This is a genomic window from Verrucomicrobiota bacterium, assembly GCA_037139415.1.
Lineage (GTDB): Bacteria > Verrucomicrobiota > Verrucomicrobiia > Limisphaerales > Fontisphaeraceae > JBAXGN01.
On record JBAXGN010000011.1, the window covers coordinates 1 to 57,671 of the forward strand.

43 protein-coding genes and 1 pseudogene (1 of these 44 running past the window's edge) are annotated in these 57,671 nt (G+C 56.4%); 30 read left to right on the top strand and 14 right to left on the bottom strand.

Annotation, left to right across the window (positions count from 1 at the left end; translation table 11 throughout):
- Positions 1 to 18: 18 nt before the first annotated feature.
- Complete coding sequence (locus WCO56_03225) at positions 19 to 1,839, bottom strand: glycosyl hydrolase family 28 protein (protein MEI7728550.1); 1,821 nt, start codon at positions 1,837 to 1,839, stop codon at positions 19 to 21.
- A gap of 113 nt (positions 1,840 to 1,952) precedes the next feature.
- Between WCO56_03225 and WCO56_03230 the strand changes: the two genes are divergently transcribed.
- Positions 1,953 to 5,396: a leucine-rich repeat protein gene (locus tag WCO56_03230; protein MEI7728551.1), complete on the top strand. Its 3,444-nt coding sequence runs from the start codon at positions 1,953 to 1,955 to the stop codon at positions 5,394 to 5,396.
- 122 nt (positions 5,397 to 5,518) lie between these two features.
- Here the strand turns inward: WCO56_03230 and WCO56_03235 are convergent, their stop codons facing one another.
- Complete coding sequence (locus WCO56_03235) at positions 5,519 to 7,156, bottom strand: L-fucokinase (GenBank protein MEI7728552.1); 1,638 nt, start codon at positions 7,154 to 7,156, stop codon at positions 5,519 to 5,521.
- A 188-nt stretch (positions 7,157 to 7,344) separates the two neighbouring features.
- Here WCO56_03235 and WCO56_03240 point away from each other — a divergent pair, with 188 nt between their 5' ends.
- A complete protein-coding gene (locus tag WCO56_03240) occupies positions 7,345 to 8,223 on the top strand; it encodes an AraC family transcriptional regulator (protein ID MEI7728553.1) in 879 nt (292 codons plus the stop codon).
- Positions 8,224 to 8,285: 62 nt separating this feature from the next.
- Here WCO56_03240 and WCO56_03245 read toward each other — a convergent pair whose 3' ends face one another.
- Positions 8,286 to 9,269 carry a hypothetical protein gene (locus WCO56_03245; protein MEI7728554.1) on the bottom strand — a complete coding sequence of 328 codons (984 nt, stop codon included), beginning with the start codon at positions 9,267 to 9,269 and terminating at the stop codon, positions 8,286 to 8,288.
- A gap of 98 nt (positions 9,270 to 9,367) precedes the next feature.
- Here WCO56_03245 and WCO56_03250 point away from each other — a divergent pair, with 98 nt between their 5' ends.
- From WCO56_03250 to WCO56_03285, 8 genes are all read left to right on the top strand, one after another.
- Positions 9,368 to 10,348, top strand: coding sequence for a hypothetical protein (locus WCO56_03250; GenBank protein MEI7728555.1), 981 nt, complete (start codon positions 9,368 to 9,370; stop codon positions 10,346 to 10,348).
- Positions 10,345 to 11,874, top strand: coding sequence for a SpoIIE family protein phosphatase (locus WCO56_03255; protein MEI7728556.1), 1,530 nt, complete (start codon positions 10,345 to 10,347; stop codon positions 11,872 to 11,874). The genes WCO56_03250 and WCO56_03255 overlap by 4 nt, the downstream gene beginning before the upstream one ends.
- On the top strand, positions 11,871 to 13,022 hold the full coding sequence (locus WCO56_03260) for a tetratricopeptide repeat protein (GenBank protein ID MEI7728557.1): 1,152 nt from the start codon (positions 11,871 to 11,873) through the stop codon (positions 13,020 to 13,022). The genes WCO56_03255 and WCO56_03260 overlap by 4 nt, the downstream gene beginning before the upstream one ends.
- Before the next feature lie 466 nt (positions 13,023 to 13,488).
- Entirely contained in the window at positions 13,489 to 13,815 is a 327-nt protein-coding gene (locus tag WCO56_03265; protein ID MEI7728558.1) for a cytochrome c, read from the top strand.
- Positions 13,816 to 14,266: 451 nt separating this feature from the next.
- On the top strand, positions 14,267 to 14,710 hold the full coding sequence (locus WCO56_03270) for a hypothetical protein (GenBank protein MEI7728559.1): 444 nt from the start codon (positions 14,267 to 14,269) through the stop codon (positions 14,708 to 14,710).
- On the top strand, positions 14,707 to 15,519 hold the full coding sequence (locus WCO56_03275) for a 4Fe-4S dicluster domain-containing protein (protein MEI7728560.1): 813 nt from the start codon (positions 14,707 to 14,709) through the stop codon (positions 15,517 to 15,519). The genes WCO56_03270 and WCO56_03275 overlap by 4 nt, the downstream gene beginning before the upstream one ends.
- Before the next feature lies 1 nt (position 15,520).
- Positions 15,521 to 16,753 (top strand): NrfD/PsrC family molybdoenzyme membrane anchor subunit, encoded by a 1,233-nt coding sequence (nrfD, locus tag WCO56_03280; GenBank protein ID MEI7728561.1) that lies wholly within the window; start codon positions 15,521 to 15,523, stop codon positions 16,751 to 16,753.
- Positions 16,754 to 16,968: 215 nt separating this feature from the next.
- The gene (locus tag WCO56_03285) at positions 16,969 to 19,023 is read left to right on the top strand and encodes a hypothetical protein (GenBank protein MEI7728562.1); all 2,055 of its coding nucleotides are present in this window, start codon (positions 16,969 to 16,971) and stop codon (positions 19,021 to 19,023) included.
- Between the two features lie 28 nt (positions 19,024 to 19,051).
- Here the strand turns inward: WCO56_03285 and WCO56_03290 are convergent, their stop codons facing one another.
- From WCO56_03290 to WCO56_03310, 5 genes are all read right to left on the bottom strand, one after another.
- Positions 19,052 to 19,792: a glycosyl hydrolase gene (locus WCO56_03290; GenBank protein MEI7728563.1), complete on the bottom strand. Its 741-nt coding sequence runs from the start codon at positions 19,790 to 19,792 to the stop codon at positions 19,052 to 19,054.
- Between the two features lie 126 nt (positions 19,793 to 19,918).
- Positions 19,919 to 20,143 (bottom strand): hypothetical protein, encoded by a 225-nt coding sequence (locus tag WCO56_03295; GenBank protein MEI7728564.1) that lies wholly within the window; start codon positions 20,141 to 20,143, stop codon positions 19,919 to 19,921.
- 341 nt (positions 20,144 to 20,484) lie between these two features.
- The gene (locus WCO56_03300; GenBank protein ID MEI7728565.1) at positions 20,485 to 21,942 is read right to left on the bottom strand and encodes a hypothetical protein; all 1,458 of its coding nucleotides are present in this window, start codon (positions 21,940 to 21,942) and stop codon (positions 20,485 to 20,487) included.
- On the bottom strand, positions 21,920 to 22,486 hold the full coding sequence (locus tag WCO56_03305; protein MEI7728566.1) for a PEP-CTERM sorting domain-containing protein: 567 nt from the start codon (positions 22,484 to 22,486) through the stop codon (positions 21,920 to 21,922). Before WCO56_03305 ends, WCO56_03300 begins: the two co-directional genes overlap by 23 nt.
- Positions 22,487 to 22,734: 248 nt before the next feature.
- Positions 22,735 to 23,373 (bottom strand): hypothetical protein, encoded by a 639-nt coding sequence (locus WCO56_03310; GenBank protein MEI7728567.1) that lies wholly within the window; start codon positions 23,371 to 23,373, stop codon positions 22,735 to 22,737.
- Between the two features lie 255 nt (positions 23,374 to 23,628).
- Between WCO56_03310 and WCO56_03315 the strand changes: the two genes are divergently transcribed.
- The 13 genes from WCO56_03315 (at position 23,629) to WCO56_03375 (ending at position 37,136) form a co-directional block, all read left to right on the top strand.
- Entirely contained in the window at positions 23,629 to 29,088 is a 5,460-nt protein-coding gene (locus WCO56_03315; GenBank protein MEI7728568.1) for a hypothetical protein, read from the top strand.
- A gap of 42 nt (positions 29,089 to 29,130) precedes the next feature.
- Positions 29,131 to 29,787, top strand: coding sequence for a PEP-CTERM sorting domain-containing protein (locus WCO56_03320; GenBank protein ID MEI7728569.1), 657 nt, complete (start codon positions 29,131 to 29,133; stop codon positions 29,785 to 29,787).
- A 91-nt stretch (positions 29,788 to 29,878) separates the two neighbouring features.
- Positions 29,879 to 30,607 (top strand): hypothetical protein, encoded by a 729-nt coding sequence (locus tag WCO56_03325; GenBank protein MEI7728570.1) that lies wholly within the window; start codon positions 29,879 to 29,881, stop codon positions 30,605 to 30,607.
- A gap of 1 nt (position 30,608) precedes the next feature.
- The gene (locus tag WCO56_03330) at positions 30,609 to 31,307 is read left to right on the top strand and encodes a PEP-CTERM sorting domain-containing protein (protein MEI7728571.1); all 699 of its coding nucleotides are present in this window, start codon (positions 30,609 to 30,611) and stop codon (positions 31,305 to 31,307) included.
- A 156-nt stretch (positions 31,308 to 31,463) separates the two neighbouring features.
- Positions 31,464 to 32,156, top strand: a complete 693-nt coding sequence (locus tag WCO56_03335; protein MEI7728572.1) for a PEP-CTERM sorting domain-containing protein — start codon at positions 31,464 to 31,466, stop codon at positions 32,154 to 32,156.
- A complete protein-coding gene (locus WCO56_03340) occupies positions 32,153 to 32,842 on the top strand; it encodes a PEP-CTERM sorting domain-containing protein (GenBank protein ID MEI7728573.1) in 690 nt (229 codons plus the stop codon). The genes WCO56_03335 and WCO56_03340 overlap by 4 nt, the downstream gene beginning before the upstream one ends.
- Positions 32,839 to 33,525, top strand: a complete 687-nt coding sequence (locus tag WCO56_03345) for a PEP-CTERM sorting domain-containing protein (GenBank protein ID MEI7728574.1) — start codon at positions 32,839 to 32,841, stop codon at positions 33,523 to 33,525. Before WCO56_03340 ends, WCO56_03345 begins: the two co-directional genes overlap by 4 nt.
- A 29-nt stretch (positions 33,526 to 33,554) precedes the next feature.
- Complete coding sequence (locus WCO56_03350; protein MEI7728575.1) at positions 33,555 to 34,235, top strand: hypothetical protein; 681 nt, start codon at positions 33,555 to 33,557, stop codon at positions 34,233 to 34,235.
- 1 nt (position 34,236) lies between these two features.
- Positions 34,237 to 34,962 (top strand): hypothetical protein, encoded by a 726-nt coding sequence (locus WCO56_03355; GenBank protein MEI7728576.1) that lies wholly within the window; start codon positions 34,237 to 34,239, stop codon positions 34,960 to 34,962.
- 1 nt (position 34,963) lies between these two features.
- Entirely contained in the window at positions 34,964 to 35,695 is a 732-nt protein-coding gene (locus WCO56_03360; GenBank protein ID MEI7728577.1) for a PEP-CTERM sorting domain-containing protein, read from the top strand.
- A gap of 1 nt (position 35,696) precedes the next feature.
- On the top strand, positions 35,697 to 35,936 hold the full coding sequence (locus WCO56_03365) for a hypothetical protein (GenBank protein MEI7728578.1): 240 nt from the start codon (positions 35,697 to 35,699) through the stop codon (positions 35,934 to 35,936).
- Positions 35,937 to 36,034: 98 nt separating this feature from the next.
- Entirely contained in the window at positions 36,035 to 36,427 is a 393-nt protein-coding gene (locus WCO56_03370) for a PEP-CTERM sorting domain-containing protein (protein MEI7728579.1), read from the top strand.
- 1 nt (position 36,428) lies between these two features.
- Positions 36,429 to 37,136: a PEP-CTERM sorting domain-containing protein gene (locus WCO56_03375; GenBank protein MEI7728580.1), complete on the top strand. Its 708-nt coding sequence runs from the start codon at positions 36,429 to 36,431 to the stop codon at positions 37,134 to 37,136.
- A 362-nt stretch (positions 37,137 to 37,498) separates the two neighbouring features.
- Here the strand turns inward: WCO56_03375 and WCO56_03380 are convergent, their stop codons facing one another.
- Both WCO56_03380 and WCO56_03385 read right to left on the bottom strand, forming a co-directional pair.
- On the bottom strand, positions 37,499 to 37,906 hold the full coding sequence (locus WCO56_03380; protein ID MEI7728581.1) for a hypothetical protein: 408 nt from the start codon (positions 37,904 to 37,906) through the stop codon (positions 37,499 to 37,501).
- Positions 37,907 to 38,256: 350 nt separating this feature from the next.
- A complete protein-coding gene (locus WCO56_03385; GenBank protein ID MEI7728582.1) occupies positions 38,257 to 44,535 on the bottom strand; it encodes a leucine-rich repeat domain-containing protein in 6,279 nt (2,092 codons plus the stop codon).
- 652 nt (positions 44,536 to 45,187) lie between these two features.
- Here WCO56_03385 and WCO56_03390 point away from each other — a divergent pair.
- A complete protein-coding gene (locus WCO56_03390; GenBank protein ID MEI7728583.1) occupies positions 45,188 to 46,834 on the top strand; it encodes a sialate O-acetylesterase in 1,647 nt (548 codons plus the stop codon).
- A 32-nt stretch (positions 46,835 to 46,866) separates the two neighbouring features.
- Positions 46,867 to 48,045, top strand: coding sequence for an endo-1,4-beta-xylanase (locus WCO56_03395; GenBank protein MEI7728584.1), 1,179 nt, complete (start codon positions 46,867 to 46,869; stop codon positions 48,043 to 48,045).
- Positions 48,046 to 48,126: 81 nt separating this feature from the next.
- Here WCO56_03395 and WCO56_03400 read toward each other — a convergent pair whose 3' ends face one another.
- Positions 48,127 to 49,383, bottom strand: a complete 1,257-nt coding sequence (locus WCO56_03400; protein MEI7728585.1) for a dihydroxy-acid dehydratase — start codon at positions 49,381 to 49,383, stop codon at positions 48,127 to 48,129.
- A gap of 45 nt (positions 49,384 to 49,428) precedes the next feature.
- Positions 49,429 to 50,463: pseudogene (locus WCO56_03405) on the bottom strand (dihydroxy-acid dehydratase).
- Between the two features lie 743 nt (positions 50,464 to 51,206).
- Between WCO56_03405 and WCO56_03410 the strand changes: the two are divergent.
- Both WCO56_03410 and WCO56_03415 read left to right on the top strand, forming a co-directional pair.
- Positions 51,207 to 52,610: a discoidin domain-containing protein gene (locus WCO56_03410; protein MEI7728586.1), complete on the top strand. Its 1,404-nt coding sequence runs from the start codon at positions 51,207 to 51,209 to the stop codon at positions 52,608 to 52,610.
- A 26-nt stretch (positions 52,611 to 52,636) separates the two neighbouring features.
- Positions 52,637 to 53,095: a metallophosphoesterase family protein gene (locus tag WCO56_03415; protein ID MEI7728587.1), complete on the top strand. Its 459-nt coding sequence runs from the start codon at positions 52,637 to 52,639 to the stop codon at positions 53,093 to 53,095.
- 192 nt (positions 53,096 to 53,287) lie between these two features.
- Here WCO56_03415 and WCO56_03420 read toward each other — a convergent pair whose 3' ends face one another.
- Together WCO56_03420 and WCO56_03425 are read right to left on the bottom strand one after the other, a co-directional pair.
- Positions 53,288 to 54,508 (bottom strand): hypothetical protein, encoded by a 1,221-nt coding sequence (locus WCO56_03420; GenBank protein MEI7728588.1) that lies wholly within the window; start codon positions 54,506 to 54,508, stop codon positions 53,288 to 53,290.
- The gene (locus WCO56_03425) at positions 54,505 to 54,828 is read right to left on the bottom strand and encodes a hypothetical protein (GenBank protein MEI7728589.1); all 324 of its coding nucleotides are present in this window, start codon (positions 54,826 to 54,828) and stop codon (positions 54,505 to 54,507) included. The genes WCO56_03420 and WCO56_03425 overlap by 4 nt, the downstream gene beginning before the upstream one ends.
- Before the next feature lie 215 nt (positions 54,829 to 55,043).
- On the opposite strand from WCO56_03425, the gene kdpF reads away from it, so the two are divergent.
- The 3 genes in view from kdpF to kdpB are tightly spaced (at most 18 nt apart) and all read left to right on the top strand, a layout consistent with a single transcriptional unit that may run on beyond the window.
- On the top strand, positions 55,044 to 55,127 hold the full coding sequence (gene kdpF, locus WCO56_03430; protein MEI7728590.1) for a K(+)-transporting ATPase subunit F: 84 nt from the start codon (positions 55,044 to 55,046) through the stop codon (positions 55,125 to 55,127).
- A gap of 10 nt (positions 55,128 to 55,137) precedes the next feature.
- The gene (kdpA, locus tag WCO56_03435) at positions 55,138 to 57,054 is read left to right on the top strand and encodes a potassium-transporting ATPase subunit KdpA (protein MEI7728591.1); all 1,917 of its coding nucleotides are present in this window, start codon (positions 55,138 to 55,140) and stop codon (positions 57,052 to 57,054) included.
- An 18-nt stretch (positions 57,055 to 57,072) separates the two neighbouring features.
- Positions 57,073 to 57,671, top strand: the 5' end (the start) of a protein-coding gene (gene kdpB / locus WCO56_03440; GenBank protein MEI7728592.1) for a potassium-transporting ATPase subunit KdpB. 1,441 nt of this gene lie beyond the right edge of the window; 599 of the gene's 2,040 nt are visible here — the first part of the coding sequence; its start codon is at positions 57,073 to 57,075; its stop codon lies off the right edge, out of view.

Here is a 57,671-nt window from a genome sequence, read left to right on the forward strand (position 1 = left end):
CTGGTGTTCAAATTGGTATCAAGCTAAATCTGGCAGATGCGGTGTTCTGAAGGTATGCACCCACACGAGATACTCGCCGCCCGCCGATAACTCGAAACGGCACCGCGCCAATCCTTGATCCCGCCCGCCGCCGACTGGCACGCTGATACACTTGCCCGAGGCAATACTGGCGTCTGGGGTCACGGCCATCGGAGGAATCAGGCGCATGGCGGACGCGTCAATCCTGACGATGCCCGGCTGGGTTTCCTTAAAGAGTGGCAGATCGTTGGCAATCAAAGCACCGGGCTTCAACACCAGCAGCGGTGTTTTCGCATTCTGCGTTTCGGTGTCTTGCAGCGTAATGGTTTTGGCGATTTCCGCGTCGCCTTCCACCGCCATAAACGTTTTTGTGCCAGGGGGAATGAACGCGCGCCGAACCGTGATGGCTTGCGAGTTCATGAACCAGAGGACGGGGAAATCGCCTGTGCTTGCCGACGGACCAGTCAGCTCAAACGTTGCGTTTTTAACATCATCGAGCACCAGCATGGGGCGCGCATCCTTTTCCCGATAGGAACAACGCAGGCCATTGACTTGCAGACCCGTCACATGCCGGCAATACAATCCGTAGGCCGGGAGCCGGCCAAACATCTGCGCCTCGGGGTAATGCTTGATCACCGTCTCATCAGGCACCTCGCGATCCACCAACTCACTGCCCCCGCCACCTTCATACTCGAGCGAGAGGTTGGACAGGCGGACGTTTTCCACGCAGTGACCAGGAATGCCGGTGATGGAGGATTCAAACATGGAGTTCACGGCAGTGATATTTTGCAGAACCACGTTGCGAATGGTTCCCGGCACTCTTGGCTCCACTTGCTGGGTTTTGCTGCTATTGCCGCCGCGATGTCCCAGCCGGATGAAAATCGGCGCCTTTAGGTTGTTCATGGTCAGGTTCGAGACCACGATGTTACTCAAGTGCGCGCCGTCCACCGACTCGATGGCAACACCTGCGAGGGTGCGCTCCAGCGGATTGGTCGAGGCGCTGTACAACTCGCAATCCCGGAAGGTGATATGGTCGAAATTATCATGGGTTTCCGTGCCGATCTTCAGTGCGTTGCAGGCGCTCCAGATGCGGCAGTTGGCCACCATGATATTACGCGACGGATGGGTATGCCCTGGCTCGGTGCTCTTAAGAACGACCCCGTCATCCCCCGTAATAATGTCGCATTCCTTGAGGGTGACATCCACGCTGGAATTGATATCTATGCCATCGGTGTTGGGACCATGGAGATAATTACGAATCGTGACGCGCTCGGCGGTTACTGCGGCACACCGCTGCAAATGCACGGTCCACGAGGGGGAATTGGTGAGCGTGATATTTCGCAGGGTTACATTGGTACAACGGGTGAGATGGATGAAGTTAGGGCGTTTGAGCGCCAGGTAATTGAATTGCGCCGTTCCGCGCCACGCCGAGTTGGAATACGTTTGCGCCTTCTTGACCCAAAAAGCGCTGCCCCGTCCGTCAATGGTTCCACCGCCCTCAATGGCAATGTCACTCGCACCAGTGGCCGAAAGCAGTTTTCCCGACGGATAATCATCCAAGCTGGTGCTGCCCAGCAGAGTCGCACCCGGCATCACTTTGAGCTTCACCCCGGATTTCAGGAGCAGAGAACCAGTCAGATATATCCCCTTGGGCACCACCACCTCGCCGCCGCCGGCGGCGGTACACGCATCAATGGCTTTTTGTAGTGCGACGGTATTCTTGGTGACACCGTCGCCCTTCGCTCCATGGAGGGTAACGTCAAATGGTGTGGCCGCAGTGAGTGCCAAGGCCGGTAAAAAAAACAACGCAAGGTGTCGCATACGTGGTGCAATGCTAGAAGGAAAACGGAAGGCAACGCAAGCGCGGACACAGGCGTATCAAAAGTTTATTGGGACCTTGACAGAGTTAGGTGGAAGAATCATCGTCATTTTTAATGAGCCATAATGCATATCAGTGTTTTGTAATCGTATCGCGTTGGCTGGTGCTGCTGCTCTTGGCATTGCCAATCACGGTGAGCGCCCAATACAATTACACTGTCACTGACGGCACAGTTACCATTACCGGGTACACTGGTCCTGGCGGAGATGTGGCCATCCCGAGCATCCTCAGTGGTTTGCCAGTCACCGACATTGGAGACCAGGCGTTCTATCACTGCGACCGCTTGATCAGCATCACGATCCCTAACAGTGTCACCAGCATTGGTTTCGCGGCGTTCCAAACATGCACCAACCTGACCAGCGTCATCATCCCCAACAGTGTTACTAACATCAGAGGCTGGGCGTTCAATCACTGTAGTAGGCTTACCAACGTCATGATCCCCAGCACTGTCAATAGCATCGAGGAAGCGGCGTTCGCTGGCTGCACCAGCCTGAACTCGATAACGGTGAACCCGTTTAACCCTTTCTATAGTAGTGTGAATGGAGTCTTGTTCGACCAGAGCCAGACCACGCTCATCCAATGTCCGGGTGGCAAAACTGGAAGCTTCACTGTCTCGGACGGCGTCGCCAGTATTGCGGAATCGGCATTTACTTCGTGTGTCAACCTTACCAGCGTCACGATCCCCAGCAGCGTCACCAACATCGGGGACAGGACATTTTGGTTCTGTTCCAGACTCAGCACGATCACGGTGAATCCGCCCAACGCTTTCTATAGCAGTGTGAATGGAGTCTTGTTCGACCAAAGGCAGACCACGCTCATCCATTTTCCGGAGGGCAAAGCCGGCCGTTACACCGTCCCGGACGGCGTCACCAGCATTGCGGACTCGGCATTCCTAATCTGCAATAATCTGACCAGTGTCACGATCCCCAGCAGCGTCACCAACATTGCGGAATCGGCGTTTGAATACTGCAATAACTTGGCCAATCTCGATCTCGGCATCGGTGTCACCAGCATCGGGAACGCGGCGTTCTATCGCTGCACCAGCCTGACAAACGTCATAATCCCTAGTAATGTTACCACCATTGGGACCCTCGCATTCTCTGGCTGCACCAGCCTGACGAGCGTCATTATTCCAAACCAGGTCGCTCACATTGGGCACGACGCATTCGGTTCATGCACTGGCCTGAACTCGATCACGGTGGATCCGTTCAACGCCTTCTATAGCAGTGTGAATGGAGTCTTGTTCGACCAGAGTCAGACCACCCTAATCCAATGTCCAGGGGGCAAAGTCGGAGGCTATACCGTCCCCAATAGTGTCACCTACATTGAACTTCAAGCGTTCCGTTTCTGCACCAGCCTGGCCAGTATCACGCTCCCCAACAGCATCACCAGCATTGGTGCTTCGACGTTTCAAGACTGCCATAGCCTGACTAACGTCCTCATTCCAAACAGCGTCACCTTCATTGATGACGAGGCGTTCCGTTCCTGCTCCAACTTGGCCAGCATCACGCTCCCCAATAACGTCACCAGCATCGGGAACTCGGTATTTGCCGCTTGCGCCAGTTTGGCGGAAGTGTATTTCGAGGGCAACGCTCCCAACATAGGTACGGATGTATTTTCTGGTGACAACCACGCAACCATCTATTATTTGCCGGAGACCACGGGCTGGAGTTCGACATTGGGCGGACGTCCAACCGTGCTGTTGAGCCCGCACTCACGTCCGATCCTCATCCAAACTCCAGCGAATTTGATTTTGCGTCCGGGTGAAGTTGCGCAGTTCCAAGTACGAGCCTTCGGCACGGCTCCGCTCAATTACCGCTGGACCCGAAACAAGGTGACGATCCCCGGCGCCACCAATGCCAGCTATATCGTGAACCAGGTCAATGCCACTCATGCTGGCAAGTACCAGGTTATCGTTACCAATGCCTTGGGTAGTGCGACCAATGCATTCCCGGCGGTACTGACAGTGGATGGGGTTAAGCCCAAGTTGTTTTTCACCACCCCGCTGCCCAATACCCGTGTGAGTAATGACAGCATACAAGTCCTCGGGCGCGCTACGGATATTGGTGGTCCGTTGCAGACTGTTTATTGCCAAGTCAACCATGGACCATGGCAAACCGCCAGTGGCACCACGAACTGGTCCGCGACCGCAGCCCATCTGGTGTCCGGCACGAATACAATCAACGTCTATGTTGCGGATGTGGCTGGGAATTTATCCCTCACCAATACCATGAAGGTGAATTACGTGTTAAGCGACCGATTAACAGTCCAGGTCGTGCCCAATCATGGCGGGACGGTGAGGCCCATCTTAAACGACCAAATTTTAGGAATCAGTAATCCGTACAGCATGGAGGCTACGGCAGCTTCGGGATTCATATTCTCCAACTGGGTGGGCAATGGTGTGGTGCTGACCAATCATCCCACCCTGCGGTTTACGATGATGTCCAATTTGGTGTTGACGGCCAATTTTGTCACGAACCGGTGGGTGGGTTTCAAAGGCGACTATGTCGGCCTGTTTACGCCCACGAACCGGATGCCCGACGCCGCCAACTGTGGCCTGCTCAAAGTGACCATTACGGAGAAGCGCACTTTTACCGGTCAACTGCTGTGCAAAGGAATGTCCATGGGGCTGGCTGGCAGCTTTGATGCGTTCGGACATAAGCTCTTGACGCTCACAGGACCGGGCCGGGCGCAATGGGTGGTGGACTTGTGGGTGGACTTTGACGGTCAGGAAGTCAGTGGCGCCATCCGTGAGGGCAATCTGTGGACTGCAAAGGTGGATGCCTATCGCAAAAAGACGAGTGTCGTAATGGTAAACTCCACCTTGGTGCTGGTGGCGGCGTCCACGAATATGCCAGCGGGTTATGGAGTGGCCACGGTGGTAGTTAATCCGGCAGGGACGGTTTCCATCGTCGGCAACCTGGGGGATGGCACGGCTTTGAACGTATCCCCGGCGGTGGTGGCTACGGCGGGTTATTGGCCAGTGTACGCGTCGCTGTACGGGAACCGGGGAATGGTGATTGGGTGGTTGAGCCCGACCAATGCGCATTTCAACCGGTTGTTCTGGCAGAAACCGGCGGGCGTGCCGAGCGCAGTGCATCGCGCGGGGTTTTCCGGCTGGCTGGAGGCGGCATTGACGGGCTATACAGCGGGAAACCACACCGCACCGGGTTGGCCGAATGGTGCGGCTGGAAAGCTCAACGTGGAGAATGGCAACGTACCGACAAATAGGACGTACGACGCGCAGATACAAATCATAAACAACTTGGCCAAGGCAACGGGCGGGGTATTGACCAACGTCACGCTGACCATCAACGCGGCGAACGGAACGTTTCGCGGTGGGTTCAAGCACCCGGGCACACAACGCCCCACCACTTACAAAGGCGTCTTGGGCGGAGTAACGGGCACCAATGGGATAACGACGTTGGAAGGATTTGGTTGGTTTTTGGGAACTGACCAGAGCGGCAGCGTACGGTTGCAAGCGAACTTCGCAAAGTAAAAAGCTGTTATCGCAAGCGATATTAGAGCTGATCACATTCCCGGATAGTGCTGCGTCCATGCCGATCAGACTACACCCCGATGGGTGCAATACCTTGAACCGACTGTGGCGCCTACTAAAAGCTACGCCCGGCGTAATTGCGCGCGCCGCTCGTAAAACGCATCCTGATTGGCCTGCAGCGCGATTTCCGCGCTGCTGTAACGGTCGGCTGCCAGAAAAGCCCGCTTTTGTTCGGGCGTGGCCTGCGCGGGATTAAACATCCACAGCCAGTCGCGATAGCCAGTGGCCTCACGCACCACGGGGAACACTCGGGCGTCCCAAAGCGAGTATTTATCCGCCGGAATGGCCGCCTCCCAAATATCCGCCGGCTCGGCTCCGACCGCCGCCAACCATTCCAGAATGGGTTGACCGCAAAAAGTGCCCTTGGCCACCGCAGGGTCTTTGAAGGTGTCGCCGATGCCGTGCGGGCGGATAAAAAATCCCGGTTGCTGAGAGCGGGAGAATCCTTCCACCACATCCAGGCATTGCCCCGGCTGTAATTGCAACGGCGCAACGACATCAATGCCTACGACCACGTTATCGCCGGCGAGCGTCAGCAGTGCGTCGAGGCGGCAGCCCTCCACCCAGCAGTTTTTTCCCGTTACGCCGCCGCGTTCCTCCCGCGCGTTATTCAACAGCAGTTGGCCATCCGCCGGCAGGGTGCCGAGATCCTGCCGCACCAAGGTGTGGCCGGACTGAATCAATTGCCGGGTGGTGCCGAAATGCAGAAAGCTGCAACGCGAAAGCACTTGGGTCCGCAGCGGCATCCGGTTTAAAATCGAGAACATGGCGGCCAGCAGCTCAGGTGCCCAGGCGGAACCGGCGCTTTTGGCTTGGGACCGGTGATGCGCCACGGTGGCATCCCGCCCCAGCGCACACAATACCTCGCGGTAAATATCCAGCCCCTGATTCATGACCGCCTGCTCCATGCGTGGCGAAAACGCCAGATGACCAGCGGCGTCAGCCTGCACTTCAAAGGCTTTCAACAACGCGGCGGCGGTGCTGCCATCAAAGCTCATCACGCCGATATCCAGCACGGACTTGCCAGCGTTATTGATCGCGCCCAGCCGGACCTGTTCCTCCGGCTTGGGTTTTTGCAGGTATAAACGGGTCGCCCCGTCCGGTTCCACACAGAAAACGCCGTGTTTGCTGGCGGCTTCCGGGGTGGCGTAGTCTCCCAAGGCAGTGATACCGCTGGGGGCAAGCCGAACCTCGCTGGCATCAAACTGGATCAAGGCGTCGCCGGAAGTCACCACCACTTGTCCGTCGCCAGCTCCATGATCGGGCAACGCGGCAAAAATAGGTAGTTGCCGATCAAACAGGCTCAACCCCAGAGCACTCTTGCTCTCGCCGGGCACCGGGACAAAAATTTTTCCGCACGGCCCATACGCAGGCAGCCGCCGGGAATCACCTCCGGCGTGAATGATGAGCACCCGCACCGCCTTGAGCAATCGCTCCACGCCGGTCCAATCGCCAAGGTTCACGCCGTACCGCTTCGCCTCCCGTTGGAGCACCTCGATCAGGCAAAACAGCGTGCTGCCGCCAGACCCAACGCGTTTGCCGCCGGGATCTGCCACCACGAGCGCGGTACCAATGGTGGGCAGCAGGCCCAACTGTTGCCGTAAGCTGAGCTGGGTGGTATAGGCGCGCGCCTGCAATTCATTGGAGGCCGTGACAATCAAATAGTCCCACGCGGGGGAGGTTGCTGCCGTGTTGCTCATAATAAAATCCGTGTCTTGTTGCTCATGTTCGTTTGTGTCGAGTCCCATGGACCCGTCAAACTTTGTCCTGACGTTTTTCAAAGTCTGTGGATATAGCGCATTTCTTTCAAGAAATACATGGCCATCTTTGACTTTATGATGTTGTTTTTTGACCTGCCGTCTGTTAACTTAAACCCCGTACGCTGAGCATGAAGACTAAGACCATCGCCAATCTCGATTTTCTATCGAAGCAGGTCCTCGAGGCCCGCCGGTATTACTTGAACCTGGACCCGCCCTCAACGACGCCGACGGCCGTGGTGTGCGGCGGCAGCGAACATTGCGAGCCGGAGTACCGCATCCGCCGTTCCGGTTTCCGGTATTACGGCCTGGAATTTGTGGCGCGCGGCGAGGGTGCGCTGGTGCTGGCGGGTCGCAAATACCGGCTGGTGCCCGGCATGGTGTTTGCCTATGGCCCCAAGGTGCCGCATGAAATTGTGAATGATCAGAAGTCGCCGATGGTCAAGTATTACGTGGATTTCGTTGGGAAACCAGCCTTACGCTTGCTGCAAGCCGGGCCGCTGGCGGGCTGGAAGGCCGCCCAAGTATCCGATCCGCAACAGATCTTCGAGATCTTTGAGTTGCTCCAGCGTAACGGCACTTCCATCAGCCGCCAAACCGGCGCGATTTGCGCCACCCTGCTCGAATTGCTGCTCCTCAAAGTCACCGAAAAAGCGGCGCCGGAATCCACCGGGGATTTGCGCACCCTCATCTCATACCAGCGTGCGCGCCAGTATCTTGAGCAGCATTACATGCGCCTTAAATCCGTGGAGGAAGTTGCGCAGGCGGTGCATCTGAATTTGTCTTATCTCTGCCGCCTGTTCCGCCGCTACGACCAGGTGCCGCCCTATCAGCACCTGGTCCGGCTAAAAATGAATCGCGCGGCGGAAATGCTGCTCGAACCGGGCGTGCTGGTGAAACAGGTCTCCGAGGAACTGCAGTTTTCCGATCCCTATAATTTTTCCCGCAGCTTCAAATCCGTGTTTGGCATGTCACCCGAGAAATTCATCCAGCGCGGGCGAAGAGACTGATAATTGCGGATTGCGGAATTCGGATTGCGGAATAGCCAATTCCTGTGAGAGCTTCCGCGCGGTCACTGTCTTCGTTTTATCTCGAAGGTGCCTTCTTCACCAAGGGCGGATTTGAATCCGCCATCCTCGATCCATTGCTTTGCCGCCGCGTCCCCTTTTAAGTGGGCATCCCAAAAGGCGGTGGTACTCATCAGGATCAACTCATGAAAGACTGCATCTTTTGAGCGGAGACCCAGCAACCCGCTGCGCCCGCTAAAAACCATGTGGTCGCCGCCGGCAAGGATGAGCAAATATTGGTCGGCACCCGTGATGTGGTCAAAGGGGAATCGCCGCTGCTCCGGTTTGGTATCGCCAATCGGACTGTCATCTTTCGTGCCCGTGAGGTGATACACCGGCACAGTGATGCGGTCATACGACCGTTCTGCGTTTAAGCGGGGCACGGGCGCGCTCATGGCGATGGCGGCCTTGATGCGCGGCTCCTGGTATTTGTACTCCGCAACGCCAAAGCGCTGTCCCACGGTGGTCAGCGTCGTGTTCGCGCCAAAGGAATGCCCGGCCATGCCAATGCGATTGGTATCAAGATGTTTTTCCAAGGGGCCGGGTTCGACTGCCAATTTGGCCAGTTGATCCAGCGCAAACGTCACGTCCACTGGCCGTGCAATGGCATTGCGCGGGTCGGCTGCCGCCGCCCGCATGCCGGCCATGCCGCCGGCTTTGCCGCGCCATACTCCGTCATCGCTGCCAGCATGTTGCAGGTGTACGCAGACATATCCGTGACTGGCCCAATGTCGCCCCACGTATTCATAACCGTCGCGCGAACCGCCCAGTCCGTGCGAAAAAATGATTACCGGAAACAACCCATTGGTATTCGGGTAATATATCTTCACGGGCAATTCGCGCGTGCGGTTGGTGTCCTGCCACGCGGCCTTAAATACCCCTACCTCAAATGGCCCGGCAGTTTTTTTATATTCCGCTGCCCTGGCATGACTCGTTGCCAACGCCGTCAGCAGCAGCCATACCCAAATTTTGTTTAATGACCTGGTCATCACGTCTAATGACCCTCCGCCAAGGAAACCGGTTACAGTGAAGAACCCTTTTTTATCCATTGCCCAGAGCGGGGGCTTGTCGCTATGCTGCCGGGACTATGACTGAAGTGAAAGCGCCGCGTCCGTTAATCACTCCGTTTTTAATGGGCGATCTGCTCCTGCTGGCGGTCGCGGGTGGCATTGTCTATCAAAGCCCCTGGCCGCTGACCCCGGTTTACGTCGCGTTATGCGTGGCGTCGGTCGCGCTGGGAGCCGTGTTGCTGGTCTGGCCGTTTGTTTTGCAGTATCGCGCCGAGGTGAAACTCGGGGAGGCAGAAGCCTTGAGCGCCGCCATCACCCAAATGGAAAACCTGCGGCAAATCCAGGAGCAGATTGCTGGCGCGACCAATCAGTGGACAAATATCCAGGGTGATGCCGACCGGACTACTCAGGCAGCCCAAGCTATCGCCGAACGCATGACCGCCGAGCAGACCGCATTTCAGGAGTGGTTTGCCAAAGCGAACGACTCGGAAAAAGCCACCCTGCGACTGGAAGTGGATAAGCTGCGCCGCATGGAACGCGAATGGCTCCAAGTGCTGGTGCATGTTCTGGATCACACCTACGGCTTATACACCGCTGCCGCCTCCTCCGGGCAACCCCGGCTCATCGAACAGCTTGGTCAGTTTCAATTCGTTTGCCGTGACGCGGCGCGTCGGGTGGGACTCGTTCCCTTTGAGGCTGCCAGTGGTGAACCGTTTAATGCGGAAATACACCAGTTGGTGGCATCCGAAACGCCAGTGCCGGAAGGGGCCCGGGTTGGACGCACCCTGGCCACCGGCATCCGGTTTCAAGGGCAACTGGTACGCCCGGCGTTGGTGGAATTACCGGTGCCGGAACCGCCGCCTGTGGAAGTCGCCCCGGAGATCATTGAACCGCCCGTTTCCCTGCCTGACGCGATTTCGGCGGACACCGCATCATCCGGGGCAGAGGCCGCTCCGGTTTTAGTGGAAACGGCTGCGCCTGAGGTTGTCGCCGAGAGCACTCCGCCGCCAGCCATGCCCGCCGAGCAAAAACCGGACCCCCAGCAAACGTTGTTATGAAGCGACCATTGCGGGTATTAATCATTGAGGATTCGGAATTCGACGCGCGCGTGGTGGTGAACGTCCTGCGCGGCGGCGAGTTTGACCCGGTATGGAAACGCGTGGAAACCGCCGAGGCGATGCGGGCGGCGTTGGCCGAACAGCCATGGGACGTGATTCTGGCGGATTATAATCTTCCGGAATTCAGCGCGCCGGCCGCGCTCAAACTGGCGCAGGAACTCGAGGTGGACAAGCCGTTCATCATCATCTCCGGCGGCATCGGCGAAGATATCGCGGTCGAATGTATGAGGGCTGGCGCGCATGATTACCTCATGAAGGGCAGTCTGGCCCGCCTGTTGCCCGCCGTGGACCGTGAATTGCGCGAGGCCGAAAACCGCGCCGCCCGGCGCCAGGCGGAACAGAGCCTGCGCGACTCCGAACTCCGGTACCGCCTGTTGTGGGAAGCTTGCCCGGACGCCGTCATTCTGATGGACGAGGCCGGCGTGATTCACTTTGTCAATCCCGCCGTCGAGGCGGTGTTCGGTTATCAGCCGACGGAATTGCTGGGCCGCAACCTTTCGCTGCTGCAACCAGAGGCGTTGCGCGAACCGCACCACCACAGTATCGCCAACTATATGGCCACTGGCGTGAAAAAAACCAGTTGGGTGGCCCGCGAGACGTTTGGGCTGCACAAGAATGGCCGGCAGATCATCATTGAAATCAGTGCCAGTGACATGGTGCTGAATGGCCAGCGCCGCTTTGTGGGCTTCATTCGCGACATCACCCAGCGCAAACAGGCGGAGCAAGCCCTGCAAGCCAGCCGGGAACAGCTCCGGCTGGCCCGCGAAATCCAGCAGCGGCTTTTCCCCTCCCGCCCGCCGGAAATTCCGGGCTTTGAAATTGCGGGGGCTTCGTATCCCGCCGCCGAGGCCGGGGGCGATTATTTTGATTACCTGACCATGTTGAAGGGGCGGTTTGGCGTGGTGGTGGGCGATGTGTCCGGGCACGGCATCGGCCCGGCTTTGTTGATGGCGGAAACACGCGCCTACCTGCGCCTGCTTTCGATTCGCCGTGAGGACGTGAGTGAAATTTTGTCCATCGCCAATACCGCCCTGGCGGAGGATGTCGGCCCGGGCCGCTACGTCACCCTCTTCCTGGCCCGCATCGAACCCCAAACGCGGCAAATGATCTTTGGCAGCGCGGGGCATCCCCCCTGCTTCCTCTACAACGCGCAAGGCGAAATCAAGCTGGCCATGAAACGCACGGGCATGCCCTTGGGAATGCGGTCTCAGACGACCTATCCACCAGCGCCGCCCGTGCAACTGGAAAGTGGTGACCTGCTGGTGCTCCTGACCGATGGGGTGGACGAAGCCTTGTCCACCAGGGAGGAATTTTTTGGCACCGCGCGCATCCATGATTACATCCGGGCGCATCGCGAACAATCCGCCCGGGAAATTGTCGAGGGGTTGTACCACACGGTCTGCCAGTTTGCCGAAGGCACCGAACAAGCGGATGATCTTACTGCCATTGTGGTAAAGGTAAAATGAAACCGCCCACCCTGGCCTTATGCATGGTCCTCCGCGACCAGGGGAAATTTCTTCCGCATTGTCTCACCAGCATCGGCGGCGCGGTGGATGCGTTATATCTGGTGACCACCAAAAGCAACCCTGCCCAGCGACAATGCGCCCATCAGTTTGGCGCGTCGCTGCGCCTCATCAAGTGGACTGATGATTTCTCCGCTGCCCGTACTGCTTCCATCCGTGACGTGCCGGAAGATTGGATCTTGTTCCTCAACCCGGATGAGTGGTTTCCCGAGCCGCCGAAGGAGGCGTTACGCCGCGCGCTGAGAGGCTGTCGTCATGCCGCCTTGGCGCTGCAATATGAGGCCATCGAAGGCTACACGCCGGTCTGGTCCCGTCGGCTGTTCAAGAATCATTCCGGCATTCGGTTCGAGGGCCTGATCCATGAACATATCCGCAGCAGTCTGGCAGAATTGCCAAACGCGACCACGGGGCATATTCCGGTGCGACTGGTCAATGGAGCCGATGACCAGCAGTCCAACCTTGGGAAACTCTGTCGCTCGCTGCCGCTGTTGCGCCGGGAATGGGACCGGGCGGTACAAGCGAAGGATTATCTGCAACAATTGCAAGTGGGCAAAGCATTGGGGCTGACGCTGATTCTGAGTGGCGATGCCGCCGCCGGCGAGTTGCACCTGATTCAAACAGTGGGCCTGCTGGCCAGCCACTCCTGCAAAGTCGGTGAAGAACAAGTCAGTCTGGAATTGGAGGCTTTGGCGGCGTTGTGTTGGCGCTATCTGAAAACCAATCGCGCCCGGGTGGCGGTTGTGTTGTGCCGAGAGCTCGAAGCGCGGATGGGACGGCGAGCCGCGTTTCGCCTGTTACGTGGGGTGGCGCTATTATCCGCTGGTGAGGTTCCGGCCGCGTTGAAGGATTTGCGCTGGCTGGAAACGCGCGCGGATAAACTCCAACTGGAAATCGCTGTGCCCCGAAGTCATCTGGGCGTGGATTTGCAATACTGGCTTGGTCAATGCTACCAGCAGTTGGGTAATTTCCCGAAGGCGCGCCAAAAGTATCTGGCCTGTGCCAAAGCCAATCCGGATCATCTGGAGTATCGCGCCCGGGTGCGGCTGGTCGAGGTGCTGGCGAAAAATTTTGAGTCCACCGCCCGATCCTGATCCAAACCCAAAATCCGAAGTTGCTCGCGGCAGTCGTGCGTCAGCGGGGTGATGTTCATGGGCTCCTCGCAATGTTGAATGGAATGGGGGCCAGTTAAATCCGAAATCCGAGGGCCGAAAACCGAAAGAATACCGAATTCCGAAGCCGGAATCCGAGGGCTGGCACGCGGTTGGTGGCCGGTTCGCGTTTCACGTTGAAACGCGGCGTTGTTCCAGCCCGGCGACGGCCACAGGCGTCGGTGGCTCCCCTCATGGAGGTGGCGTGTTTTCGGATCTCGGATTTCGGATTTCTTTCGGAATTCCACTGCGTATTCCACCGAAAACAGCGAAGAACCCCTATTGTCAGCGCCACTTTTTAGCCCATCAGCAAGTGCCATCAATGACCACCGCGTTTGGCAAAAGTAGTTGTTGCCAAGGGGCCGGCTCGGGTGTAGCGTTATAACGACAAGTAAATCTTATTATGTTTATGAAAAAACTTATAGCATTAAGTATCGTTACGCTGGCCTTGGCCGGCTACAACACCCGTGCGGACGACGGCCAGGCGCTGTTTGAAAAAAACTGCGCCAAGTGCCATGGCGCCGACGGTAAGGGCGAGACCAAGATGGGCAAAAAACTGAACATCAAGGATCTGACCGATTCCAAGGTCCAGGACTCCTTCACCGATGAGAAAGCGTTCAAGGCCATCAAGGAAGGTGTTAAGGATGGCGACAAAACCCTGATGAAAGCGGCAGAAGACGTGTCGGATGACCAAATCAAGAGTCTGGTCTCCTTCGTTCGTAAATTCAAGAAATAGCCGGATTGTGCCGGGTTGATCCGGAAGGTAAGCCGGGTTAACCCGGTGGCCAGCCCTGAATCTGTATGGCCCCCTGCCTCACCCACCGGAGCCTGTGCGGTGGGTGAATTTGAACACAGGCCTAGCGTGGCATTCACTGTTTTCCCAACCAAGTTTGAGGCGACCTTGCGGCGGTTAATCCAGCGCGCCTCTTTGTTTGAGGATTGTTTGCCACCGTCCGATTCGGGTGTCGCGTGAGCGTGCGGCCATATTGGCTTGTCTTTAGATATGCTAAACTAATGTATAATTTTTCTTGATTGCCGGGTTGGATTTGGATTAAGAATCGAACCGTGAAACGAAACATGCGCCAGCGCACGAGACTTTTGGCGGCCGCCGATGCTACCGCTAAAGGGGACTTCTTTGTCACGTTTCCAGTTTTACCATCGCCTTTTCAGGCGTACGCTTTTTGAATATGCCACCACAAATTGTCAGGCTCGTTTTTGTCACGATCGCGATTGCCGTGGGCTATTTTGCCGCGCGCAAAGTACTCACCCCCGATTCATTCGGACAATATGGGCATTTTCGCGGTAACGCCCTGGCGCTCGTCGCCAGCCGGGCGCCCGTTTATGCCGGCCAAAAAGCCTGTGATGAATGCCACTCCGAAATCCTGGCCAAGGTGGCCAAGGCACCCCACGCGCCGGTGTCGTGCGAGGCCTGCCATGCCGCCTGTCAAGCCCACGCTGCCAATCCGGAAGTTAAAACGGACAAGCTTACCGATGGTCTGTGTGCCCGCTGTCACGAGCGCACCACCGGCCGTCCCGCCTGGCATAAGCAGATTAACCTGAAAAACCATTACAACGGGCAAGGGGCCTGCAAGACGTGCCACATTCCCCATCAACCCAACGATACTCCATGAAACACAAAACCACTCGGCGTCAGGCCATGACGACCTGGCTGGGAGCGGGAGCCGGATTGCTGGCTGCCACCGTGTCTCGCCCACTCAAGGCCGCAACCCAACAGGCCGCCGCCCAAAACGCCCTGCCGAAGAATTACGATCCCACCCGCCATCGTTGGTTGATGGCGTTGGACGTGGATCGCTGCATTGGCTGCGGCTCCTGTGTGAAAGCGTGCAAGGCGGAAAACAAGGTGCCGACCGAGCAAGGCTGCTTTCGCACCTGGATTGAGCGTTATGTCATTAAGCGGGCCAAGCCCGGCTCAGACAAGTTGCGCGGGGAAATCAGTGTGGATTCCCCGAACGGCGCGCTGGATGGCTTTCCGCCCAGCACCGTCCCGGCGGCGGAAATATTGAAGGCATTTTTTGTGCCCAAGCTCTGCAATCTTTGCACTCATTCACCCTGTGTCCAGGCCTGCCCGGTCGGAGCCACCTTTGATGCTCCGGATGGCACGGTGTTGGTGGACTATAAATATTGCATCGGTTGCGGCTTCTGTATTCAAGCGTGCCCGTACGGCTGTCGCTTTTTCAACCATGACACCCATACTGCGGACAAATGCACCTTGTGTTATCACCGCATCACTCGCGGCCTGAAACCCGCCTGCGTGGAGGTTTGCCCGGGCGGTGCCCGGATATTTGGGGATCTGCGCGATACCCGCGAGGATAATCCGCTGTTGAGATTCATCGAGAAAAACAAAGTTCAAACCCTCAAGGCGCATCTGGGCACCGAACCCCGGGTGATGTATGCCAACCTGGATGGGGAGGTACGATAATATGAATTCCATCTCATGGCTCCCGTTGCTGGCCAACGCCAACCTGATCGAAGGTTACGTGTATCCTAACGAGCAGAACCTGCTCTGGAGCGTTTTAATCGTGGTGTACCCGTACATCACGGGTCTGGTGGCCGGCGCCTTCATTATGGCGTCGCTGGTGCGCGTGTTCAAGGTCAGCGCCTTGGAACCGGTTTATCGCATGTCGCTGTTGATTTCCTTTTCGTTTCTGCTGGTTGCGCCCTTGCCGCTCTTGTTCCACCTCGGGCATCCCGAGCGCTGTCTGGAGGTCATGATGACTCCGCATGTGAGTTCGCCGATGGCCATGTTCGGGTTTGTGTATGCCTGGTACATCATGGCGGTGCTCCTGTTGGAATTGTGGTTTGATTACCGCCGGGATTTCGTGATCTGGGGCAAGTCAACGCCCGGTTTTCAAGGATTTATGTATCGGCTGTTCACGCTGGGGGTGAACGATCTGTCGCCGGCGGCACTGCACTTGGATGAGACGATGGGCCGCGCCATTACCATTATCGGCATCCCGTCGGCGTTCCTGCTGCATGGGTATGTGGGCTTCATCTTTGGTTCCATCAAGGCCAATCCCTGGTGGGGAAATGTGCTGATGCCGGTCATCTTCATTTTCTCAGCCATCGTTTCAGGCATTGCCTTGTGCGTGGCCCTATATGTGGTGCTGACGCGTTTGCGGGGTCGCAAACTGGACGATGCCTGCCTGGACGAAATGGGTAAATTTTTATTTTACGCATTGCTGTTCGATTTTGCGATTGAAACGCTGGATTGGGTCCATCGCCTGTATTCGGCTGAGGAATCCATTCATGTGCTCAAACAACTGGCGTCCGGCAAGCTGTTCTACACCTTGCTGATTGGCCAGGCCTGTCTGGGTACGCTGTTGCCTTTCCTGCTGTTGGGCAGCACCCAATTGTTCCGTGCCCGGATTCCCATGGCGGTGCGCCGGGTCTTTTATTTTGTGAGCAGCCTGCTGATTGTCTGCGGGGTGCTGGCCATGCGCTGGAATGTGGTCATTGGCGGCCAGCTTTTCTCCAAAAGCTTGCGTGGTTTTACCACCTACAAGATGGAATTAGGCGGGCAGGAAGGCTGGCTGATGGCCGCTGCGCTGGTGCTGCTGCCCTTTGGGATTTTGGCCGTCATGCTCAAGTTGTTCCTGTTCAACCGGGGTTCCGAACCCGAAACCGCACCGGCGAACTCGACCGCACATCCGTAATTTGCGCTGGATTTGTCTGCTCTAAGCCGTCAAGGCAAGGCGACGGACTAAACCAGCGCCTGTAAAGTCCGTTGCCTTATAAACGTTGGTGGGCAATACGGTCCGCTGGCAGGGTAAAGTGAATGCTTGGCAGGACAAGTTTCCGGAGTGGGCAGCGTGGCTGCCCGCCGGCCCGGGTGGTTTATCCATGCGGGCCAGATTCCTGGCCAGATTTTATGCGTGCCACCGAACATCAAGACCGCACGTTTCTTGAGGACGGCGCCAGGGTTATGGTCATCGGCGGCGGGCCAGCAGGCGCTTTTTTTTCTCTTTTATTGCTCCGGCGGGCGCGTGAATTACACCGTAAAATTCACGTCACCATCATTGATCGGCGGGCTCTCTGTTCCTGCGCGGATTTCTGCGGCATGGTGGGTGGCCGAAAAGGTTGCGGGCATTGTGCCGGCGGCATCTCTCCGCGCTTGAATGATCAATTGAACGCACTCCATTTGGCGTTGCCCCCGGAAGTGATTCAAGATCGCATCCGCTCGGTGACCATCCAGGGTTACTGGAAAAACATTGAGTTGGAGATGCCGCGCGGACGGGAAATGGTGTCGGTGTTTCGCATGTCCCGAAGTGGCTCCAATCCCAATCGGCAACACAATTTTGACGCGTTGTTGTTGGAGTATGCCGTCCGAGAGGGGGCCGAATTGGTCAGCGGCGACGTGTATGCGACCGAACGTTCGGCACAGAACAAACCAGTGGTGAAGTATCGGGATGCCGTTGGCGAACACGCCAGTGAGGTGGATTTCCTGGTGTTCGCGGCAGGCATCAATGCCGAGGTGGACAAGGGCAATCCTGGCCCCTCGCCCGTTCAATTGATGCAACACCTGAACCCCCGGTACCTGCCACCGCAGTGCCGTCGGACGCTGGTGTTTGAACTGGAAGCGGAGGCTGGCACTTCCTCGGGTTTGGAAGGCGAACTGCACTTTGTTGAATATGGCTCCAGTTCCCTGCGACTGGAAATGTGTTCCTTGGTACCTAAAAAAGACTGTATCACCGTGGTTCTGGTTGGCCCGGCGGTGGATACCGCCACGACGAACGCGCAAAACCGGGAGCTGATCGAGCAATTCCTTGCATTGCCGCACATCCACAAATTGCTGGCTGCCCGTCATCATTTTCGCGTGACCTGCATCTGCAATCCGTGGCTGGCCGTGGGTACTGCGCACCATGCCTTTGGTGACCGCGTGGCAGCGGTGGGTGACATGGTCACCTCCCGATTGTACAAAGACGGCATCCTGTCCGCCTTTAAGACCAGCCAGGCTTTGGCCGAAGCCTTGCTCACGTGGGGCATGGATCAACGCAGCCTTGATGAAGCGTATGCTCCGGTCATCCGCAATTTTCGCCGCGACAACCGTTTTGCGGCCATCGTCTTCCTGCTGAATCGGGTCTTTTTTGAATCCGCCATTCTCAGCCGCGTCTTATATCAAGCGGTGATCACAGAACGCAAAACGATGCCCATTTCTGAGCGATCCCTGGCTATCATCCTGTGGCAAATTGCCAGCGGTGATGAGGATTATGAACATGTTTTTTGGGCGCTGCTGAGGCCGTCCACCCTTTGGCTGGTTTTAACCGGCGGGCTTCTGGTCACGGTGCGCAATTACCTGACCGAGTTTTTCTTTGGGCTTTCGTGGGAGGGGTTTGGCCGATTCACGACCGGGGTGGCCAAAGAACGTTTTGAGGTGAAGCGGCGAATGTTCGCGCGCAAATTGGCGGGCGAAGGTCCGGTGCCATCCGGGTTCGAGTTTGAGCGGATGTACACCATTTCGATCCGGGCGACCCCGGCCAGCGTGCTCAGCCAATTGGGACGGTTTGGCGAGGCGGATCGTGGTTATCTTCGCCCTCGCTGGGTATCCATTCAGCGCGTTGCCGGCCAACCGAACGAGCCGGGTTGCGTGATTCGCTATACCATCCTCGGCGGGGTGTTCGCGTTTGACTTGGGGTTGGAACAAATCCTGGATAATCACCTGGTGGTGTATCGCGTGCGCAACGGTTTCGCCTGTGGCGGCGCGTTGTTATTCGAAGTCGAACCCACCGTCAGAAATACCAACCTTTCCCTCTACGTGGCGTTCGATTTTGAACGCGGAACGAGTCTTCCCCAGCGCGTTTGGTGGTGGCTGTTTCGCCTGTTGTTCCCGGCCTATGTCCATGACGTGATCTGGAACCACGCGTTGTGCCAGTTGAAGGATATCACCGAAGCCACCGACGAGGCACCGTCCTCACCCGCGAAGTAAAGCAGCGCGAGCAACTTCGGTTTTCGGGTTAAGGTTTCTTTGGATGATCCCGATAAATTTGACCAACCACCGTGGCTGTCAGGTCGGGATTACACAGATGGGTGAGCACCGGCTCAGGGCCATAGCGCCATGGGGCCAGAGCAAACCACGCGTAGCGCTCCAGAAATGGCAACGCGTCCAGCATGGGCAGTGCGCGGGACAGAAAGGCGGCCTGCGTTCCCGCGTCGGCGGCTTGTTTGCTGCGGTTCCAATTGACCAACGCAAATTCCGTCAACCACACCGGCCGCTGAAACTTGGTGTGAACCCCTTCGAGAAAAGCTCTCAACCGGTCCGTTTCAGTGGCGGGATCGGTGCCGGTGCCATACCAGTGAACACAGATGAAGTCCACGCGGTATTTCCGGTCCTCGGCCCCGGCGATGAATCGCTCCAACCAACTCCCAGGCTTTGCCGGATCGCCGGAGGTCGCCGGACTTCCCAATCGCAAACCGCTGCGTTCCAAGACGGGCCAAAGGTCAAGCGCCTGTTCGACGGTCAGGCGGGATTGCTGGCGATGATCCGGTTCATTGAACCCGAGCAAGTTGGTGGATCCCATCGTCTTGGCGCGCTCGATTTCATGGTCATTGGCATACTGGGCACCCCAAATCATGGGCACAAACTCCACTGCTCCGGGCGCCGCCGCCCGGTTGGTATCCGACTCCCAGGTATAGTACCAAGCCAACCGCAAACTTGCCAAAGCGCGGCTGGCATTGGGAACCGCCCAAGTACCCACCCCTTTTTTGGAGGCTGGCAGTACCGCCGCCCGGGCGGGGAGATTGGCAATAAAGCACAGCAGAAGCAGCGCCCCAAGCAGGAGCGCGCACGGCCGGAACCGTTGTGCGTGCTTGTTCGTATTACGTTACTGGCACAAAGTCAGCACATCGCGGCTGAGGTCCGCCGGGCTGTTGGCCAGGTAGCTCAATGGATCACGCTGGAATTCGGTCCAGGCGCTGCGGACACTATTCACGTCACGATTATAATGACGGAACGTCTTGTGGCCGAATTGCAAAAACCGGACGTTTTTCAACGTGCGGTGAATGTGGCGAAGGTGTTCGTGAGTGAGGTGAGGAGTTTGGCTTTTCATGATTTTATGTCAATGGGTTGAGTTGGGTTTATAACGCAAAACAAGCAAAAGGCAGACAAAAACCGACCTTGATTTCGGCTGAAGCCGAAACCGGGCCGCTACCAATCCGCTTATATGCAGGTTGTTTCAAAGTTGCAATCCGCTGATATATAAAGGCTTGAGTTTATCCTGGGGTATTCTTTTCAGAAGTCTGAAGAAAGCACCACACTGGCAGGCACCGGTCCGGCGGGTTGGGAATACCGTCCGGGCCTTTACTTCAAAAAACGGCGCCTATTTACTTACGCGCCAGCATTATAACGGTAAAAAACGGAGGTGCAAACGAATTTTTTCAGCTACGAATTTTACCGCACGTTCTGAATCCGGTGGTAGCAGGTTTGCAGCCAGGCCCGCGACCGCTCCTTGCATTCAACCGGAATATGGTTCTGGCGTTCGATCTGCTCAACCAGTCTTTGCGCGCGCCAATAGTTGGCGCAATCTTCCGCTTGGATGGCGGCGATGAGTTGGAGGGTGGCATAGTCCCCGGGATAATCCAGCAACCGTTTTTCCGTCAATTCCAGCGCCGAGCCGAACTGTCCGTTGGCCCGGAGTTCCAGGATTTCCTGGAAATCCGCGTGTTGCGCCCATGCCTCGAGGTTCAGGTAATGCGGTGGCAAACGCACCGGCCCGGCGTTTTTCAAGCGGGGTGGCGTTTCGTGTTCGTCGGCGGCAGGCAGCGTGACCACCGGGCCGCCCGGGGTGGTTTTGACTTCGATGAATTTGCCATGCGCGGCGGCCTTGCCGGATTGCCATTCCGCCAGTTGGTTTTTGGCATATTCCTTGGCGCCGGAGCGGGTAAAATCAAGGTCCAGGATTTTGTTAATCCAGGTTTGCGCGCCCGCCAGATCGTGCAAGTCTTCGGCATAAATGGTCGCCACGAGCAACATGCCTTCAAACGGAGCGTCCGTCATCTTGAGTTGGCGTTCGGCCAAGGCGATGGCTGATTTCGGCTTTTGGGCGTGGCGCAACCGGCGTGATTCGTTGTAGTCGGGGTCGGGGCCGGGCGGTTTTCGTTCTTCGCTGGCGAGGATGCCGTCCAAGAATTGCCGGGGCTTGGTTCCCGGATGCGGGGAAACCCCTTGTGCCAGCCCGCTGCTGAGGCCGGCTTTGGGGCTCAACCGCAGCTTGCCGCTGGTTTCATCCACCGCGAAGGCCGGCTGATTGCTGCCCGAAAACATGATGGCTGTCGCATCGCCTGGATTCACGCTGAGCCGCCAGCGCTCATATTCGAGGGCCGCATATTCTTTCTGCCCGTGCGAAATGGCCTCGGCGTTGAGGATAAGTTGGGTGAAATGGCGCGCGCTCTTGAGATCGCGCAAATCCTGGGCATGAATCAGCGCGAGCAGATATAGCCCCTCGAAGTCTTCGGGGTGATTTCGCATCCGGTCCTTGATGTTGCGGATCGCCAGGGTGGTTCTGCCGGTGGCGCGAAAATGCCTGGCGAGGGCGTAGCTGGGCGATGACATTGGCCCGGCGGGGCCGCCATCCCCCATCACCGACGCGTGGAACGCGCGAAAGGCAAAGTGCGCGACCACCTCCGACCAGACCATGCCAAACACAAAAAACACGGGCCGGGCGAGCAGGAGCAGCAAAACCATGCTCCAGACGCCCTTGGCAAAAAAGAAGAACGCCACCACGATAAGCAGGGAAGCGCCCAGCCGGAACCGGATCAGGCGCAGTTCCGGCACCCGCGTAAGCCAAACAAATCCGCCCACCACGAGGAAGAGCCACACCCACGTTTCATACTTTGCCAACCAACCCATAGTTATTGCTCCATTTGGCCTTCCGCCGCTTGAGCGCCAGGCCCGCCACACCAACACCTAGCAAGAGACCGGTGGAAGGCTCCGGGACAGCCCCAAAGCTGAAATCATCCATCATGAAATAGCCTTGGGCTCCCCGGATCATCACGCGGTCAATCGGCAACGCATACTGGGAAGCGATATAAAGCGGCACGCCCCCGATACCTGCGTCCGGCGTGGTGGCGACCACTTTTCCACCCGAATAAAGATCGTAACCGATGGTAAAGTAGCCGGCGAAAAACGCTCCGTTGAAAACCGTCGGTGTTGTGAAATCAATGTATGACAGGCCAGTCCAGCTTACCCCGTTCATGTTGTCATAACTGGTGACGGCTGATGGCAGAGAGTTGGCCGTGTAGTTAGGCGGCTCATTGCCAACCACAAACCAACTGTCATTCCAGATCAGGCCGCCATAATTGACGGGGATCCGTCCGCCCGGCAGATCGTCAAAACTCAGCACCGCCGCCCGTGACGACACCAGGCCAAACAGCATGAGCGCTGCAACCAGCAAGGGAGAAAAATGGCGGTGCCGGAGGGCAACAGACCTGGGAAGCAGGCTCGTCGGTTCAGAAACGCAACTGCGTGTTACGCCCTGCTGGTTCCGGGGCTGGGAAAACTGATTACTTATGCTATTCATCTTGCCAAGGAGGGTAACGGGGCACCCGTTGCAGTCAAGAGAATAAACTTTTAAAAAATTGCTTTGGGCCGAGTTTCAGGCGTTCGCTGGTCGCTTTGCGGTAAGAGCACATTGCTTTTGGCTCACCATTCATGGGTGATGAACCGATGCCACCACCGGTGGGGAAGCAACCGTGAATATTGGCAGGCGAAACCGGCTTCCGGTGCGGACGGTTGGAAAGAAAACCACGCCAAAACTGCACCGTTTCTGCACCGTTTTTGAGATTTAAACGGTGCAGTTTTATGGGCGACTTGATTCATAAGTAATTGCGAGATAGTAGGTTGTTTAGTTTGCGCCGACTCACGTCGGCGGCTACGACGGGGGTGGGTGGTGCAGTTTTGGAAATTGTGATGTTCTTGTGATGAATTTGATTTTTTCACACAAATTGTGACAAAATTGTGTGAAAAAGATTTTTTTGACACAAGAGCACAAGACCGAAATCCAAAGACTTTTGCAGAAAAATGAACCGGCATAAAAATGGGAAGCCGAACATGGCAGAAAAATTTACTGGCAAAAAAATTATAACCAGAAGATGCCAAGGCCGATGGCCGAAGCCAACTTTTGGAGAATAATTTTCGGGCAGAAAAATCACCACCGGAAGATGGAGGTTGGCGGGCAGGAGATGGCAAAGCCAAAGGCCGCCGACCGCGAATCGCGCCAATCAACGCGAATGAGGGCCGCCATTTCGGAATTCGAAATCCGGGTTTCGGATTTATATTCATGCCATTCATGAGGGCGAGAGTAACAGGGTTCCAGGAAAAGTGGTTCCCTCCGGGAGGGAATGTTTTTCAGAAATATTGGCCGACGGAAAAATAGGGTTGGGCTTGTGGATGACGGATGGCAATCGGGTTTGTCCGCAGGGATAAAATTTTCTATTAAAAAACTTATTGACGCCCGCGCATTTATTAGGCATGAGTTATACATGAACCCCGTGGTATTGCGTTACGGTGTTTTGAGGCGGGAAAACAATCGGAATTATGAACACATATACGAACCAGGTGTGGGAAGGGTTTCGACTTATTTACGTGGTTGCATGTTTGGTCATCGTCGGCCTGCCGCTTGAGGCCACCGCCAAGTCCAGGCCTGCACGGCCAACCCTGCCTGAAGGGGAGTCCCTGATATTCCGAGCCAATGACCAGCAGACCAACTTTGTGGCCGATGCGGTCTCCGGCACGGCTTATTTAAAGTCGGCACAGTTCGTGGAAGGTTGGTCCGGTACGGCTTTGCTCATGGCCGGTGAGACGCCTTCCCATTGCATGATCCCAGTCCAGGGAACCCGCAAACGGCCCAACTTCTCGCCTAACACCGGCAGTATTCGCTTGTGGTTTTCTACTGCATGGTCCAGCACTTCACTAGGTGGTCAAGGATCAGGTAAGCATGCTCGTCTGTTAGAGATAGCACACGTGAATGCGAAGACGCCAACTGGTTTTGCGCTGTACTTCGATTCGGACGGTAACACCGTGTACTTGAGCGCGTATCAAGCTGGTCAGGCTGTGGATATCGTTCATGCTACTGTTGCTCTGGGAAAGGATGTCTTTCACCAACTGGGGCTGGTTTACGGTCCAGAAGCCACGTCACTGGTTTTGGACGGTAAGATTATCGCTACTGGCCGGGGATTGCCGGCGTTAGCCCAACCAACCGACCTGGATAGCTGGATGTGCTTTCTGGGCTCAAATCCGGGCGGGCTGGAGAAACTGGAAGGCCAACTGGATGAAATTTACTTCTTTCCGTATGCCTGCACGGAAGCACAGTTTGGGTGGGACTATCAATCGCAGAGCCTGTTGGCAGCCATGGGACCAGTTTCTGTGCAGGAATCCATAGCACACTATCGGACTTTGAGGCGTCATCATGGGCCGCAGCGCGCCGAGGGATGGCCGTCGCCGCCCGATCCCGGACCCGGCGGTGGCGGTGGCAGCACTACCAACGACATGCCGTTCTATAGCAGTTGGGAATTGCCTTATAACACCAACGTTCTGCACATTTCCAAGCTGGTGTACGATACCAATGGCACTGCCTTGACCATTGCGGGCGGAGAAACCAATGGGGTGTATGACTTGTTCTATACCACGAATCTGGTGGGCAACCATGTGACCAACAGCCAGTGGACGTGGTTCTTTCGCGGCGCTCCCGGCCAGACCAACTTCGTTCACACCAATGCGCCCGTGCCATTTTGCCTGTATTTGGTAGGTGCCACCAACGATACGGATGGGGATTTGCTGACGGATGCCTATATTCTGCTGGTCAGCAAAACCGCAACCAATCTCGTGGACACCGATGGGGATGGCATGCCGGATATCTGGGAACTGAAATATGGGCTGAACCCGCTGCGCAACGATGCGGAGGATGATTTCGACGGCGATTGGGTCTCCAACTACCAGGAATATATCAACCAGACCAATCCCCGCGATGACATGATTTTCGCGTGGGGCGACAATTTCCACCGGGAATGCCTGGTGCCGCCGGATTTGCGGGACGCCCGGCAGTTGGCGGGCGGGTACGGTTTCAGCCTGGCGTTGCGCAGCAACGGCACCGTGGTTGCGTGGGGCGGGCTGACCAACGTCCCAGCGGCCGTCACCAACGTGGCGGCCATCGGCGCAGCCTGGTACGACGCGATTGCCTGGTTGAGCAACGGGACCGTGATCCGTTGGAATGCTACCACCAACTATTCCTGGAGCACCAACGGCGCAGCGTACGCCCTGGGCTATGATTACGTCCTCTGCCTGCGCAGCAACGGCACCCTGGCCTACTGGGGACAGGGTTCCTGGCGGACCAACCTGGGGCGCGGCCCCAGCAATGTGATGGCGCTGGCGGCGGGAGCCAATCATGCGGCGGCGGTGCTGTCCAACGGGCAGGTCACGGCGTGGGGGCAGAATGCCGGCAGCCTGCATTGGAACCTGACGAATGTCCCGGCCTCGCTATCAGGCGTGGCCACCCTTGCCTCCGGCTACCTGCACACGCTGGCGTTGCGCAGCAACGGGACGGTATCGGCGTGGGGTTATCCATACAATGGCCTGACGAACGTGCCCGCCGGCCTGAGCAACGTGGCGGCCCTGGTGGCGGGCATGACCTACAGCCTGGCGCTGGACAGCAACGGCACGCTCCACAGTTGGGGGCCGCTGGTGGTGCCGGAAGATCTGACGGCGGTGAAACTGATCGGCGGCGGGGCCAGGCATGCCCTGGCATTGCGGACCGGACGGCAAACGCCGGTGGTGCTGGCCGAACCGATCAGCCAGAGCGGATTATCCGGCACCAACATCACGCTGAATGCGCTCGGGTATGGACTGGCGGGGGTTAAATACCAATGGTTATGGGATGGTAGTGCGATTGCCGGGTCCACCAACGCCAGTTACACGGTCACCAACCTATCCACCAGCAACGAAGGGGCGTACCAAGTGGTGATCGCCACCGGAGCGGGCGCGCGCACCAGCCGGGTGGCCCAAGTGGTCCGGTTACAGCCGCCGGTGGTGTCGGCCACCAGTCCTGGGGTGCCCAGCACCTTATGGGCGAGCAAAACCCTCATGCTGGCGGTTTACGCCACCGCCAATAGCACGTATCCGCATCGCATCCATTACCAATGGAAGAAGGACGGCGCCACCCTCCCGGTGCTGGAACAGTCATTCATTGCCCTGCCGGACCCGTTGACCGGTCTGACCAACTTTGAAGGGGAATACACCGTGCAGGTATATAACGCGGCGGGGGGAACCAACGTGGGCACCTGGACGGTGCAGGCGGTATTGCCGGGCATGCTGGCAATGTGGGGCGACAATCAATCCGGTCAATGCCAGCGCCCGGCCAACCTGACCAACCTCCTGAGCATGGCGGCGGGCGAGACCTATTCGCTGGCGCTGCGCGGCAACGGCACGGTGCTGGGGTGGGGCAGCGGGGCTGGCACCAATGTCCCGGCGGGCTTGAGCAATGTGGTGGCCGTGGCGGCAGGCTATGCGCATGGCCTGGCCCTGCAAGCGGACGGCGCCGTGGTGGCCTGGGGCGACACCAACAACCCGGCACTCCATATCCCTGCCAACCTCGGACCCGTGGCCAGCCTGAGCGCGGGCAGCAACTTCTGCCTTGCGTTGCTCACCAGCGGTGAGGTAGTGGGTTGGGGCGTGAATGACTTTGGGCAAACCAACGTGCCACCGGGAAGCAACCCGGCCAAGGCGATTGCGGCGGGGGCATGGCATGGGGTGGCGCTGCGGGAGAATGGCACCGTGGCGGCCTGGGGGAATAACCAGATGGGACAAACCAACGTGCCCGCCAGTGCCACCAATATCCTGAGTGTGACGGCTGGCCGGGCGCATACTCTGGCGGTGCGCCGTGACGGCAGAGTTCTGGCCTGGGGTTTGAATGACGCGGGCCAGTGCGATGTGCCCGCCGGGTTGAGCAACGTGACCGCCGTGGCGGCGGGGGCCAATTACAGTGTGGCGCTCAAGGACGACGGCACCCTGGTGCTGTGGGGGCAGGGCGTGGGGGTGCAGACCAATGAGATCGCCAGCCTCAACAATGTCATCCGGATTGCCGGGGGCGGCGCCCATGCGCTGGCGTTGGGCGGCACCCGCCCGGCACCCGTGAAACAGCCGGGCATGGTGGCGGCCTGGGGCCGGAACCTGAATCGGCAGTGCGAGCCGCCGCCGGGCTTTACCAATGCGGTGGCCGTGGCAGCGGGCGAAACCCACTCCGTGGCGGTGCGGGAAGACGGCACCGTGCTGGCCTGGGGCAATAACGACGCGGGGCAATGCAATGTGCCCGGCGGGCTGAGCAACATTGTGGCGGTGGCGGCGGGATATGGCCACAACCTGGCGCTGGATGATTTGGGCCGGCTGACGGCCTGGGGCGATACCAACCAGCCGGCGGCGGTGCTGGTGCCCACCAACCTGATGCGGGTATCCGCCATCAGCGCGGGGAGCAACTACAGCCTGGCCTTGCTGACCAACGGCCAGATGGTGGCCTGGGGCGTGAACGCTGCCACCAATGTCCCGGCGGATTTAACCAACGTGATCGAGTTGGCGGCGGGGGCCTGGCACGGGTTGGCGGTGACGACCCATGGCACGGTGGTCGGGTGGGGTAACAACGCCTTCGGCCAGACCAATGTGCCGCCTGAAGCCACGAACGCGGTCGCCGTGGCGGCGGGGCGCAGCCACAGCCTGGCGTTGCGGCGGAACGGAACGGTGGTGGCCTGGGGCGATAATACCTGCGGCCAGACCAATGTCCCTGCCGGCTTGAACAACGTCATGGCCATTGCCGCCGGGGCCACCTTCAGCGTGGCCTTGAAGAATGATCGAAGCCTCGTGGTCTGGGGGCAAGGGGCCGTTACAATACTGGAAGAATACGCCGGGCTGTCCAACGTGGTTTCAGTTGCGGGCGGCGGCTATCATGCTTTGGCCACCCTGCACCAGCCTTCGCTTTCTTACCCGGTGACGGTGGAAAAAGACCTGTTGCTGATCTACAACACCAATTCAACGGACAGCCTATGGGTGAAAGATTATTACCTGGCCCACCGCCCATTTGCCGCGAAAGCGAATGTGTTGGGAATTGGATGCACTAACATAGAAACCGTAACTCCTCCGGAAATGGCCAATGATATTGGCTCACCATTCCAAACTTGGTTGAATGCTAACCCCACGTTGCGTCCGCAATATATTGTGTTGTTTTTGGATGTTCCATCGCGAGTGAACTGGAGCAATACACCCGGTGTTTATGACATGGATCATCTTTCTGCTCCCAGTGTCAGTGTTCAACTTCACAGTAATTTCTATACGGGGATTCTGCCGTTCGTAACCCATATCAATATGGGCGGAACGAATGATTGCCGGGCTTACATTGACAAGTTGGAATTCTTCGGGACCAATTATTCTCTTGGAAAAATTGTTATTCGAGCGCATCCGGAGGGGTATTCCGAGGGGAATTATTATTTTGATGAATGTAAGCCAGCCAATATTTTAGGCAGCTTTGCGGGACCGGCGCGGCAAGGTGTATTAGGCGCAGGAGTGCCGGAAACGAACATTACTTTTATTACTGATCCTCCACCAATCACTCGCGGCACAAATGTTTTAGGTTATGTAAGTTGGGGCACTTACAGCTTAGGACGAGACTATGTTATTCAGGGTTCCAATAGCATCCCTGTCCTATTCTATGGCAATAGCGGTGGTTATCTAATTCAAACCGTAGAATCTTATAATGGAGTAAGAGATTATTTTCACAGCATCGGACAGGGAACTTTTTGCCAATGGTTCTCAAGTAATGCGTTCGGTGGAATCAATTTTTCAAATACACCGATGGGGGCGGCTTCCCATGTTGGTGAGCCATACACGCCAGGCATAAACGATAGCAGGCTGTATTTTGGTTTATGGGCTTCTGGGCACCGTTTTTGCGCAGCGGCTTGGGTCTCAGCTAGAACACATCTGCTACAAATTATTGGAGATCCCATTGTAATAAAATAATTCAATATGAAAATAATAATAGTATTTGAGTTTTTCGCATACTTGGCGGCCACACTGCCAGGGGTTTGTGCCACGCAATTCATCAACCTCGATTTCGAATCTGCGCAGGTTGGAAATCTCGCTGCTGGGCAAGGCGAATTCGTTCAGGTTAGTAATGCATTTCCCGGCTGGAAATTTTATGTCGGCAATGAAGAACGCCCTAATGCCTATCATAATGGCTCTAGTCTTGGCGCTAACAGCGTCTCCATTCTCGGCCCGAACTTTGGTGCGCCTAATCAAATTCTCAGCGGGAACTACACCGCCTTGCTTCAAGGCGCCTATAATTATAATTTAGACCGCGCCAGCGCCTCTCTAGCCCAAGTCGGAGAGGTACCAGATTGGGCAAATTCCATCCAGTTTAAACTATCCGCCTGGCCGGGTGATTTTCGCATCTCATTGGCTGGAAACAATCTGCCACTATTTGTGGTGGAAACCAATGCGGCATACAAAGTGATGGGGGCGGATGTGTCTTGGTATAAGGGAGCTGCGTGTGAACTACGGTTCACCTCGTTTTATCAAGGTGTCCAATATGTCAATTATGATTTATTGGACGACATTGTGTTTTCCTCCGACGCTGTTCCCGAACCCGGCACTCTGGCGCTCTGGTGCGTCGGAGGTTTGATCGGTTACACGCTCGGCAGAAAACGAAGAGTGCCCTGAATTTGTCATGCGTTATCCATCCCTAACGACCTCATCTGGTGTTGGCACAGCGAGCAGTGGGCGATCCGTTAATCCGCAGATAAACAAGAATATGAAAAATTTGCACCTGAAGAATTTGGTTACACTCCTTCTAGGAATTGGGAGTTGCCAGTCTAATATGGTTTGTGGAGCAACGGTTTTCCAAAACCTTAATTTTGAGGAAGCCACGGTTCCTGATTTGCCTAGCGGCAGTTGGAACTCTAGTGAACCCGTTGCTGATGCATTACCCGGTTGGCGGGCATTTATTGGAACGTTTGAAGTGACCACAGTTCCACATAATGCGCACCCGTTTGGTGCTGTAAGCGTAATTATTTATGGCCCCTATTCCTGGAGCAGCGATATTCTTTCTGGTAACTACTCAGCAGGGCTTGCCGGGGCCTATTATTACCAGCCAGAATTCCGCAATGCGTCCATCGCTCAGGTTGGCGCTGTCCCAATGTGGGCCAATAGCATTCAATTCAAAGTCTCTCCCTGGGCTCATGCGTTTACGGTTTCGCTTGGCGGCAACGTGTTGCCGACGCAGCAACTCTCCTCCACGGCCCAGTATTTAATCTGGGCAGCCGATGTGTCGGCGTATGCTGGAAACGAAACGGAATTGCGCTTTACGTCCATGTACGATGGCCTGGGACCGCCCAACCTGATTAGCCTCGATGACATTCAATTCTCCACCGATATGGTTCCAGAGCCCAGCGCATTGGCGCTAGGGTGCACAGGAGGCCTGGTTTGCTGGCGGGCGGTGCGCAGGAAAAATAAAGCCTCTATTCCGCATGGTACTGAGTGATATGAACAAGCGCCTATTGAATCCACTGCGTTTGGTTTTGCTGGGGATATTTGCAGCCGCAAATGTTCCGGCAGCAGTTTCTTTCGTCAATTTGAATTTTGAAGATGCCCAAATACCCATTGTGCCTTCGGGTCAAGCCGGGACTACTGAATCTGTTGCCAACGCCCTGCCCGGATGGCGCGCATTTATTGGAGTAAACGAATCCGCTACCGTATGGCACAATAGTGTTCCGCTTGGATCCACGCGGGTAATCGTGTTTGGACCATATTTTGACACTTGGGGTATTCTTTCCGATAACTATTCAGCATGTGTTGGCGGTGCATACAACTATTTTCCCGATCAGCGTGACGCGTCGATCACCCAGACCGGCACGGTTCCTGTGTGGGCTAACGGCATTCAGTTTATGGTATCTCCATGGGCGCATGCTTTCACGGTATCTTTGGCCGGCAATGTCCTGCCCACCGTGACCGTTTCGTCCAACGCCAGTTACATGGTCTGGGGCGCGGATATTTCAGCCTATGCGGGGAGCACAACCGAGTTACGTTTTACTTCCCTGTACGACGGCACGGGTTTGCCTAATTTGACCAGCCTTGATGACATTCAATTTATGGCGGAGGCTGTCCCTGAACCCGGCACCATCGCGTTGTTTGCCCTTGGCGGCATTGGGCTGTTTCTAGCCGCAAGACGCCGTGACTCATGAAAAACATAAACACAATTTTCTCCAGTTTCATGCTCGCGATTTCATGGTGGCCGCTGACGAGTAACGCCCAGGCCTTCATAAATTTGGGGTTTGAATCAGCCGTGATTAAACCCATACCCAACAATCTGAGCCACTCGTTGCAAATTGGATACGAGTATGCATAAAACAAAACCACGAAATTTTGTCCCTCCGATTTTCATCTGCGCGGCATTGCTTATTATCCCAAGGCTAGCCAGTGCCGAAATCCTATTCACGAACCTGGGTTTTGAATCGGCAAAAATTGTGCCAATTCCTGATGATGTTTATGGGCGGGTGCAATTTGATCAAGCCGTACCAGGGTGGACTGCGTATATTGGCTCCGAGCCGCAAACAATGATCTTGTACAACAATATGTACCTCAGCTCATCAGGGTTCGCATTAATGAAAACAAATGGATATGTTTACGATGGAAAATATGCCATGGTGTTGCAGACGGGCCTTCGGACAGGTCAGCAAAATGTTTCATTATCACAAACCGGATTAATCCCTGCAGGGACGCAGTCCCTGCAGTTCAAATCCTCTGGGGAACGCTATGCGTCGTTTGATGTTGGAATCAATGGACAGGCTCTGCCCCTCGTTATTCTGCAAACATTTGCGGGTTATGATCTTTATGCTGCAGACATTTCCCAGTTTGCAGGTCAAACGGTTGAACTGAAATTCAATGAATACATGGTCATTGGCTATCCGGGAGAGCTTTCTTTGGATTCAATCATTTTCTCACCTGTAGCCGTGCCAGAGCCAGCCTCGATCGCGTTGTTTGGCCTTGGCGGAATTGGGCTGTTTCTAGCCGCAAGACGCCGTGACTCATGAAAATCATAAACACAATTTTCTCCAGTTTCATGCTCGCCATTTCATGGTGGCCGCTGACGAGTAACGCCCAGGCCTTCATAAATTTAGGGTTTGAATCAGCCGTGATTAAACCCATACCCGACCCGAGCCATGTGGAATGGGACGCTGCAATGCCTGGGTGGTCAGGCTATTATGGAGACCTATATACTGGTGTACACCAGCGAACATCGTTGCTTTACAATACGCTCAATATCGGCTCGCCCGGCATCGCTTTGCTTGGCCCTGAGTCTGGTTATCATATTGAAGGGAACTATTGTTTGGCACTTCAGACTGGTGGTGCCGATTATGCTACAGATGTCTATATAACACAAACTGGAGTCATACCAAATAATGCGAACTCCCTTCAATTTATAGGTTCCACAGCAAGAAATGGTTTTGCTGTTTCTCTGAACGGACAAACAATCAACATGGCTGTGATGAAGGCCTTCGGAAGTTCTTATTACCTATACGGTGCTGATGTCTCAGGCCTTGCTGGGCAAACTGTTGAATTACGAATAACTGATATTACTGCATTTGCATCCCCCAGTCTGTTCATTATTGATTCTTTCAATTTTTCACCCGAGGCTGTTCCTGAACCCGGCACCATCGCTTTACTTTGCCTGGGTAGCATTGGGCTGTTTCTAGCCGCAAGACGCCGCGCCTCATGAAAACCATAAACACAATTTTCTCCAGTTTCATGCTCGCCATATCATGGTGGCCGCTGATGAGTAACGCCCAAGCCTTCATAAATTTAGGGTTTGAATCAGCCGTGATTAAACCCATACCCGACCCGAGCCATGTGGAATGGGACGCTGCAATGCCTGGGTGGTCAGGATATTATGGAGATACTTATACTGGGATTAAAAAACGCACGTCTCTGGTTTACAATGACGTCAGTATTGGCTACCCAAGTATAGATTTATTGGGGCCAGGGAGTGGATATCATATCAATGGAAATTATTGCGTGTTGCTTCAAACTGGTGTCGCATTCTATTTTACCGATGTGTACCTGACGCAAACCGGGATTGTTCCCGCTGACGCAAACTCTCTACAATTTGTAGGCTCCAATCCACGCAATGGTTTTGGCATTTCACTAAACGGACAACCCATTGCCATGTCGGTGCAGAAGACCGTTGGAAATTATTATCAGTACGTCGGTGATATTTCAGGCTTTGCCGGTCAAACAGTGGAGTTGAAAATTACGGATATTGCCGTGGCGGGTTCGATAGGTGATTTTTTTATTGATTCCATCGCCTTTTCCACCGAAGCCGTCCCTGAGCCTGGCACCATCGCGTTGCTTGGCCTTGGCGGCGTTGGTATGTTTCTGGTTACTCGACGCCGTGTCTCATGAAAATCAGAAACACAGTATTCTCCAGTCTCATGCTCGCCATTTCATGGTGGCCGCTGACGAGTAACGCCCAAGCCTTCATGAACCTAGACTTTGAAGCCGCAACAATAATACCAATAGTTAACGATCCATATCAGGTGGAATGGGACGCTGCAATGCCTGGGTGGTCAGGATATTATGGAAATACTTATACTGGGATAAAAAAACGCACGTCTCTGGTTTACAATACTCTTAGTATTGGCGACCCAAGTATAGATTTGCTCGGCCCAGGGTCTGGATATCAAATGAGTGGTAATTATTGTCTAGCTCTTCAAACTAGTGTTACCTTTTATTTTACCGATGTCTATATAACGCAAACCGGTACAATTCCTGCCGACGCTAACTCGATTCAATTCAAAGGTTCCAGCGCACGCAATGGTTTTATCGTTTCCTTAGATGGACACCCCATCAGCATGCCCGCGTTAAAAACTGACGGGAGTTATTACCAGTATGGCGGAGATATTTCTGCATTTGCCGGTCAAACTGTGGAGCTAAGAATTACGGATATTGCCGTTCCTAACTCAGAAAGTATGTTTTTTATTGATTCCATCGCCTTTTCCACCGAAGCCGTTCCTGAGCCTGGTGTCATTACTTTATGCTGTGCCGGAGGTATGATGGTCTGGTGGTTACTGGGGCGGAGACGAAGAACCGAAAAACAGCAAAACGTTGGTTAATATGAAAAGGTCATCTGCATTACTGCTTGTGCTGTTGGGATTATGGTTTGGCCATGCCGAATCCGTTTTCTGCGCGCCGCAGTTCATTAATTTGGATTTCGAGTCCGCACAAGTTCCTAATTTGCCAGCGGGACAAGCAGGTGGGGATGTTTCAATTAATGATGCATTTCCAGGTTGGAAATTTTTCGTAGGAAGCCAAGAACGGCCTTTTGCTGTGCATAATGATGTCAATCTGGGTGCTAATGGCGTCTCCATTCTTGGCCCGAACTTTGGTGCACCTAATCAAATTCTCAGCGGGAACTACACCGCGGTATTGCAAGGGGCTTATAATTATAATCTAGATAATGCCAATGCATCCTTGGCTCAAGTTGGGGAGGTGCCAGACTGGGCGAATTCGATACAGTTCAAGTTAAGTCCTTACACGGATTCATTTCGTGTTTCATTGAGTGGGAATAGTCTTCAACTTACTGCACTCGAAACCACTGCCACATATACCATCATGGGAGCGGATGTTTCATGGTACAAGGGAAGCACATCAGAACTGAGGTTCACCTCATATTACCAAGGGTTTCGATACATCAATTACCACTATTTGGATGATATTGTTTTCTCCCCAGACGCTGTTCCCGAGCCCGGCGTTATTACTTTATGGTGTGCCGGAGGTATGATGGGCTGGTGGTTGGTGAGGCAGGGACGAAGAACCTGTAAACCGCAAAACGTTGGTTAATATGAAAAGGTCATCAGCATTGTTAAAACCTATTTTGGCACTTTTAGGAATATTCGTTTTCCATGCCAACCCAGTCTTGGGCGAGGTTGCATTTCAAAACCTTAATTTTGAAAATGCGACGGTCCCTAATTTGCCACCAGACAGTGCCAATCCAAGTGAAGACGCGACCGCAGCGTTTCCAGGATGGCGAATTTTTTATGGCAGCTATGAGCAAACCACCGTTGTCCACAATACAGTTCCATTAGGCTCTACCAGGGTCATGATATTCGGTCCAAATTATAAATACCAAGGCATTATATCTGGAAAATATTCTGCCTGTCTTGCTGGTGCCTACAACTATTATCCTGATCAACGTAATGCCTCTATCGCCCAAACCGGCACGGTTCCTGTGTGGGCTAATGGCATCCAGTTCATGGTATCTCCATGGGCGCATGCTTTCACGGTATCTTTGGCCGGTAATGTATTGCCAACAGTGCCCGTCTCCTCCAACGCCAATTTCATGGTCTGGGGTGCGGATATTTCAGCCTATGCGGGGAGCACAACCGAATTACGTTTTACTTCCCTGTACGACGGCACGGGTTCACCTAATTTGACCAGCCTTGATGACATTCAATTTATGGCGGAGGCTGTTCCCGAGCCTGGCACCATCGCTTTATGCTGTGCCGGAGGTATGATGGGCTGGTGGTTGCTGGGGCGGGGACGAAGAACCGGTAAACAGCAAAACGTGGGTTAATATGAAAACATCTGCATTACTAAAACCTATTTTGGCACTTTTAGGAATATTCGTTTTCCATGCCAACCCAGTCTTGGGCGAGGTCGCATTTCAAAACTTTGATTTTGAAAGTGCCAACATACCTAATGTTCCATCAGGCCAATCCGGAGTAGATGAGCTTACTCTCGTAGCGTTACCGGGTTGGAAAACCATGTTTGGACCTTACGAAACGACCAACGTTTTACATAATACTATACGTTAGGGTCCGCTGCTATTTCTGTGTTTGGTCCTAATGTCCAGTATGCATCTTATGTTCTCCAAGGGCGATACTCCGTTTGCCTGATCGGAGGCTATCGTTATTTGCCAGAAGAACGTAATGTCTCTGTTTCCCAAACGGGTACCATTCCCAATTGGGCTAACAGCATCAAGTTCCTTGTCAATGCCAATGCACATGACTTTACGGTGGCGATGAATGGGAACCCCCTGTACATGCAAAAACTAACCACCAGCGGCAGTTATGCTACGTGGGGAGCTGATGCTTCCGCGTATGTGGGACAGACCGTTGATTTGCGATTCACCTCGCAATACATTTACGGTACGGTTAATCCCGTTTGGCTCGATGACATTCAATTCTCAACCGATATGGTTCCAGAACCTAGTGCATTGGCTCTATTGTGTGGCGGGGGCATGGTTTGCTTGTGGATGATGGGGTGGAGACGAAAACCTGGTATTCAGCACAACGACGCTGGCTAAGATGAAAAGTTATCCTTCATTTCCCATTTTATTAGTGTTAGGGTTACTAGTTTGCCATGTTGACAGGTCGTTGGCAGGGGTCACCTTCCAAAATCTGGATTTTGAACAAGCTTCAATCCCGGACCTGGCATCAAACCAGACTTCCGATGAGTTAGTAGTTAATGCTTTGCCTAGTTGGCGCGCATTTGCCGGTATGTATGAAGTCTCCACAATGTACCATAATAGCATTCCCATTGGGTCGACGAGAATAATCATTTTCGGTCCATTTTATCGGCATCCCGAACAAATCCTTTCCGGTAAATATTCTGCCTGTCTTGCTGGTGCATACAACTATTTTCCCGATCAGCGTGACGCCTCCATCGCCCAGACCGGCACGGTGCCCGGGTGGGCCAATGGTATTCAGTTCAAAGTGGATATTTGGGCGCATGCCTTCACGGTTTCTTTGGCCGGCAATGTCCTGCCCACCGTGACCGTTTCGTCCAACGCCAGTTACATGGTCTGGGGCGCGGATATTTCAGCCTATGCGGGTAGCACAACCGAATTACGTTTTACTTCCCTGTACGACGGCACGGGTTCACCTAATTTGACCAGCCTTGATGACATTCAATTTATGGCGGAGGCTGTTCCTGAACCGGGCACCCTGGCGCTCTGGTGCGTTGGAGGTTTGATCGGTTGGTCCACGCTCGGCAGAAAACGAAGAGTGACCTGAATTTGTCATGCATTATCCATCCCTAACGACGTCTTCAGCCGGCAACCAATACCAGGCGAAAGGTCAACTCTTTGCTTGGCGAAAAATGCGGAAGGAACACACTGGCACCAGCGGCGGCACCGTGCCAAACATAAAGGCGCGGAGAGCTTCTGCCATCCAACACGCCAGGCGGAAAAGGGGGCAACCAAATAGTATTGTATATTTTCCGATTGATATTAAGCGGCGAATCCGCTTCCCTGTCGCCATGTTAAGCCAATCAAGAGTCCAGTCTCCAGGGGCCATTTGCCATAGCATTCGCTGCGGGGATCGTGGCAGGATTTTTACTTGGAGGCTGCGGCATGGCATAATTTGTCGGGATCAATTCAAAAGGAGGCATCATGAAAAACAGGAAATACTATGGTCTGACCCCGAATAAGAGTGGTTCTGCCGGTGGCGCGGAAGTGCCTTGCGAGGGCGTAGCTGGGCGATGACATCGGCCCGGCGGGGCCACCATCCCCCATCACCGACGCGTGGAACGCGCGAAAGGCAAAATGCGCGACCACCTCCGACCAGACCATGCCAAACACAAAAAACACGGGCCGGGCGAGCAGGAGCAGCAAAACCATGCTCCAGACGCCCTTGGCAAAAAAGAAGAACGCCACCACGATAAGCAGGGAAGCGCCCAGCCGGAACCGGATCAGGCGCAGTTCCGGCACTCGTGTGAGCCAAACAAATCCGCCCACCACGAGGAAGAGCCAGACCATTGTTTCATACTTTGCCAACCAACCCATATTCATTGTCTCATTGGGTTGTACCCGATCGAAGATCTGGTGGCAGACGGATACCCATTCCAGCGGCCACCGGCATCAGTATTATAAGTGAGAATCATGGGAAAACCAATACCGTTCATACGCACAGAGAGCAAGCCACAAATGCGACCTTATTCCTGTTCTATATTCCAGCCTGACATTGGCGCGTTTTGGGCGAATTGTGGCATCTCCGAAACGGCCAAGCGGAACGTCCGGCCCGGCTCGCCGGGGAAGCTGTCCTTCTGGCGCACCCGAGTACCGTTCGAGGTGGACCTGACGTGAAATAGGCGAACGGCTGGCAAGCGTTTGAAACTAAATAGTCGGCGCAACGGTCAAGGGGAACTCAGGCGGTAGAAACGGGTAGTGGAATTCGTCCACTTGGAATCGCGGAAAACTGCGGGGCTGCCTGTAAGGGTGTTCGTTTGCAGCGGAATCCAGACGGGGTTGACCAAGTCGGTGCAACCCTCCACCACGATGACCAAGTTGCTGGTCCCGGTAATCGGAAACTGGAAACCGTTGGTACGAATGCCAAAACCCGGCGTACTGGTTTGTGCCTTCGGATTCCACAGCAGGGTGGGCAGACCGCCAAACGTCGCGCCCCAGTTCGTAGTTCCCGGCAAATAATAGACGGTTGCGGTGTCATCAAATGCGAAGATGCCTGAACCGGGAATGGGGGCGTTACCCAGAAAGTAGATTCCGGCCAGGCTGCTGCAAGAATAGAACGCAATATCCTCGATCCCGATGACATTGGGGCCGATAAATACGCTGGTCAGGTTGGCGCAGAAGGCGAAGGACAGGTTACCGATATTAGTGACGTTGCTGGGAGTCGCATAACGGCTGGCGGCTCTGCCCGCCGGGTATTGGATGAGGGTGGCCCGGCTCTTATCAATTAAGACCCCGTCCACACTGCCATAGGCCGAGTTCTGTGGGGCCACCGTGATTGCCAGCAAGCTGGGGCAGTTGAAGAATGAAGGGTTGTCAATACGGGTTACGCCCGAGCCAATGGCGACGTTGGTCAAGCCTCCGCAGTTGTTAAACGAGGCGTAGCCGAGGCTGAGCACGCTGTTGGGGATGGTCACACTCGTCAGCTTCGAACAGCAATAGAACCCATAGTTTCCGATGCTCAGGACCGTGTTCGGGATCGGGGCGTTGGTCAGGCTGGCGCAATAGGCGAACACGCCGTTGGCAATACTGGTGACGCTGGCGGGAATGGTGATATCGGCGAGAATAACGGCCTCCATAAACGCCCAGTCTCCGATGTTAGTAACGGTGTTCGGGATGATATAACTGCTTTCCGTTTTAGCGGGCGGGTACTGGATGAGCCGGGTCTGGAGCTTGTCGAACAAGATACCGTTTGTACTGCAAAAGGCGGCATTCTGTGCGTCCACGGTGATCGCCAGCAGGCTGGTACAATAATAGAACACCCACCCCCCGATACTGGTGACGCTGGCGGAGATGGTCACGTTGGTCAAGCCATGGCAGTAGGCGAAAGCCGCGTCCGAAATCTGAATGACACTATTGGGAATAGCCATGCGGGTCAGGCTGTCGCAAGACGCGAACGCGCTATTGCCAATGTTGGTGACGTTGGATGGAATGGTGACATTGGCCAGGTTGGCACAGGATTGGAACGCTCCGTCGCCGAGGCTGGTGAGGCTGAGGGAGAGGGAGACGTTGGTGAGCGAGGGACACCCGTTAAACGCGTTGTTGCCGAGGCTGACCACCTGATTGGGAATCGTGATGGTGGGCAAGCCGGTGCAACCAGCGAATACCCCGTCCGCCAGGCTGGTGAGGTTGGTGGGGAGGGAGACGTTGGTGAGCGCGGTGCAAGCGTTAAACGCATTATTGCCGAGGTTGGTGACTGCGCCGGGAATCGTGACGTCGGTCAAACTGGTGCAGGAGGCGAACACCGAGTCTCCAAGGCTGGTGACAGTACCGGGGAGGAGGATGCCGGGCAGGCGGCTGCACGAATTGAACACGTTGTTTCCGAGGATCGCGACCTTGGTTCCGAGGATGACGTTGGTCAGTCCCGAACAGGATTTGAACGCCCCGTCTCCAATCTCGCTGACACTGTCCGGAAGGGTGATGCGGCCCAAGCTGGTACACGAATCGAACACCCCGCCCCCAAGGCGCAGGAGGCCGTCGGATAACGTGACGCCCGTCAGATTGGAGCAGGAAGCAAACACGCTGATCCCGAGATTGGTGACACTGATGGGGATGATCACGTCGGTCAGGCCGCTGTTCTGCTGGAACGCCCCATCCCCAAGGCTGGTGACCGGCAGACCAGTAATCGTGGACGGGATGGCCACTGCCCCCTCGCCGCCTGTGTAGCTGGTGATGGTGATCGTGCCATTGTTGGTCGTGTACGTGTAAGGCACGGGAGGGTACACCAGTACGGGTTGGAGGCCAGCAAAGGCCGTGTCCCAGCCCGTGGTACCCAAGAAACAATAAAGGGTGACATGGTCGTCGCCGACAAAGACAGACGAATCCGCAGCCGGAGCGTTGCCGTGGAAGTAGATGGTCAGCAGGTTGGGGCAATTGGCGAACGCGTAGGGACCGATATTGGTGACCGCGCTGCCGACGGTGACGGTGGCTAGGCTGCTGCAGGCATCAAAGGCATGGCTGCCGATGCTGGTAACGTGATTGGGAATCGTGACGCTGCCCAGCGCGAGACAGCCTGCGAACGCCCCGCCTCCCAGAGTGATAACGGTGCTGGGAATGGCGAGGCGGGTCAGGTTGGTACAAGAATTAAAGGCGTTGGTCCCGATGTTGGTGACGCTGTTACCGAAGAGGAGATTCGTCAGTCCGAGGCAGGCGTTGAACGCCCCGTCCCGGATGTCGGTGACGCTGTCGGGGAGGGTGACGCTGCCCAGGCTGGTGCAAGAGTCGAACGCATTGATCCCGATGTCGGTGATACTGGGCGTGAAGGTGATGCTGGTCAGATTGGTATTGTACTGGAATGCGCCGGCCCCGATACCGGTGACCGGCAGGCCGGTGATCGTGGCCGGGAGAACTACGGCTCCGCCAACGCCGGAGTAGCCGGTGATGGTGATGGTGCCGTTGTTGGTCGTGTAGGTGTAGGGCACGGGCGGATACAGGAGCAGCGGTTGGAGACCGGCCAATCCCGCATCCCAGCCCATGGTTCCAGCCAAGCGATAGAGGGTGAGCTGACTATCCCCGTTAAACAGAGACGCATCCACGACGGGCGCGTTGCCAAAGAAATAGACGGCGGCCAGGTTGGTACAATTGGCGAACGCGTAGGCCCCAATATTGGTAATGCTGGCGGGGATCGTCACGCTGGTCAGCGTGCCGTTCTGTTGGAACACCACGTCGCCGATGCTGGTGACGGGCAGACCGTTGACCGTGGCCGGGATGGTCACCGCCCCGCCGTCCCCGGTGTAGCTAACGATGGTGAGCGTGCCGTTGTTGGTGGTGCAAATGAACGGTACCGGCGGAAACAACCAGACCGGCTGAAGCCCGGCAAGTCCGGCATCCCAACCCAAGGTCCCGGCGAGGCAATAGAGGGTGAGGCGGTTGTCATTCATGAAGGGGGTGGCATCCGAAGTCGGGGCATTGCCTTGGAAATAGACGGCCGTGAGGTTGGTGCAGTTTGCGAAGGCGTAGCTGCCGAGGCTCGTGACATGGCTACCGATCACGGCACTGGCCAGGCTGGCGCAGTCCGCGAATGCCTGGTTTCCGAGGCTGGTAACCTGGTTGGGAATCGTGAGGTTGGTCAGCGCGAGGCAGCCCGAGAACGCCCCGCTGCTGACGGTGAGGAGACTGTTGGGAAGAACGAGGCCGCCTAGACTGGTGCAGGCGTTGAACGCATTGGTCCCGATGCTGGTGACCCCGTAGCCAAGACTGACATTGGTCAAGCTACTGCACGAGGCGAAGGTGCCGTCCCCAATGCTGGTGACGCCATTGGGGATCGTGATGCTCGTCAGATTGGTGCAGGAAGCGAATGCGCTGCTCCCGATATTGGTAACGCCGTCGGGAATGAAAATGTTGGTCAGGCTGCCGTTGTGTTGGAACGCCCCGGCCCCGAGGCTGGTTACAGCCCGGCCCGTGAGCGTGGCGGGGATGGTGATGATCCCGCCAGGGCCGGAGTAGCCGGTGATGGTGATGGTGCCGTTGTTGGTCGTGTAGAGGTAGGGCACGGGCGCGTACACTGACACGGTCGTACGACCGCCAAAGGTCGGGCCCCAGCCAGCAGCATCCGCCGGGCGATACACCGTCACTTGGTCGTCGCCGGTGAACACGTCCGAACCCAAGGTGGGAGCGTCGCCACTGAAATAAATGGCCGTCAAGTTCGTGCAGTTGCAGAAGCCGACATCACCAATGGAGGCGACGTGGTTGCCAATCGAGGCGTTGGTCAAGCCGGTGCAATAATAAAAGGCATGGGCTCCGATGGTGACCACGCTGTTGGGAATCGTGATGGTGGTCAGGGAGGAGCAGCCCCAGAACGACATCCGCTCGAGGTTGGTGACGCCGTTGCCGATGGTCACGTTGGTCAAACCGGTGCAATCCCGGAATCCGGAGTCCCCGATGCTGGTCACGGAGTCGGGGATCGAAACGCTCCCAAGCCCGGCGCAACCATTGAAGGCACCGACGCCGACGCGGGTCACGCCGCCGGGGATCGTGTAGCTTCCGGTCTTGCCCGCCGGGCACTCGACGACCAGCGTCTGCGGTTTATCAAACAAGACCCCGTCCGCGCTGCTATAGAAGGAATTGTTCGCACCCACCGAGATCTCCGCCATGCTGGAGCAACCGCCGAACACCGCATCGCCGAGGTTGGTGACGCTGTCGGGAATCACAATGTTGGTCAGCCCGAAGCAGGCGGCGAACGCCGAATTTCCGATGCTGGTGACGTTGGTGCCGAGGGTGACGCTACCGAGGCTGTAACAATTGTAGAACGCCGAATCGGCGATGGTGATAACGCTGCTAGGGATCGTCACCCTCGTCAGATTGCCGTTCCACCGGAACGCCGCGTCGCCGATGCTGGTGACCGGCAGCCCATTCAGGGTGCTGGGGATGTTTACCGCTCCGCGGATGCCCGTATATCCAGTGAGGTTGATCGTGCCATTATTGGTGGTGTAGGTGAATGGCGGCGTCAAATAGATCATCACGGTCGGGACGCCGTAGAAGGTGGGATCGCTCCAGCCCGTGGTGCCGGCCAGGTAGTAGATGACCGCATTGGCGTCCCCGCTGAACGTGCTCCAATCGGTGCGGGGTGCGTTGCCTTGGAAATAGAGGGCCGTCAGGTTGGTGCATCCCGAAAGGGCGGAAATTCCGACGCTGGACACATTGCTGCCGATCGTCATGCTGGTCAGGTTAATACAGGACTGGAACGCGTACGAGCCGACCAGGCGAACACTGTCGGGGAGCGTGGCATTCGTCAGGTTGTGGCACGCGGCGAACGCATAACTCGCGATGTTGGTGACGCCGTTGGGAACGGTGTACGCGCCGGGACGGCCCGCTGGGCATTGGAGGAGCACGGTCTGATCCTTGTTGAACCAGACGCCATCGAGACTGCTGTAGATGGGATTGGCGGGGTCCACGGTGATCACGGCCAGGTTGGGGCAGGAATCGAAGAGGTACATTCCGTTGTTAGTCGCGCTACTCCCGAGCACGACGCTGAGGAGGTTGGTGCAGGATTGGAAGGCCATGTCGCCAAGGTGGGTGACACGGTTGGAAATGGCGATGCTAGCCAGGCCGCCGCAGAAGCGGAAGGCCCAGCTTCCAATGGTGATGAGGTTGGTGCTGAGTGTAATGTTGGTCAGGCTGGAACACGCATAGAAAGTGGAGAATCCGATGTTGGTGACCGAGTTGGGAATCGTGACGTTGGTGAGGCTGGAGCAGTACTGGAAGGCGTAGTCTCCAAGGCTGGTGACGCTGCTGCCGATGAGGACGTTGCTCAGGCTGGTGCATTGATTGAAGGTCCAGTTGGGAATGCTGGTCAGGCCGTTGCCGATCGTGGCGATGCTGAGGTTCGAGCACCCATTGAACGCGCTCATCCCGAGGGAATTGACGCGGTCGGGAATCGTGATACTGGTCAGGCTGGGGCATTGATCGAACGCATAATTACCGATGCTGTGGACATTCGTGCCGAGGGTGACGTTGGTCAGGCGGTAGCATAGCTCAAACGCATTGGGTCCGATCATGGTGACGCCGTCCCCGATCGTGGCGGTGCGCAGGGCCGGGCAGTAGGCAAACGCACTGTCTGCGAGGGTGCTGACGCTGTTGGGGAGGGTGAGGCTGGTGAGGTTTGTGCAGCCCTGAAACGCGCTCACCCCGATGCTGGTCACCCGGTTGCCGAGGGTGAGGCTGGTCAGGCTCGAACAGGAATTAAAGGAGTAATTCCCGATGTCGGTCACCGTGTCTGGGATGGTGATGCTGGTAATGGTGGATTTGGACTGGAACGCCCGGTCGCCGATGGTCGTCACGGACACCCCGGAAAAATTGTCCGGGATAACCACATCCCCGCCGGGACCGTTATATCCTGTGATGGTGACCCCGGTGAGGTAGGTGGTGTATATAAATTGGGCCTGCAACGCAACGGGCAAGGCCAACAGTAGCATGGGGAGCGTCAGAAATCGAAGGTGGTAGTTACGCATAAATGTTTTTTTCAAAAAGTGTACGAGCATTGTCACGGAATTCGGTTCGGCTCGGAAAACGGCAGCGAAGGGCTGGGGCATTTCCCATCGCCCAATCCTATCAACGCCTCCAATTCCGCTCGCCCGGCATCGTGGCCGAAGGTATTCCAAACTGCCACCCTCACCGCTTCCGATCTCTTGGTGAACCGACCTCGTTGGTTCCGGGATTGCGAAAATTGATAACTTCTTCCATTCATCTGCATGTGGAGAGTAATGGTGGCCCCGTCGCAGTCAAGTTAATAAAGTTAAAAAATTACTTTTGGGCGTCCTTCAGCTGTTCACTTGTAGCATTGCGGTAAAACAATTGCGGTTAAACGCACTGCTTTTGGCTCACCATTCATGGGTGATGAACCGATGCCACCACCGGTGGGGAAGCAATCGTGCATGGTTGCAAAGGTAATCATGAGTATTGAGTTTTAACCGCCGATTTGACATCTTCGGCAAGGAACGCAACCGATCAAGAGAACGTTCGAAACTGAAGCATACATGAAAACGTCGAAAACCGAAATTTTGGTGGCAGCATCTGGTTCGCTAGACGTTGCGCCGCGGAGGCTCGCTTGCGCCCGGTACCGGTTTGCCCTCTAATCCCGATGACAATGCATCCATGAACATCATGAAAAAAATCTTAATGCTGAGTGTGGGCATCCTGGCTGTCACGGTCCCTGCCGCGCACGCGGACGTCCGGCTGCCGGGCGTATTCGCCGATCATCTGGTGCTCCAACGCGGGGTCCAATTGCCCATCTGGGGGACTGCGGACCCCGGCGAAGGCGTCACTGTGAAACTCGCGGAGCAAAGCGTGAAAACCGTGGCGGACGCAGATGGCAAATGGCGGGTTGAACTGGCCGCGCTTGCAGCGGACACCGCCCCATTGACCCTGACGGTGAGCGGAAAGAACACGCTCACGTTTTCAGATGTGCTGGTGGGCGAGGTGTGGCTCGCCTCGGGGCAGTCGAACATGGGTTCCCCGGTGAGTTCCCTGCCCAATGCCGAGGCGGTGCTGGCGCAAGCGGAGGATGCCGAATTGCGTTTCTTCACCGTCACTAAAAAGACCGCCGCCGAGCCGCAAACCGATCTGATGGGAAAATGGGAGGCGTCCAATCCGCAAACCGCCAAGGGTTTTTCCGCCGTGGCGTATTATTTCGCGCGGGAACTGCGCCGCACCCGGAAATGTCCCGTGGCGGTGCTGCACGGTTCGTGGGGCGGAACACCCATTGAAACGTGGATCAGCCTGGACGGGTTGAAACGGGAGCCGCCGTTGACCAAAACGCTGGAGCAATGGGAAAAGGCGGCCGGGCAATACCGTAAAGTCCAAGCCGATCCAAAAATCGCCACGGATTATGTCGCGGAACTTCAGCGTTGGAAAAAAGAAGTCGAGTCGTCATTCAATGCGGCCAGCAAGGCTTACAACGCGGCCAAGGCAGCCGGAAAGCCGGTCGGCGAAAAGCCGAAGCCCGCCTGGCCCGAGCCGACGAACCCCGACCCGATGGGGATGCCGTCGCCTTCAAGGCGTCCGCAAACGCCGGCGGTGAGTTTTAACGGCATGATTGCGCCGCTGACGCCGTATGCGATTCGCGGCGTCATCTGGTACCAAGGGGAGGCGAACGGCAGCGCCGGGCTCGATTATCGCGCGCTCTTCCCGCGCCTGATTCAGGATTGGCGGCGGCATTGGGGAACCGAGTTTCCCTTCCTGTACGTCCAATTGCCCGCTTGTGGCACTGATCCCGGCCCGGTCGCCGAAAGCGGCTGGCCCTGGACGCGGGAGGCACAATGCCTGGCGCTCAGCGAACCCCGCACGGGCATGGCCATCACCATTGACGTGGGCGATCCGAATAACGTCCACCCCGCCGACAAATTCGACGTGGGCCAACGGCTGGCGCTGCTCGCGCGCAGAGATGTGTATGGCGAGAAAATTGTTGCCTCGGGTCCGTTGTTTCGTGCGTTTGTGGTCGAGGGGGATAAAATCCGTCTCCATTTTCGCGAGTTGGGTGGCGGACTGACGCCCGGTCAGGCGCCATGGCGCGCCGCCGGGGGCGAACCATTGCCCACCGACCGTTTGATCGGTTTTTATATCGCCGGTGAAGACCATAAATGGGTCGCGGCCGAGGCGAAGATCGAAGGTGATAGCGTGCTCGTTGCCAACGCTGCCGTGCCCAAGCCGCGCGCGGTGCGCTACGGCTGGTCCAGTTCACCTCGCTGCAATCTTTACAACCGGGAAGGCTTGCCCGCGTCACCTTTCCGCACCGACACCTGGCCAAAATGAAAACATCAAGTCCCCTCAACTTCGTTATATCCATGAACCACCAACGCCGGCATCAAACCGGCACGCAAGCGACGCGGGCATTCCGAGCGCTTGGGCCGTGTATTCTTTTAACGCTCATCATTCAGTTCGTTGGGCTTCCCGCGCGCAGTGCCGGGCCGGAGGCGCGACGTTCTTTGCGCGCTGCCGCTACGGGATTATTTCCCGTCGGTGTCGGTATCAGTGACCGCATTCCGGAGCGGGCGGAGGACTGGCCGCTGCTCACCACGCAATTCGGCGCGGTGACGCCGGAGAATTGCCTGAAACCCGATCCGGTGCAGAAGGAGGAAGGGAAATTCAATTTTACCCAGCCTGATGCATTTGTAAATTTCGCCACCTCGAACCATCTTCAGATGGTGGGGCATTGCCTGGTCTGGGCGAAGGATGACCGCACACCGCCGTGGTTCTATCGCGATGGCACCAATCCCGTCAGCCGCGAACTGCTCCTGGCACGCATGAAGACGTATATCGAGACGGTGGCGGGACGCTACCGTGGCCGCATTGCGATGTGGGACGTGGTGAATGAGGCACTGGATGACGGCACGAATTTCCTGCGCCCCTCCGGCTGGAGCGCGGTCTGCGGCGAAGAGTTCATTGCCCGGGCGTTCGAGCAGGCGCACGCGGCGGACCCGCAGGCGCTGCTCATCTACAACGACTACAACAACGAGCTGCCAGCCAAGCGCGCCAAACAGATCCGGCTGGTGCGTTCGCTGCGGGAGAAACACGTGCCCATTCACGCCATCGGTTTGCAGGGTCACTACGAGATTGACCGCCTGCCGCTGGCGGAACTCGAAGCCACGCTCGTCGCCATGCGGGAGATGGGCGTGAAAGTGGTGGTGTCTGAGTTGGATATTGATGTGATCCCGCGAGGCGGATGGTGGGCGGATGGCGGCAAGCGGCGCGAGGAACTCGCCAAACTCGATCCTTACCGCGACGGTTGCCCGCCAGAAATCCTAAAACGGCAGGCCGAGCAATATGCCCAACTTTTCCGCCTGTTCCGCAAACACGCGGATGTCATCGCGCGCGTCTCGTTCTGGAACCTGCACGACGGCCAAAGCTGGCTGAACACGTTTCCCTGGAAACGGGTGAATCACCCGCTGCTCTTTGATCGTGAGGGAAAACCGAAGCCAGCGTTTGACGCAGTGATGGACGCGTTGCAGCGTGTGAAACCATGACCCGGCTTATTTGTCCGCGAATGATGCGAATCCACACGCTGCACGTTTCTTATACTGGTATTCTTCGTTTAATCAAACCGGTCAATGTTTGATGTTTAACGTCATAACCCCGCCCTGGCTGGCGTTGCTCACCAGCATCTGGTATCGCGCCAGCCAGCCGGTCAACTCGCGTTTTACCGGGTGGAAGGTCTTCCGGCGCTCGGCCAATTCGCTTTCCGACACCAAAATGTCTATGCGACGATGCGGGAAGTCTATGCGCACGCGGTCGCCTTCCTTGAGCAGTCCGATCGGGCCGCCCTCTGCCGCCTCGGGTGAGACGTGGCCGATGCAGGCGCCCGCCGTGCCGCCACTGAAACGCCCGTCGGTGACGAGCGCCACTTTGTCGCCTAAGCCCATGCCGACGATGTAGCTGGTGGGGGAGAGCATTTCCTGCATGCCGGGGCCGCCGCGCGGCCCTTCGTTGCGGATGATGGCCACGTCGCCCGCCTTGACCTTACCGGCCAGGATGCCCGCGCAGGCGTCGTCCTGGCTTTCAAAGATGACGCACGGCCCTTCAAACACAAAGTTCGCGCCGCAATACGCCTTGAAACCCTCGCTGATACCGGCGGTTTTGATGACGCAGCCTTCCGGGGCCAGTTGCCCGTAAAGGATGGAAAGACCGCCATCCTGGGTGTACGCCGTCGGCTGGGTGCGAATGCAGTCCAGCGGCTTGAACATGAAGGCCGGATCGTACGGCATGAGGCCCGAGGCTTGTGCCTCGCCAAGCGGGGCGGGCCGCCCCTCGTAATACGCCTTGGCGATCAGCCCGCGGCGATAGGTGGAAATACGCACCAAACTGCGGCGCGTTTTCACCCCGCCTTTGGCGTATTGCCAGAATAGCAACACCGGGGTTTGCTTGAGTGATGCCAGTTCCGCGCGCACCATGCCGTGCGCGTCCTTGAAACTCTGCTCCAGCCAGGCGCGGATTTCCGCGTGGCCATGGATCGTTCTGCCCGGCTCGACTTGCAGTTCGGCATTTTCATCATACGCGGCCACTTGCGATTCCACATCGCCCGCGTTCCAGCCCGCAGCGGCGCGCCAGAGGGTCACGGCACGTTCATCGCCAGCAAAGAACAGCATGGGTTTGGGCACCAGATTGCCGCTGGCGGTGCGGCCGGCCGGTCCCAGCTTGTCGTTGGGATCCAGCACGAGCGCAGAAGCGCCGGACACCCGGATGGTTTTGGCCAGCATGGTGCAGCGTGAGGAACGGATGTCCCACTCGTCAATATTCTCGCCCAGGCTCTTGCCCGTGACGGTTTTGCAGGCGGTGGTCAGAATGCGCTCCGCCCGCGGGGTCATGCTATGGAGCGGCTTGTCGTGATTCCAGCCATTGTGTTCATCCAAGCGTTTGAGTTCGCCCAGGATGGTATGGATGCCACCGGCGCGATGCACGTCCTGCACGTGGTAGTTGGAGGAGGGGGATACCTTGCAGATGCAGGGCACGCGACGGGAAAGGGTGTCAATGCGTTTGATGTCGTAGGCGATGCCGGCCTCGCGGGCGATGGCCAGTGTGTGCAGAATGGTGTTGGTGGAGCCGCCCATGGCGACATCCAAGGCCAAGGCGTTGTCGAAGGCCTCGATGGTGGCAATATCGCGCGGCTTGAGGTCCCATTCCACGAGCTTGAGAATCATGTCGGCCGCGCGGCGATAGAGGGCCTCGCGCTCCTTGGAGACGGCCAGGATGGTGCCGTTGCCGGGCAGCGCCATGCCGAGCGCTTCGCACAAACAGTTCATCGAGTTGGCGGTGAACATGCCGGAGCAGGAACCACAGGTTGGGCAGGCGGTCTTTTCCAGTTTGTCCAGGTCGGCGGCGGTGATTTTGCCACTCTGAAGTTCCGCCACGCCTTTGAACACCGAGATGAGATCGGACTTCTTGGAGCCGGGTTGCAGATGCGCGGGCAGATCCCCCTCGGTAGTTTGCTCGGCAATCCCAGCGGCCATGGGCCCGCCGCTGACAAAGATGGTGGGGAGATTCACACGCATAGCGGCCATCAACATGCCTGGCACGATTTTATCGCAGTTGGGGATGCAGACCATACCATCAAAACAATGGGCCATCACCATGGTTTCGACGCAATCGGCGATCAGCTCGCGGGAGGGCAGGGAATACTTCATGCCGCCGTGGCCCATGGCGATGCCATCATCCACGCCAATGGTGTTGAAGATGAACGGCACACCGCCCGCTTCGCGGACCATGCGCTTGACCAGCGCGCCGACCTCGTTCAGGTGGGCGTGCCCGGGAATGCAATCCGTGTAACTGTTGACGATGGCGATAAAGGGCTTGTTAAAATCCTCATCGGACTCAATGGAGCCGGTGGCGCGCAACAGACTGCGGTGCGGCGCACGTTCAAACCCTTTTTTAATCGTATCAGAGCGCATAGTATTCATAGTTTTAGCCATTATAAAGTTGAACGTTTACTATAATGCCGAATTTGCTTTTGAAAAGCATTTCTTGCAGGAGCGCGGGCAAGGCGGTGGCCGTCGGGCGAACAATTATGCAGAAAATTGTAACCAAAAGAAGCTGGGGCCAGGGCGGAGCAGGGCTGCATCAAGCGCGTTGGTGCGTTACGAATACTATGAGGTGGACAGGGTCTGTGGTTGTGTACCCCCTCACCTGTATCCTCTCCCTCGGGGAGAGGATTGCATTATCCGGCTGAGGGAATCGGCTTAATCGCTTCACTTTCTTGCGGGTAATTCCGCGGCCATGAGAACACCCGAACCGCCGCTTCCAGCTTGAACCAAACCGAGCTTGAGGCAGCCCTGAGGGCGGAGAATAACCGCAAAAGAACGCAACGGTGGATGCAAGTACAGGCATCCGGAGGAAGGCCAGTCTCAAAATTTCAAATTGCAGAGGATGGGAGTTATGGGATGCAGGGGGACCATGGACTGTTTGCCGCTGTGATTTCGGGCCATGAGAGGCGGTAATTAGAGACTCCCCTCCGAGGATTGTCGCCGGTGCTACCAATAACTACGGCTTGACTCGTTGACACAGGGTTCTAACCTTCCAGACATGAGAGCCACGATATTTATACAAAAAACTGGCAGGCGGGAGTTGCACCCGGATGGGGCCTGTGCCAAGCTGAACCAATAAACAAGCATAAAACATGAAACGCAGGATTCTTATGAAAATCAAACTTTCCAGTTCGTTGGCGCTGACGTTGAGTATGACGGTTGTGCTGGCATTGTTTGGCGCGGCAGCACGGGTAAGCGCGGTGGACCCCGTCTCGCTCAAAGTGGTCAAGGTGGATAGCGAGGAAACTGCCGGGGAAGACGGCAAAGGGGCCAATGCGGTGGACGGCGACCCCAACACCAAGTGGCACACCCAATGGCAGGATAATAGTCCGGGGTACCCGCACGAAATCATCATTGAGCTGAGTCGGGCGTGCAAGATCCAGGGCTTCACGTATCTGCCCCGTCAGGATGATACGGAGAATGGCAACATCAAAGATTACGAATTCTATGTGAGTGAGGATGGCAAGGAATTCGGGTCGCCGGTGAAGAAAGGCGCGTTTGAGCGGAGCAAGGGAAAGAAAACGGTGGTCTTCCAGCCAAAGGCCTGCAAATTCGTCAAGCTCAAGGCGCTCTCGGAAATCAACGACCAAGCGTGGGCGGCAGCGGCGGAAATCGGCGTGATCCAGGAAGGGGAAAAGGTGGTGATCAAACCCACCTTGAAAGTGGTCAAGGTGGATAGCGAGGAGACCGCCGGGGAAGATGGCAAGGGCGCGAATGCGGTGGACGGCGATCCCAACACCAAATGGCACACGCAATGGCAGGATAACAGCCCGTCGCATCCGCATGAAATCATCATCGAACTGGACCCGCCCGCCAAAATTCAGGGGTTTACCTATCTGCCCCGCCAGGATGACGGCGAGAACGGCAGCATCAAAGATTATGAATTTTATGTCAGCGATGACGGTAAGGAATTTGGGCAACCGGTTGCGAAGGGCGCCTTTGCCGGAGGCAAGGATAAGAAGACGGTGTTGTTTGAACTGAAGCAGTGCCGGTTCGTCAAACTCAAGGCGCTTTCGGAACTGGCCGACCAAGCGTGGACCTCGGCGGCGGAAATTGGCGTGGTGGCGGAAGGGGAAAAGGTGAGCATCAAACCCGTGCTCAAAGTTGTCAAAGCGGACAGCGAAGAAACCGCCGGGGAAGATGGCAAGGCCGCCAACGCGGTGGACGGTGATCCCAACACCAAATGGCATACCCAATGGCAGGATAACAGCCCGGGTTATCCGCATGAAATCATCATCGAACTGAATCCGCCTGGAAAAATCACCGGGTTCACGTATCTGCCCCGCCAGGATGAAGGCGAAAATGGCACCATCAAGGATTATGAGTTTTATGTGAGCGAGGACGGCAAGGAATTCGGGCAACCGGTGAAAAAAGGCACGTTTGAATCCGGCAAGACGAAGAAGACGGTGATATTCGACGCCACGGCCTGCAAATTCATCAAGCTCAAGGCGCTCTCCGAGGTGAACAACCAGGCCTGGGCCTCAGCGGCGGAGATTGATGTCATTCCCGAATAGCGCGATTCACTCACCCAAAGCAGGGAATGAAAATTGGCCTGATTGCGGATACGCACGATCACTTTGATCCGCGCATTCCCGAACTCTTTGCGGGCGTGGACCATATTTTGCACGCCGGTGATATTTGCCGCCCCAACATTGTCCAGGCGTTGGAACAGATTGCCCCCGTGACCGCCATCCTGGGCAACAATGACCAGTGGCTGCCGTATCGCGAAATGGAGTTGGTGGAATTGGACGGGCTGAAAATCCTGATTCGCCATATTGTGCGTCCCGCCAATCCTCAGGACTCGATTCATGGCGCCGTGGAACGCGCACAGGCGGACTTGGTGGTGTTTGGCCATACCCATATTGCGTATGAACAACGCTTCGGCCGAACTCTGTTTGTGAATCCTGGCTACGCGGGACGCCAGCGTTTTGCTCAAAAGCGCAGTGTGGCGTTATGCCATACCCAGCCGGAACTGCGGGTAGAGTTTCTTGGGTTGTAACGGACTTTGCGCTGGCTTCAAGAAAGGCATTTTTGACCACGGATTTCGCGGATTGCACGGATTATCAATCACGAATGCTCTGAATGTTCTTCATCGGAACAGTGAACTTTAAACGGGGATGGCGGGGATGCCACTTCTGATATCCGTGTTATCCGTGCCATCCGTGGTTAAAGAAAATTTGCGGAGCGCGGCTTACAACAATTCTTCGATCCGCTCGTAATTCTGGTTGTTCAGCAGATTCTCGTTGAATGGCGCCTGGCCATTCGCGGTGTCGCGGATGGCGCGGTCTATATAATACTCGTTGTGCGGTTTAAAGCCGGGGATGGTCAATACGTTGACGAATACATCAAGCCCGCGATGGCCGGTGCCGGGCGGGATATAGACGAACATGCCGGGTTCGAGCGCGTGCTGCTGGTATTGGCGCAGATTGCGCAGATCGGGAAAAAGCAAGATGGAGGCGGAGCGTCCCCACGTGTTGAGATGGTACGCCTGCGGATCGAGCACCAGGTACATCTCCCGCTGGGGAATACCGCTGCCGCCGCCAATTCCCCTGGGCGGATGAAAATGCGCCGGACTGGTTTCCTTGGGGATATTGACCACGTGACTGTTCACCCAATTGAGGCCGTCGTTGGTTTCACCGGGATAATTGTATTGCCAGGTGAGTGGCAGCCGGCGGAACGGATCAAAATCCGGATTGCAACCGCCGGCGGTATCCGCGAGAAAACGGAGTCGGCGCACGCATGAGACGTGGCTGGTCTTGCGTTGGATATTTTCCATGGCGAGGCACGTGAAGCGGCCACGAACCCGAAGCGCCTGCTGGTCGCAGGCAATGAGTTGATCCCCGGACATCACGGGTTCCCAGGAATCCAATTGCTTTGTGGAGCAGCCGTGTTCCCGATAGTCTTGAAACAGCGATAGAAGTAGCGCGGCGAGCTGCGGGTTGGTGGACCATGGCTTCGGCAGATGATCCAGCTTCCACAGTTCTCCGGCAAAATCACCGATGAAGGTTGCCGATTCCCGGTGCCATTTGCGCAAAATAGCGGTCGCGGGAACGTAGGCCGCCGGGGTGAGAGTTGCCAAACCATCTTGAAGTGCGCCCAACTTTTCAGCAAACGCTGGATGAATGGGATCGGGTTGGTACCCGGGCGGCAAGGCCTGGCCATCGCCTTCCTGGGTACGATACCCTTTGGGAAGATAAACTTCGCCCGTGCCCCGATACAACCAGAACACGCGCATGCCACCATGTTGACTGCGCAACACGGTTTCGCCGTCCACTTGGACAACCGAAAGCCGCAGCCCGGGATTATGCGTCTCAAAGGCGTCGCGCATCCCGGCAAACTGCCGAGCATCATCAAGCCGGATAACCCGCACCAAGCCAGTGGATCCCGCCCAAGACGATTCGCTGACGCTCAAGCAACTTGTTCGTAAGCAATCGTTTGCAACACCGACTCCGACTGGCGGGACAAGCTGGTGAACAACATGGAAACCGCAAAGCCCTGATGGACGTTGCCATCGCACGCCACCACGACGCCGTGACAGCGAACCCGTTTGCCGTCCTGCGGTGCTTTCAGTTCCACCGTCATTTCGACCCATTGGGGAAATGGTTCGGGTGAAAAGAATTCAATGCCGTTCTTGCGGATGCACACCGCGTCCTGTGGCAAAGCAAGCTGCTTTTGCCGCGACTCGATCAGCACCGGCTTAAAAACGTACTTATCAGATTTTCGTGCGCCCATGAGACACCATTATAACACACTCCCGCCATCAGCGCAAATGGTGGAGTGATTTTTATGAATTTTTAATGTTTTGGGGCGGCCTTTTGATTAGCTCAAACGCAATTGATACGCGAACTTGTATCCATGAATGATTTACTATTCATCGTACTGATTGTTGGGTTCTTTGTGGTGAGCGGCCTTTACGTCCGCTTTTGTGAAAAACTATAGGAACACTTATGGAAACCTTAATCGTGGGCCTCGTTGCCCTGCTATTGTTCGTTTATCTATTCGTGGCCGTGATTTGGCCGGAAAAATTCTAACCACACCGTTATGAGAAATACCGACTGGCTGCAACTGGCCCTCTTCGTCACCGCGCTCGCGGCGATCACCAAGCCGATGGGGCTGTATCTCGTGCGCGTGCTCGATGCCAACGGCAGAACCTGGCTCGATCCCGTCCTGCGACCATTGGAGCGGCTCACCTATCGCCTGATGGGGGTGGACTCCGGCAAGGAGCAGGATTGGAAGCAATACACCATGGCCATGCTGCTCTTCAGCCTGGTGGGTTGCCTGTTCACCTATGCCATCTTGCGGCTGCAACACCTGTTGCCGCTGAATCCGCAAGGGTTCGGGCCGCTGAGCCCCGATCTCGCGTTCAATACCGCCGTGAGTTTCGCGACCAACACCAACTGGCAAAGCTACGTGGGCGAAACCACGATGTCCTATCTCTCGCAGATGGTCGGGCTGGCCTTCCACAACTTCGTTTCCGCCGCGACGGGCATCGCGATCGCCGCCGCGCTGGTCCGGGGTATTGCGCGGCACTCGACCCGGATGCTCGGCAATTTCTGGGTGGACCTGGTGCGGGTCACCTATTACCTGCTGCTGCCGATCTGCCTGGTATTCTCCATCGTGCTCGTCTCGCAAGGCATGATTCAGAACTTCAAGCCCTACACGAAGGCTAAACTTACGGAGTCTTTCACCATTCAAGTTCCCAAGACCGACGACAAGGGGCAACCGGTGATGACGAATGTGGCCGTGATGGTTCAAGTGCCCAAGTTGGACGCCCAGGGCAAACCCATGCTGGCCAACGGGGTCGCAGTAATGATGGAGGTGCCGCAACTCGACGCCAAGGGCCAACCGGTCATGACCAACCTGCCGGTGATGGTGGACCAGAAAGTGGAGGAACAAACCATCGCCCAAGGCCCGATGGCCTCGCAGGTTGCCATCAAGATGCTCGGCACGAATGGCGGCGGTTACGCCAACGCCAACGCGGCGCACCCGTTCGAGAATCCCACGCCGCTGTCCAACTTCCTCCAGATGCTTTCGATCTTCGCCATCGGTAGCGGGCTGACGTATTACCTTGGCCGCATGACCAAGAATCAGGCCCACGGGTGGTCCGTGTGGGCGGCCATGATGGCGCTGTTTCTCGCCGGTACGTTGGTGTGCTGGTGGGCGGAGGCCCATGGGAATCCCATTCACCAACAACTTGGCATCGCCGTTGCGGACGGCAATATGGAGGGCAAGGAAGTCCGTTTCGGCATCTCCAATTCCGCGTTGTTTGCCACCGTGACAACTGACGCCTCCTGCGGCGCGGTCAACGCGATGCACGATTCCTTTACGGCGCTGGGCGGTTTGGTCCCATTGTTCAACATGCAGCTTGGCGAGATCATCATCGGGGGCGTGGGTGCGGGGCTTTACGGGATGCTTGTATTCGTCGTGCTCGCCGTGTTCATCGCGGGCTTGATGGTTGGGCGCACGCCGGAATACCTCGGCAAGAAGATCCAGGCGTATGAGGTTAAAATGGCGATGCTGGCCTTGTTGGTACTGGCGGTGTCCATCCTCGGTTTTTCCGCGTGGGCATCCGTCAGCAAGTGGGGGTTGGACGGTCTGAACAACGCCGGCCCGCACGGGTTGAGCGAACTGCTTTACGCCTATAGCTCCGGCACGGGCAACAACGGCAGCGCCTTTGCCGGACTGAGCGCCAACACACCCTGGTTGAACACGACCCTCGGTCTGGCGATGTTGATTGGCCGGTTCCTGATGATCGTGCCGATCCTGGCGCTGGCCGGCTCACTCGCCCAAAAGAAAATCGCTCCGCCCAGCGCCGGGACGTTCCCGGTCTCCGGCGGCACGTTTGTGGTCCTGCTGCTTGGCACCGTCCTGCTGGTCGGGGCGTTGAACTTCCTCCCGGCACTGACGTTGGGGCCGGTGGTCGAGCACTTTCTCAACCTGCAAGGCAAATTGTTTTAACCTTTTATCTCAAATCCCATGACAACTAAACCGGCATCTCTCTTCGACTGGAAAATCATTCTCCCCGCCATCGGCGACTCGTTCAAAAAGCTCGACCCGCGGCTGATGATCAAGAACCCGGTCATGTTTGTGACCCAGGTTGGTGCGGTGCTGACCACCGTAGGCATTTTTACTTCGCCCACGGAGCGGGGCTTCATCGCCCAGCTTGCCGTCTGGCTCTGGTTCACCGTGCTCTTTGCGAACTTCGCCGAAGCGGTGGCGGAAGGGCGCGGCAAGGCGCAGGCGGACGCGCTGCGCAAGGCGCGCAAGGACACCGTTGCGCGACGCCTCCGCAATGGGCGCGAGGAAAAAATCGCCGCGCCTGATTTGCTGAAAGGGGACCTGGTGGTGTGCGAGGCGGGCGATGTCATTCCCGCCGACGGCGAAGTCATGGAAGGCATCGCCAGCGTGGACGAATCGGCCATCACCGGTGAAAGCGCCCCGGTCATCCGTGAAAGCGGCGGCGACCGCAGCGCGGTCACCGGCGGCACCCGCGTTATTAGCGACCGTATTGTCATCCGCGTCACGATGGAGAAGGGTCATGGTTTTCTCGACCGGATGATCGCCATGGTGGAAGG

Excerpts from the sequence above, each read along its gene's own strand:
- WCO56_03225 (MEI7728550.1), bottom strand. The coding sequence starts at position 1,839 with ATGCGACACCTTGCGTTGTTTTTTTTACCGGCCTTGGCACTCACTGCG.
- WCO56_03230 (MEI7728551.1), top strand. The coding sequence starts at position 1,953 with ATGAGCCATAATGCATATCAGTGTTTTGTAATCGTATCGCGTTGGCTG.
- WCO56_03235 (MEI7728552.1), bottom strand. The coding sequence starts at position 7,156 with ATGAGCAACACGGCAGCAACCTCCCCCGCGTGGGACTATTTGATTGTC.
- WCO56_03240 (MEI7728553.1), top strand. The coding sequence starts at position 7,345 with ATGAAGACTAAGACCATCGCCAATCTCGATTTTCTATCGAAGCAGGTC.
- WCO56_03245 (MEI7728554.1), bottom strand. The coding sequence starts at position 9,269 with ATGACCAGGTCATTAAACAAAATTTGGGTATGGCTGCTGCTGACGGCG.
- WCO56_03250 (MEI7728555.1), top strand. The coding sequence starts at position 9,368 with ATGACTGAAGTGAAAGCGCCGCGTCCGTTAATCACTCCGTTTTTAATG.
- WCO56_03255 (MEI7728556.1), top strand. The coding sequence starts at position 10,345 with ATGAAGCGACCATTGCGGGTATTAATCATTGAGGATTCGGAATTCGAC.
- WCO56_03260 (MEI7728557.1), top strand. The coding sequence starts at position 11,871 with ATGAAACCGCCCACCCTGGCCTTATGCATGGTCCTCCGCGACCAGGGG.
- WCO56_03265 (MEI7728558.1), top strand. The coding sequence starts at position 13,489 with ATGAAAAAACTTATAGCATTAAGTATCGTTACGCTGGCCTTGGCCGGC.
- WCO56_03270 (MEI7728559.1), top strand. The coding sequence starts at position 14,267 with ATGCCACCACAAATTGTCAGGCTCGTTTTTGTCACGATCGCGATTGCC.
- WCO56_03275 (MEI7728560.1), top strand. The coding sequence starts at position 14,707 with ATGAAACACAAAACCACTCGGCGTCAGGCCATGACGACCTGGCTGGGA.
- nrfD (MEI7728561.1), top strand. The coding sequence starts at position 15,521 with ATGAATTCCATCTCATGGCTCCCGTTGCTGGCCAACGCCAACCTGATC.
- WCO56_03285 (MEI7728562.1), top strand. The coding sequence starts at position 16,969 with ATGCGTGCCACCGAACATCAAGACCGCACGTTTCTTGAGGACGGCGCC.
- WCO56_03295 (MEI7728564.1), bottom strand. The coding sequence starts at position 20,143 with ATGAAAAGCCAAACTCCTCACCTCACTCACGAACACCTTCGCCACATT.
- WCO56_03300 (MEI7728565.1), bottom strand. The coding sequence starts at position 21,942 with ATGGGTTGGTTGGCAAAGTATGAAACGTGGGTGTGGCTCTTCCTCGTG.
- WCO56_03310 (MEI7728567.1), bottom strand. The coding sequence starts at position 23,373 with ATGAATATAAATCCGAAACCCGGATTTCGAATTCCGAAATGGCGGCCC.
- WCO56_03315 (MEI7728568.1), top strand. The coding sequence starts at position 23,629 with ATGAACACATATACGAACCAGGTGTGGGAAGGGTTTCGACTTATTTAC.
- WCO56_03325 (MEI7728570.1), top strand. The coding sequence starts at position 29,879 with ATGAAAAATTTGCACCTGAAGAATTTGGTTACACTCCTTCTAGGAATT.
- WCO56_03330 (MEI7728571.1), top strand. The coding sequence starts at position 30,609 with ATGAACAAGCGCCTATTGAATCCACTGCGTTTGGTTTTGCTGGGGATA.
- WCO56_03335 (MEI7728572.1), top strand. The coding sequence starts at position 31,464 with ATGCATAAAACAAAACCACGAAATTTTGTCCCTCCGATTTTCATCTGC.
- WCO56_03340 (MEI7728573.1), top strand. The coding sequence starts at position 32,153 with ATGAAAATCATAAACACAATTTTCTCCAGTTTCATGCTCGCCATTTCA.
- WCO56_03345 (MEI7728574.1), top strand. The coding sequence starts at position 32,839 with ATGAAAACCATAAACACAATTTTCTCCAGTTTCATGCTCGCCATATCA.
- WCO56_03350 (MEI7728575.1), top strand. The coding sequence starts at position 33,555 with ATGCTCGCCATTTCATGGTGGCCGCTGACGAGTAACGCCCAAGCCTTC.
- WCO56_03355 (MEI7728576.1), top strand. The coding sequence starts at position 34,237 with ATGAAAAGGTCATCTGCATTACTGCTTGTGCTGTTGGGATTATGGTTT.
- WCO56_03360 (MEI7728577.1), top strand. The coding sequence starts at position 34,964 with ATGAAAAGGTCATCAGCATTGTTAAAACCTATTTTGGCACTTTTAGGA.
- WCO56_03365 (MEI7728578.1), top strand. The coding sequence starts at position 35,697 with ATGAAAACATCTGCATTACTAAAACCTATTTTGGCACTTTTAGGAATA.
- WCO56_03375 (MEI7728580.1), top strand. The coding sequence starts at position 36,429 with ATGAAAAGTTATCCTTCATTTCCCATTTTATTAGTGTTAGGGTTACTA.
- WCO56_03380 (MEI7728581.1), bottom strand. The coding sequence starts at position 37,906 with ATGGGTTGGTTGGCAAAGTATGAAACAATGGTCTGGCTCTTCCTCGTG.
- WCO56_03385 (MEI7728582.1), bottom strand. The coding sequence starts at position 44,535 with ATGCGTAACTACCACCTTCGATTTCTGACGCTCCCCATGCTACTGTTG.
- WCO56_03390 (MEI7728583.1), top strand. The coding sequence starts at position 45,188 with ATGAAAAAAATCTTAATGCTGAGTGTGGGCATCCTGGCTGTCACGGTC.
- WCO56_03395 (MEI7728584.1), top strand. The coding sequence starts at position 46,867 with ATGAACCACCAACGCCGGCATCAAACCGGCACGCAAGCGACGCGGGCA.
- WCO56_03400 (MEI7728585.1), bottom strand. The coding sequence starts at position 49,383 with ATGACCCCGCGGGCGGAGCGCATTCTGACCACCGCCTGCAAAACCGTC.
- WCO56_03410 (MEI7728586.1), top strand. The coding sequence starts at position 51,207 with ATGAAAATCAAACTTTCCAGTTCGTTGGCGCTGACGTTGAGTATGACG.
- WCO56_03415 (MEI7728587.1), top strand. The coding sequence starts at position 52,637 with ATGAAAATTGGCCTGATTGCGGATACGCACGATCACTTTGATCCGCGC.
- WCO56_03425 (MEI7728589.1), bottom strand. The coding sequence starts at position 54,828 with ATGGGCGCACGAAAATCTGATAAGTACGTTTTTAAGCCGGTGCTGATC.
- kdpF (MEI7728590.1), top strand. The coding sequence starts at position 55,044 with ATGGAAACCTTAATCGTGGGCCTCGTTGCCCTGCTATTGTTCGTTTAT.
- kdpA (MEI7728591.1), top strand. The coding sequence starts at position 55,138 with ATGAGAAATACCGACTGGCTGCAACTGGCCCTCTTCGTCACCGCGCTC.